The following is a 57671-nucleotide window of genomic DNA, read 5'->3' as shown; positions in this document are numbered from 1 at the left end:
CCAACCCGAACTTAGAAAAGTTCTTCCGTTGGTTCAATGCCAGCTTAAACAACAAAGCAGAAACAGAAGGTGAATACCCTGTAGAGCATGTGTATCGTCATGCGCTATCGCCAGATAATATTGCTCACTACTTAGAGCATTATTTGGTATTTGTACCGGCTAAGCCAATTAAAGATGATCATGGTGTAATTACCGAATCTGCATCGTTTACCATCTTTCCACGCTACCATCAGTTTAGAGCCAGTAAAACCCTTGCAGAAGATGTCCATACCTTTTGCGAAAGCAAGCAGAGCTTAGGCAAGAAGTATTTGATCAACCACTCAGCAGGTGCAGGCAAAACCCTCACCATTGCATGGATGGCAGACCGTTTGGATAGTCTTTACACCAGCGACAACAAAAAGGTATTTGACAACATCATCATCCTTACGGACAGAAACGCTTTAGACAAAAACGTAAAGGATGATTTGGAGCTATTTACCCATTTAGGAACTAAGCTCAACTTTACCAATAGGTCCAAGCAATTAGCTGAGTTCTTAGAGAAAGACCGTGACATCATCGTTACCACCATTCACAAGTTTAGCCACATTCAGGACAAGCTTCAAAATGATTCTGTTTTAAGAAATAGAAACGTAGCATTCTTAATAGATGAAGCCCATCGTTCGCAAGATGGTAAGTTGGCTTTGACGATGCGTAAGTTTTTCAATGATGAAGAAGCCGAAAGCTCAGAAGTGGATGAAGATAAGACCGTAGAAGAACTCAAGAAGCTCAATATCAGCAATCAGGTATTTGTAGCATTTACGGCTACTACCACACCCAAGACCGTTTCGTTTTTTGGTGAACCATTTGATATTTATAGCGAAGCAGAAGCCATTGCCGAAGGTTACATACTGGATGTGGCTCATAACATCATTTCATACGAAACCCTTTACAACCTTCAACTTACGGAAGCACTACCAGAAAAGGACTTCCCGAATGGAATTGTAAAAAAGCTATTGCAAAACATCGCTTATGAAGATGAAGCAATTATCCAGTACAAGGCAGGTGTAATTGTAAAGCTCTTTGAAGAAAAGGTATTGCCATCGATAGAAGGACAAGGAAAAGCAATGGTAGTGACCTCTTCTCGTGTAGCAGGGTTGAAATACTTCAATACGATTAAATCTATTCTCGAAGAAAAAGAATCGCCATGGAAAGTGCTTTACGCTTTTAGTGATTTTACCGATAAAGAAACTGGCGAACTCATAGAAGAAGCCAAAGTCAATGAATTGGGTACAAAACTGATTGAAGATGTTTTCGCTACAGAAGACTACAGAATCTTAGTAGTAGCCAATAAGTTCCAAACTGGATTTGACCAACCGCTACTTTCGACCATGTTTTTGGATAAGTCCGTCAATGGAGTCAATGCCATCCAGACCGTTTCAAGACTAAACAGAAAGCACAACGATAAGGAGCAAGAAGACATCTTAGTCGTTGACTTCACCAATAATACGCAAAACATCTTTGACGCTTTCAACAAACACAGAAAAGGAAGTCCATTCAAAGACAAGCAACCGAAGAAGGAAGTTTTAACAGAGATCTACGATCAAGTTTTGGCTCTTGATGTATTCACAGAAAGTGATATTGAAGCTTATGTAAATGCCTACATAGATGCGGAAGAAGAAGCTAAACAGAGAGAATCAACAGCAGATGCTATTCTAAGTAATGTAAATCAGGATTACAGAAAAATCTTCAAAGACAAACTAGAAACGCTTGAAGCTCAGAAAACCTATGTTGCTTTGCTTAGACGTTACACCAAGCTTTACTACTTTATAGCTCAGTTTTTCGAACTTGGACAGAAACTGAATGAGTTCATCGTATTCTCAGAAGTAATGAGTGATTTACTTATCCGAAAAGGAAAAACATCGGAGATGAAAGAGTTCTTAAAGAAGGTTGAACTAAGCAAAGGAGCTGTTAAATATTATGGAACCAAAACAAATCTATCTGTAGTAAGAGAGCCTAAGAAAACAGGCTACAAGACTGGCAAAGGTGGTAGTGAAATACCTCGAACTACTATTGAAAGCGCTTTGGAAGACATTAAATCAAAATTTCAAATCACAGAAGAAGAAGCAATCGTCATCAAAGAAATCTGTGAAACAGTTTCGGAAACTACCACTGTAAAGGCCAGGGTAATCGCGAACAAAGAGAATCAGGAGTACTTAAAAAACAATGCTAAACCAAAGGTAGAATCAGAAGTAAAAGACGAATATATGAATCGTGATATGTGGGATAAGCTAGACGACCCAATGTATGTGCAAAAAGGTGGAATAATTAGCTTAATTGGTAGAGCTGTAATTCAAAATGTCATCAGAGCAGTTGGCTAAGCCCGCCCTTCACAGCCATACACATTGCCAAGTCGCGCAAGGCAAACCCGCAAACCAAAACTTGCCAGCAGCGTATGTCTGCCCATCGCACGGTGGTAAACCGAAATTTTCTGCTACAAAAAGAAAATAGCAAATGACTGAATGTTAGAATAGTACAATGTCACTGACTAGCGTTTGATGCCGAATGGTTATCGTATACATTCAAAGATATTTTCAAATAGTGCGTTTCAGTCGAATAGAGCAGGGTTTTTTAGGCCACATGTTCATGTAGCTCCGAACACAGGTGATTGAGGCTCGGAACACACGTGTTTGACCGTCCGAACACAGGTCTTTGGCGCTCGAAACACACGTGGTTGAGGCTGGAAAGACAAGTGGTTTTTTTAACTTTGAATAGTACAATTATTAAAACATCTATGATACGCCCATTGATGGTCCATAATACCCATAGAAAAGACCACTCAACTCCTCACTTTTCATAGTGATGATAGCCCAAAAAATGGGACAGTGAGTTTAGTTCAGAAATGGCGATTGAATTTATTGATATGACGCGTAAAAAGTACACCTCAAAATTCCATACCAACATCGGTATAGATTATGTCTGGGCCAACTACGGGACTTCAGGTCTCTTCCTCAGACTCGACGAAAACTTCTAAACAACCCAAATGAAATTAAGCCTCCACACTTTCTCCAGTCAGCCTTCATTATATGCATAGGACTTCATTCAAAAAAGCATCAATTAATCAATGAACTATCAAACATTTCGACCACATTCAGATTTAGCATCTCTTGTAAGTTGTTATTGGACTTTAGAAGTTCCTGCGGATAACGATTCGGAAAGACAGCGGATTATACCTGATGGTTGTATAGAAATGGCATTTATTCTCGGAGACGATATTAAGCGTTATACATCGAAAGATGAATTTATACTGCAACCGCGTGCAATGGTACTAGGACAAACTATTGAACCATTTTATATCGAACCAACAGGTTACGTAAATACATTTGCAATTAGGTTTTACCCATATGGGTTTGCAAATTTCGTTACAATGCCAATTAAGGATTTGGCAAATAAAGAAACACCTATAGAATTACTGTTCGGAGCAAACACCGCCAAAGAATTGGAACAAAAAATAATTCAAGCAACGGACATCGAACAACGAATTGAAATTATAGAAAACTTTCTTTTAGAAAAGTTGAGTGACAAAATAACCATTGATAATATCGTAAAACAAACCGTTGAGGCTCTTTTATCATCAAATGGAACTGAATCTATCACCACCATCCTTAAAGAAGATTTATCCAAAAGAAGACAACTCGAAAGAAATTTTAAAAAGCAAATTGGTGTCAGCCCAAAACAATTGGGTAAAGTAATTCGACTTCAAACCGCTTTAAAAATGTTGCTAAACAAAAAAAAGGATAACCTAATCAACATTGCATACGAAAGTGAATATTTCGACCAAGCACATTTTATAAAAGATTTTAAGGAGTTTACAGGTGTCAACCCGAAGGAGTTTTTAGCTAACGAAAATATGGCTCTTTCAACACTCTTCTACAAGTAAAACCACGTGTCGCATTTTTACAATTTTAGACTTCTCAAATAATTCATATTTGTACCGAGAACTTAAAAATTCAAATATGAAAAAGAGAATACTTTGTAGTGCGGTTATACTTTCCTTTTGCATTATAGCTTGTAAAGGTCAAGGCAAATCCAGTACCGAGAACCAACATACAGATTCAAAGGAAACACAAAAAACGAGCGATATGAAAAGTTTTATTTCCATTTTTGAAATTCCAGCTACAGATATTTCAAGAGCAGTCGATTTTTATCAGGCAATTTTAGACCTTAAGATTGAAAAAATGGAATTCCCAGAAATGCAAATGGGAATATTCCCATACGAAGGGCAAATGATAACGGGAGTTATTATGAAAGCAGAAGGTTATAAACCCTCTGCGGATGGAGTGACCATATATCTAAATGGAGGAGATAATCTTCAAATAATTCTTGATAAGGTCGAAGAAAATGACGGAAAAATAATTGTTCCAAAATCACCTCACGCAGATGAAAGCGGATATTACGCAATATTTCTCGATTCGGAAGGGAATAAAATTGGTCTGCATTCCCCAAACTAAACGTGGAAAAAAGAACTCATGTAATATGAGGAGCACTTGTATAACAATGCCAGAGACAGTACTGGATTGATGAGTTACTTGATTTCTGAAAAAATCCGTACGATAACCGTTCCGTGGCATACAGGCCACGGAACGGACAGGGGATAGACTTGTTTAGAGATTACAACCATTGTAATTACCAAGAGACAGGTTACCTGTATCTAAAACGTTATCATTTACCCAGTCCACTAAAGCGATAGATAGGCTCCAGTTGGTCGATACTTGCGTATTTGCAGTTGAGATCTATTATTTTTCCGTCATTGAGCGAATAGACCCATCCATGTATTTCTAGTTCTCGTTTCATCCATGCTTTTTGGACAAACGACGTTTTGGCCAGGTTGTGCACCTGTTCGATGACATTGAGCTCGACCATTTTGTTTTCACGTTCTTCTTCAGTTGAGAGGCTGTCGAGTGTGGACTTGTTGTTTTGGTAGATGTCTTTGAGATAAGCCAGCCATCTACCCACGAGCCCGACATAGGAGTTGCTCATAGCAGCCTTGACCCCACCGCACCCATAGTGTCCACATACAATGACATGTTTGACATGCAAGTATTCGATCGCATACTGCAATACACTCAGCATATTGGTGTCAGAGTGTATGACTTGGTTGGCGATGTTGCGGTGTACGAATATCTCACCTGATTGCGTTTTGGTTATTTCATTAGCCGGAACTCGGCTGTCCGAGCACCCAATCCATAGAAAATTCGGCTCTTGTCCCTTCGCCAACTGTACAAAATAATTAGGATCGAGTGATAGTTTCTCTTGTACCCATTCTTCGTTTCCTTTGATCAGTTTGTCATATGAAGTTTTCATTGTAGTAGTGTTTTGGTGTAGTACGATTTCAGTGCGGAATTTAGGTTTTGCTAAATAGTGGTGGTTCCATATATAGGGACTTCATTGAATGTATACTCATGGTCAATGAATAGTCCGATACACTCCAATTTACCAGATTCAATCCGATCACCTAAGAGAGGACTATCCAAAAACTTTTGGCCTTGAGATTTAAGGAAAAGGCTAGACAGTAGACGGATTTTTTCGCTGATCCTGTTGAGAGGTATTAGCGCTTCGATGTTTTCAAAATACAGGTTGTTGAGAGTGTCTTCTGCGTAGGTGGCTTTGAGTTTTTTCCCAACAATGACATTTTGGAAGAATGAGCAGTGATGGGAGTTTACGATATAAATGCGGTTTATATTTTGATTAGAGATCAATTGAGACACCTCTTCATATTCATCAAATGATTCGAACTGATATAGACCTCCTAACGCACTAATAAAGACAATGTCATCACCGTATTTGGCTTGTATTTTATGTTCTAAATGACATTCGGGACATACTACAAAGAGGGGTTTCGATTTTTTGATTGAACTCATCGTGTCAGGGTCTGTAGTTTTTTGCTTTTAAGTGCAGTCAACGATTGTCTTGTTAGAGTGATATTGGTTAGCTCTTGTAGAGTCGGGTACCGCTATATGGGACTAATGTATCAAATGTATTAATGTGATATATGTCACAAATATAGTAATATATATCACATACTTGCTTGGTGCTTTATTTTTATCATTAGTACTTATTTCGTTTGTTTGTTCTTTCTAAGAAACATCTCCTATGAATAGATTATATAGAAAGTTTGATTTTATGAGTAATTTCTTGCTTCAAGAGTTATCAGAACCCGATAAAAGGAAGGTGATGAGTTGCTTTGAACCAATGACGTTCAAAAGAGGAGATAGACTGTTTTATGAAGATGGGATACCAACGGGTACTTTTTATATAACGAAAGGCACGGTCAAGAAGTACAAGAAGGTAGTGGGAGATCAAGAGCAGATATTCTATATATACAAAGAGGGGGATTTATTGGGCTATCATGCATTGCTCTCCGATGAGCGGTATCAAGATTCCTGTGAAGCCCTAGAGTCCATAACGACCGAGTTCATTAGTAAAGACAATTTCATGGAGTTGATGGAAACGATTCCATCCCTTAAAGCGGCTGTCATAAAGAATATGGCGCACGAGTTTGGGGTACTCGCCAATACCATAGCGGTATTAGCGCAGAAAGCGCAAACACCTAGGTTAGCTCTGTTCTTATTGATACTGAACAATAGGTATGATAGTATGGGCATAAAGCTTTCTAGACAGGATCTATCGAACTTGATTGGAGCGACTAGAGAAAGCGTGGGTAGGACTTTGAAGGAGTTTAAGGATGATGGCTTGATCGAAATACGCGATAAGAAAATATTTTTGGTGGACATGGATAAGATCATTTCTAAAGTGGAAATGCCGTTAAGTGTTAATAGAAGATTGATTGACAGCTAGTCACGGGTTCTTCATAACCTGCTGCATATTGGCTATAAAGAGGTCAAGGTGATTATTTGTGGTGAGAAGGCATGTAGTTTATTGTCTCTACTTATGCATGATCTATTACAATACGTTTATATTTACTTTAAACTAACTAAATAACCTTTCCTCCTGTCTAAATGCCCTCGACCGCAACTACTTATAGATTCTCTAGATATGTTTGTTTAGCGTGTGGTTTTTTGTTGAGTTTGACTGTGTTGGTGAGCATTCCGTCTTATGCTCAAATGCAACGATCCCCCAAGGACTCTACTAAGAAAGTGACTTTTGCAGCGATTCCGATGCCCAATTACAACAGGTCTTTTGGTTTTATGCTGGGGGTGATGGGCTCTATGTATTATAAGGTTGCTCCTAAAGATACTATTTCACCTTCTTCATCGACCATGCTCATGGGGATGTATTCCACTAGTAATACCTACATGGCCTTGGTCGTACAGCAGCTCTATTTGAGAGAGGATAGATGGAGGCTGAAATTGATAGGAGGGACAGGGGAGATTTTCTTTCAGTACTTTCAAGGTTTACCCAACTTGCCCCCCTCGATTGGAGAGGTGCATGACGGAGGTGTTTGGGTCGATTTTACCACCAATACCCAGTTTGCAGTTCTAGATGCGAAACGGCGAGTATTGCCTAACCTTTACACAGGAGCGCTGCTCAATGCCCAGTGGGCCAACACCGTATATGATATAGAGAACCCCATTACAGGTGAGTTGCCGTCTAAGAGTGCTAGGATGATGAGTTTGGGCTACAGCCTACTTTACGACAGTCGTGACAATGTCAATTATCCAACCAAGGGCTATTTTATACAGTTCAAGAACTCTTTTATCAGAGAAGGGTTGGGAGCGAGCAGTGACTACAACCAATACGAATTGGCTATCAATAATTTTTGGGACATCAAGAAGAATAGCAACACCATATTGGTATCCCGTATCTATGCCAACATAGCTGATGGAGATGTACCTTTCCAAGGGGAGAATTTTATCGGGAGAGATGACCTGAGAGGATATTCGCAGGGAAAGTTTCGAGGGGCTCAAGTGTATGCGATTCAAGCAGAACTTCGTCAGCATATTTACAAACGTTTTGCCATGATTGGTTTTCTAGGTGTAGGAACAGCAGTCGATCAGATGAGTGAGGTATCGGATGGGCCATTGCTCCCTAGTGTAGGAGCAGGAGTGAGGTATAGAATGATCCCTTCAGAAAAAATTAACATCGGGCTCGATGTAGGAGTCGGGCGAGATGATTGGAGTTTAGCTTTTAGAATAGGAGAAACATTTGGAAGGTAAAAAGAAGCCAATAATGTGAATCAGAAAAGTTTGGTATTGTTCTCCATTTGAGAAATCATATATGCAATGTGTCAACCTGTTATGATATGGATTTAGATTTCTTTTTTGGTTCGAAAATGAAAATACAAGGCTTTAAGAATGAGAAAGTTTTGGTAATTTTAATTTAGCAGGTGAGAGATATCAATTAGAAGACTATTGTAACATGTATTATTCGAATAACACTTAATCAATTTAACTATGAAAAAAAGGACTGTATTTTTTAATACTGCATTTTCTTTAGTGCTCATGTTGCCTATGTTGGCAATGGCACAAAAGAAGAAACCGAATATCCTTGTGATATGGGGAGACGATATAGGTCAATCAAATATTAGTGCCTATACGATGGGTGTAGTAGGTTATACCACACCTAATATAGATCGAATTGCCAAAGAAGGAATGATTTTTACAGACTACTATGCAGAACAGTCATGTACTGCGGGGCGTTCTTCATTTATTCTTGGCCAAAGCGTATTCCGAACAGGGTTGAGTAAAGTGGGAATGCCTGGAGCCAAAGAAGGGATTTCTGAGAAAGACCCTACAATTGCAGAATTACTTAAGCCTGCTGGATATGTGACTGGTCAGTTTGGTAAAAATCACCTAGGAGATAGAGACGAACACTTGCCAACTAACCATGGTTTTGATGAGTTCTATGGTAACCTGTATCATCTCAATGCTGAAGAAGAACCCGAATTGCCAGATTATCCAGATCCTAAGGAGTACCCTGATTTCAGGAAGAATTTTGGGCCTAGAGGGGTTATCCATTCAACTGCAGATGGAGATATCAAAGACACAGGACCTTTGACCAAAAAAAGAATGGAGACCATCGATGATGAGTCTTCTGAGGCAGCCATCAAATTTATCAGAGATGCAGTCAAGGCTGACAAACCCTTCTTTGTATGGTGGAATGGCACCAGAATGCACTTCAGAACACACGTAAAGGATGAACTAAGAGGGATTTCTGGACAGAACGAATACGGTGATGGTATGGTAGAGCATGACATGCACGTGGGTAAATTCTTAGACTTACTCGATGAACTTAAGATAACTGACAACACGATCGTGATGTACTCGACAGATAATGGACCCCATAAAAACACTTGGCCAGATGCTGGGCTCAACCCATTTAGAGGGGAGAAAAATACCAACTGGGAAGGCGGTTGGAGAGTGCCTGCTATGGTCAGATGGCCTGGAACAGTCAAGCCTGGATCTATATGTAATGAAATCATGTCAGGAATGGATTGGATGCCCACTTTCTTAGAAGCAGCTGGTCAAAAGGATGTTCCTAAAAAATTACTTAAGGGGTATTCAGCTAATGGAAGAAATTTCAAAGTGCACCTAGATGGCTATAGTTTTGTTCCTTATTTTAAGGAAAGTGTAGATAAAGGGCCGAGAAAGGAACTATTCTATTTCTCCGATGATGGTGATTTGACAGCATTAAGATATGAAGATTGGAAATTGATCTTTATGGAGCAACGTTCCCCAGGGACTTTGCAAGTTTGGGCAGAGCCATTTATTCCTCTAAGATTACCTATGATTTATAATTTAAGACGAGATCCTTACGAGTTTGCTACGATAACGTCTAACACTTATTATGATTGGTTATTGGATCATGCATTCTTGTTAGTACCAGCGCAAAAGGTAGTAGGAGACTTCCTGATGACTTTCAAAGACTACCCACCAAGGATGAAAGCAGCAAGCTTTAGTTTAGACAAGGTGATGGAGAAGTTGAATACTCCTGCGAATAACTAAAGACTGTAAGATTAACCTTATTTATTTCAGCCCGAAACACTATGTTTCGGGCTGAAATATTATCGATCCCATCCTATGAAAATATTCCGATCAAGCTTAATTCTTGTTCTTATCTTGGCAATTTTTGCTTCGTGCCAAGAACAAAAAAAAACTACCGCTTCGCCAGAAGAAAGGGTAGTCAGTGATCCGCTTCCTTCTTGGAATGACGGGATTAACAAAGACGCGATTTTAACATTCGTAAAAGCGGTGACTGACAGTACCAGTACAGATTTTGTATCTGTGGAGGATAGAATAGCAGTCTTTGACAATGATGGTACGCTGTGGAGCGAGCAGCCTGCTTACTTTCAGCTCTTTTTTGCGATTGATCGCATCAAAGCAATGGCATCCGACCATCCTGAATGGAAAAAACAACAACCCTATCAAGCTATTTTAGAAGGAGATATGAAAGCCCTTATGGCCTCTGGAGAAAAAGGACTCTTGGAACTCGTACTGGCGACACACACGGGCATGACTACAGACGAATTTGAGACGATTGTTTCTGATTGGGTAGCGACAGCCAAGCATCCCAGGTTCGACAAACCTTATAAAGAACTTGTGTTTCAGCCCATGTTAGAGCTTTTAGCTTATCTAAGAGCCAATGATTTTAAGACCTTTATAGTGTCTGGGGGAGGTATTGAATTTATGCGTCCTTGGGCAGAGGTAGTTTATGGTATTCCTAAAGATCAAATTGTAGGAAGTACCATCAAAACAAAATTCGAGATCAAAGAGGGTAAGGCACAAATCATACGATTACCCGAGCTTGATTTCATCGATGATAAAGCGGGTAAGCCTGTAGCAATTAATCGTTTTATCGGGAGAAAACCAATTTTCGCTGCTGGCAACTCGGATGGAGATTTACAAATGCTTCAGTGGACAGATTCTCGTGGAGGTAAAACCATGAAATTATACATACACCATACTGATTCGGTACGCGAATGGGCCTATGATAGATCATCACATATCGGTCAGTTCGACAAGGGGTTAGATGAGGCACTTGACAAGGGGTGGACTATAGCCAGTATGAAAGAGGACTGGAAAGTGATTTACCCGTTCGAGATGAAGTAATTGTTGTTATCCTCTATAGAAAATCGGAGGGAAAAATATATAAACTATGACTGCATTAGAATCAATAGAAGAACTGGAGAAGCGAATGTCAACCTCTATCATTGGTCAAGATCAATTGATTGAGCGTATCATTCTAGTACTACTTGCTGATGGTAATATGCTGTTAGAGGGATTGCCAGGACTGGCAAAGACTCGTGCAATTAAAACGCTTGCTAAGGAATTAGATTGTGGATTGAGCAGGATACAATTCACCCCTGACTTACTCCCTTCAGATGTGACAGGGACAGAGATTTATCAGCCAGATGCAGCGGAGAAATTCATCTTTCAAGAAGGACCTATATTTAGTAATTTGATTCTAGCAGATGAAATCAATCGCTCACCTGCCAAGGTGCAATCGGCGCTGCTAGAGGCCATGGAAGAACGTCAAGTCTCAGTGGCGGGAAAGACCTACCCCATGGAACCATTATTCATGGTGATGGCAACTCAAAATCCAGTGGAGCAGGAAGGAACATATCCTTTGCCTGAGGCACAGATGGATCGTTTTCTGATGCACGTGGTGATTAGCTACCCAGACGATGATGCCGAATTGGCCATTATGCGACTCAACCGATCAGAGCATGTCAAAAGCAGTGAGACTGAAAAGGTTCGTTTATCCCCGGAGGTGATTTTTGCTGCGCGAAAGGAAATCGCTGAAGTGAAGATTTCTGAAAGCATGGAGAAGTATATTGTGGATTTGATTTCCGCGACACGCTTTCCCGAAAAGTATAATGAGACGCTGAGGTCATGGATTGATTATGGTGCTAGTCCTCGCGGTACGATAGGACTGGATAGATCTGCTCGTGCACATGCTTGGATGCATGGACGAACCGCGGTGACGCCAGATGATATCCGTGCAGTGGTACATGACTGTCTACGCCACCGTCTGATCCTCAGCTATGAAGCCAATGCTGATGGTATCACCGCTGATCAAGTCCTAGATGAGATTTTGAAACAAGTCGCTGTGGTGGGGTGATGTATATTGACTACATATATGTTTGTCATTCCGACGATAGGAGGAATCAAGGCGACAACTGCATGTATGCTTTCACATATTAGACCTCTCCTTTCGATCAGATCAGTTTCTACAAATGACTAAACAAAACCCACATATCGACTACCCCCAAAACGTATTCATCTCGTTGCGAGAGTTGTTGACGATGGAGCGGTTTGCTCGGGTGATGAGCTTGCTGTCTAACAGGCAAAAGGTGAAAAGTGTGTTAGGAGGTAAGCATGCTTCTAAACTTCGTGGGCGTGGGTTAGATTTTGAGGAGGTTAGAAACTATGTTAAAGGAGATGACATTCGAAATATCGATTGGAAAGTAACGGCCAGAACCAAGGTTACACACACCAGGGTTTTTAGCGAGGAAAAAGAAAAACCAGCCCTCATCGTGGTGGATCAGTCTAAGTCTATGTTTTTTGGTTCACAAAAGCGTACCAAGTCTGTCGTAGCTGCTGAGTTGGCCGCTGTTTCAGCCTTTCGGGTACTGAAGCAAGGTGATCGTGTGGGAGGTGTCGTTATCGCCGACGATGGAGTAGATATCATCCAGCCCAAGCGTGACCGGAGAAATATCTTGCGCTTTCTGGAGAAAATCGTGATGAGGAATCAAGGGCTCAAGGATTCTGTGGTGGAGTCTAGAGAAGACATACTCAAAGATGCCATGGTAAAGATTCGAAACATTGTCACACATGATTATCTAGTGGTGGTGATTAGTGATTTTAATCACTATGATGCTGGTGTGGTTCGTTTTATTTCCCAGATTGCCCAGCACAACGATGTGATTTTAGCTAAAGTCACTGATCCTATGGAGCGTAAAATTCCAGAGACAAAGTTTGTCGCGGGAGATCGCAAAACACAGGTAACTGTAGATGGTAGGCGCAAGGCTTTGCGTGATCATTTTGAGACGGGGTTTGAGGAGGATTACCAACAGTTTCAGTCCCAAATGAAAAAGCACAGAATTCCAGTTTTTTCTATCAATACGGTAGACAGTATAGAGGAGCAATTGAAAGACGTTTTTGCAGGCAGGAAGAAATGATATTACAAAATCAAGATATCGCAGATAGTGTTCAAACAGCCAATGATGTGCGAGATGTTGCCCTGCAAGGATTGTACGAGCCACCGCCAATACCATTTGCTTTTGAGACTGTGGGTTGGAGTATTTTGGCAGTGCTCATAGTGATGATGTTACTGATTTTGATCTTTTTTCAAATCCGTAAGTATGTGCGGAATCGCTACCGTCGAGAGGCTATAAAGGAAATGGAGGCACTGCAAGAAGCTCCTTTGTTATCAAGCTTTTTGATTATCAAACGAGTAGCCATACAGGTGTTTGGTCGTGAGGAAGTGGCAACACTACATGGTCGTGAATGGTTGGAGTTTTTAGAAAAGAGTGCCAAAGGAGTAGAGTTACTTCGCTACGAAGAGGGGATTTATGACGTGCTATATGCGGATCAATCTATGACAGACGCTACACAACAAGATATTATGTCCAACGTGAAAAAATGGATACGGACACATGCCAGATAATTTCCATATCGCATTTCCGTGGGCACTGGCTGCACTTCCTTTGCCGCTGTTGGTGTACTGGATACTGCCATCGCTTCATATGCGCAGTGCCGCGTTATTGTTGCCTACTTATCACAAAGCAGTAGAATATACAGGGCAAAAGCCACGGAAGTCTGCTTTTGTTAAGCGTAGAGGTTTTTTTAGTTGGCTGATCTTGATGATGATTTGGTGTCTGTTGGTTGCAGCGATGGTCAACCCTCAGTTGGTCGGTCAGCCAGAGATGAAAATCAAAACTTCGCGTAGTTTTCTCATTGTTGCAGATATTTCTTTTAGTATGGCTAAGGATGACTGGAAGATAGAGGGGAAGAAAGCTCGTCGATGGGATGCCGTGAAGGACGTGATGCATGATTTTATAAAGAAGAGAAAAGGAGACCGTATGGGCTTGGTTTTTTTTGGGACGAATGCTTATATACAGGCACCCTTTACACCAGATTTGGAGACGGTAGATCAAATGCTAGAAGAAGCCGATGTAGGGATGGCAGGGCAGATGACGCATGTCGGTAAGGCGATCAATAAAGGACTCGAGATGTTCGAGAATGATACGATCAAAAGTAAAGTAATGCTTTTGCTGACAGATGGTATAGATGCAGGAGATGGTGTATTACCATTGGATGCTGCGGATATGGCACGCAAGGATTCGGTGATGATTTACACACTGGGGATTGGCACGCCGGGTCATGGAGGTTCGGATCTAGACGAGCGGACGCTTCAGCAAATTGCAGAGATGACAGGGGGACATTATTTCCTTGCTAAGGACGAAGAACGACTCAAAGAAATATACACAGAGCTGGATAAGTTAGAACCTATGGAGTACGAAGAGGCGCAAAACAAGCCGATCACTAGGCTTTACCCTTATCCGCTAGGCATAGCACTGGTGATAGTTTTGTTATCGACTTTGATAGCTGTATTGGTGAGTGCGATTAAAGTATTTAGAGACCGAAAGGAGACTTATGTTTGACGGATTATTTCCTATCGATTGGGAAGCATTTCACTTCCTCAGACCCATCTTTTTGTGGTTACTAGTGCCTGTAGGGGTGATACTACTTATCGGACTGATTAGCTTTGCGCAGGAGGTCCGGTGGAAAACCGTCATCGCTCCACATCTGAGGCCTTATGTGATCCAAAGAGGGAATCAAAGAACGAAAGTTTGGATGAGTTTGGCTTTGCTATTGATGCTTAGCCTGGGCGTAGTGGCATTGGCAGGGCCTGCTTGGAAGAAAATTAAACTACCTGGGCGCATATTAGAGACGCCTATGGTGATTCTACTCGATTTGTCACAGAGTATGATGGGTGATGATCTACAACCAAACCGCCTCGAAAGAGCTAAGTTTAAGATCCAGGATTTACTCACCAAGAATCCAAGAGCACGTGTGGCTTTGGTGGGGTTCGCGGGTACTGCACACACGATTGTGCCCTTGTCATGGGATTATAAAATCATCAACAGTCACGTCAAAGGACTCAAGCCGTCCGTGATGCCGTTTTTAGGCTCTGATATAGGTGCTGCTTTGGCATTGGCTGATACGATCATGTCAGTGACGGATGCGCCAGGAACAGTGGTGATTTTGTCGGATGACTTTGAAGAGGCTCAGTTTAGTCTCTTCAAGGATTTTACAGAAAGGACAAATAACAAAGTAGAAATTCTAGTGATGAATACGCTAGGAGGGAGTACGATTCCTAATCGATGGGGACGAGGAACGATGAAGGACAAGGAAGGGCATCCAGCTTTTTCATCACTCAATCAACCCGCTCTGAATATGCTCGGCTCTCTGGAAGGGGTAACGGTCAATGCCCTGACGCTAGATGACAGTGACGTGGAGGTGATCAGTAAAAAGATCGCCGCACACCTGAAGTTTACCGAGCAGCCCAAGGAGAAAAAAGATGACTGGAGAGATGCAGGCCTGTTGTTAGTATTTCCGATGGCACTGTTGTCTTTGCTTTGGTTTCGAAAAGGCTGGGTGATCTATGCGGTATTATTGCTTTGTTTCTCCTCCTGTGGAGAGGTGGAGTCTTTCGAGGATTTGTGGTTTTCGAAAGACTATCAAGGGCAGAAGCTCAGTGATGAACAGGCCTATGAATTAGCAGGTGATCGATATACTGAACCCATGCACAAAGGAGTTGCTTTCTATAAAGCGGGTGATTTTGATCAAGCAGTCAAGGCGTTTAATCAAGATACAACTGCCAATGGTGCTTACAATTTGGGCTTGGCTTATTTCCAAAATGGAGACACCATAGCGGCATTGATGGCTTTTAATAAAGCAGTGGAGTTAGATCCAGATTTAGCGTCTGCTCGAAATAATCAGCAGCTAATTAGCCACTTGGTAGGCGTAGATCACATGAGCGTAGGCACTGCTACTGAAGAGGTCAATAAACCCAATGCTAAAAACGAGCGCAACAAAAGTATGGAAGACCTGAGTGGAGGTGGTCAGGAGGCAACCAAAAAAGACATGGAGAAAAAGCGTCTAGAAGAAAATGTAGCCAGTGATGTTCACAAAGGCAAAGAACTAGATGCACCACCTAAGGATATTGAAATGCAGAAGCCGAATAAGACGAAGATCGTTATGCAAAAAGTGGATGACGACCCATCCATGTTTCTCCAGAGAAAGTTTGAGTATCAAGTAAAAAAAGATAAACTAAAACCGAAGGGAAATGAGACCAAGTGGTAAAGGCAATATCGTAGGGGTGTTGTTGCTGTGCATGATCAGCACCACAGGGCTACATGCGCAAAAACTATGGAGTCAGGTGCAGCTCAACCGCTCGTCGGTGTATGTAGGAGAGCCTGTGGAAGTGAGTATTACAGTTTACACTTCCACGTGGTTTACTGATGGGTTAGATCTCGGTAATATCCAAGTAGATGGTGCTTATACCGTTTATTTCAGACCTGTGAGTGTTTCAATGTATGATGCGGGGACGACCTATCCGGGTATTCAGCTGATCTATCATGTCTTTCCCTATGAGGAACAGGATATTGTATTTCCTTCTTTGACGCTGGAGGTAGAAACACCTAAGGAGGGTGATTATATAGGGGTGAGACGGAGACTAAAAACAAAAGAAAGAATTATTAAAGTGCGACCGGTTCCTCCAGGGTTTGATAAGGCGGACTGGATGGTGGCTACAGGGATGTATGTGTCTGATCATTGGTCAGGGAAGTTAAATGAGGTGAAGGTCGGGGAGGTGTTCGAACGTAAAATTACTCGAACTGTATATGGAACGGTGGCAGAGTTGATTCCGCCTGTAGGCTGGGATAGTACGGCTAAGGTCAGTATGTACCCTGATCGTACGGTGACGCACAATAATAGAGGAAAGACGAGTATTAGCTCGTCCCGAACAGAGCGTATGCGATACCTGTTCGAGAAGGAGGGGACGGTCACCATACCTGAGATGGTCTATACTTATTTTAATCCCTATAAGAAACGGCTGTTCAAGCGGACACTCAAAGCAGTAAAGATCGAGGTACAGCCTAACCCTGATCTGGGTGTGCTCAAAAGTGTGCGAGACAGCTTGCTGGTTCAGCAGCAGAAAGAAGTAGCCGCTGAGGAAGAAGAACAGCCTTGGATGATTTTGGGCATGACACCAGAGCAATTTGCAGTTGTAGTACTGTTTTTAGGAGTGATAGCTTACTTTTTTATCAAGCTCCTAGTGAAAATCTATAGGTCTTTGAAACACAAGCGAGCGATTTATCTTCAGTCAGAAGCATATTATTTTGATCAGGTGAAAAAAAGCATCAGGAGAGGTAGTCGTCAAAGCGTGATGCAGGCGCTTTATCGCTGGATAGATGAGTTGGAGTTAAGAGAGCCTAGCGTTGGTGCTTTTGTAAAGCAGTATGGAACGCTTTCCTTACATAAAGAATGGGAGACTTGGCAGAATGAAAAGACGCCAAAAAGTAGGTTGACATTCAAGTTGTGGCAAGAAGCGCGCGACCGCAGAAATAAGTCATATCAAGTCGAGAAACCAACTGCTATTTCTATCAATCCATAGTTTAGGAGAATACTAGAAGGAGTTGTTTTTTAGGAGAAACAAAGTAAAAAAGGCAGACCCCAATGGAGTCTGCCTTTTTTACTTTGTTGTTGTGTTATTTATTGTTTGATCAATCGACGAACCAGTCGATCATTAGAAGTTTGGATTTCGATGATGTAGACTCCTTGTGGTAATTCACTTATATCATATTTGTTTTGTGATGTAGTGAAATACTTCAAAATATGACCGCTAACATCTAGAACTGTCAACTCTCTAATGTTTTTCTCAGATATGCTAAAGCTAGTAGTTACGGGGTTAGGGTAAACCACTAACTCTATCTTCTCATCTGTCACCGCCAAAGTATTACATTCAGTAACCACGACTTCTTGTGTCTGAGTATGACTGTTACCTGATTCATCAGTAAATGTCCAAGTCACAGTTGTGGAAGCCGTGATCGGGAAAGTCACATCAGTGGTAGCGTTGATAGCACCTGAGCAATTGTCAGTAGCTGTCAATTGTCAGTAGCTGTAGGTACCGTCAAGTCAGTTTCCGTTACAGTACACTGGGCATTGACAGCAGTCAAAGTAGCCGCATCAGCTACAGGGGCTGTAGTGTCGACGATGTTGACGTTTTGCGTCTGCGTAGTTGTGTTTCCACTTCCATCAGTAAATGTCCAAGTGATGGTAGTTGTCTCCGTGATCGGGAAAGCGCCGTGAGAGTGGTCACGTCTGCTACGGGTGCGGTGGTGTCAGAGATGACTACTTCCTGCGTCTGCGTAGCTGTGTTGCCACTTCCATCAGTAAATGTCCAAGTGATGGTAGTTGTCTCCGTGATCGGGAAAGTCGCATCGGTGGTTGCGTTGATAGCACCTGAGCAATTGTCAGTAGCTGTCGGTACCGTCAAGTTCCAAGTGATGGTAGTTGTCTCCGTGATCGGGAAAGTCGCATCGGTGGTTGCGTTGATAGCACCTGAGCAATTGTCAGTAGCTGTCGGTACAGTCAAGTCAGTTTCCGCTACAGCACACTGCGCATTGACAGCAGTCAAAGTAGCTGCATCAGCTACTGGGGCTGTCACGTCTGCGAAAACGACCTCTTGCGTTTGCGTACTTGTATTGCCGTTGGCATCACTGTATACCCAAGTCACTGTTGTTGTACTTGTAATCGGGAAGGTCGTTTCAGTAGTGGCAGTGATCACACCGGTACAGTTGTCTGTAGCAGTAGGAGCAGTCAATGTTTCTACTTCACCACACTCGATATTTACAACGGCAAGTGTCATTACATCAGCAACGGGAGACTCACTATCGGTGATGGTCACTTGTTGGGTTTGCGTCGAGCTGTTGCCTTCACTGTCCGTGAATGTCCATGTGATCTCAGTACTTGCATAGACAGGGAATGTGGTGTCTGAGACACCCGTGATGGTTTCATCGTTCTCGGCATCATAGGCAGTCGGCAGTACAGTCGGCATATCTACGCTACAAGCACCTACTAAGTCGTCCAACTCTTCGGCGACCGTAGGGGGACAGTTTTGCTCATCGCCATCGAAGCTCCATACATAGCCAATGCCTAGTGTCGCTCTTGGGTTTCCGTCACAATAGTACAACCCCTCAACACCTAGACTGATATTCGACGGGATGAGTGTTTCTCCTGCCTCGGTATCCAGTGTCGACCAACCAGCTAGGGTGAGATCATAATTTTGGACGGAAAGTCCAGAATAATCAAGCATTTCTTCCATGTTTAGAACCGAGCTGATGTCCCAATGGCCCAAACTTTGATCGAAGGAAGAAGCTCGGTAAAACATGCTTTCCATGTTTTCCACCTGACTCACATCCCAGTTGCTCAGATCTCCATTGAAAGAAGACGCGTAATAAAACATGTCGCTCATGTCAGTGACGTTGGACAAGTTAGGCGCATCTGTAGCGTTGTATACCATGTTTTCGGTGTACCTAAATGCAGACTCCATGGTTTCCCATTCGATATCCCCCCATTGTTCGATACTCATCAAGAATTCTCCTCCGGGTCCATTTGAGGCACTTAAGCCAGGAAATTGGCCGTAGATAGATACCGTGTAGATGCCTGCAGTGGCATAGCTATGTATAGGGAAGGAGTTTTTGGTGTAGAGAGTATTGTCTACTGTGCCATCGCCCCAATCTACAATAAAGTTAAAAGGAGAATCTGTATTCGTATTGATTGGAATAAAAACAAAATTACTAAACCCGAAATCATCGATGGTTTGCCAGGTCGTGACGAATGGTCGTCCGACAAATACATATTGCTCCTGCGTCGCGGTACTACCGTCCGTTGCGGTATAATTCCAGACGATAGTCTGTGGTTCGGTGATTGGGAATATGGTCTCTGTTGTTGCGGTGATAGCTTCTCCATCGCAAGTCGTAGCAGTCGGTGCGTCTATTGTCTCTATAGACTCTTTACTGATTACACTAGCCAAGTTGTTGGTGTTGGGTACTATTCCGTTTTCGGCTTCACCGTCCCCGTCAATAGTCCAAGAGTATGTATCTATGAGGATATTTCTGTCCGTATCGTCACAATAGCGCAGCCCTTCTGCTCCTAAATAGATGTCAGTAGGCACACTTGTCTCTCCGTTGTCCGTATCCAGTGTAGACCAACCTGCCAAGGTCTGCTTATAGTTTTGTGCAGACAATCCTGTACCACTCAACATTTCTTCCATGTCCTCGATACTGCTGATGTCCCAATTCCCAAGGTTTTGATTGAAGGATGAGGCGCCATAGAACATATCGTCCATGTATTCGATTTGACTCACATCCCAGTTGCTCAAATCAGCATTGAAAGAAGTTAAGCCATAAAACATACCCGAAAGGTCCGTGACATATGAAAGATCAGGTGTGTCAGTGGCATTGTAGACCATCTTTGTGGCTCCTTCAAACATGTAGGTCAGATCATCCCATTGGATATCTCCCCATTGATCTATGCTCACCAATTTGTCAGGAGAGTAGCTGTCGTAGGCATAAAAATATGGAAACTGCCCATACACAGAAACCGTATAGGTCCCAGCAGTCGCGTAGCTGTGCACCGCATCGACATCTTCAGAGTATATTGTTTCGTCTACAGTGCCATCTCCCCAGTCTACCACGAAGTTAAAACCCTCGTCGTATCCAGGGATATATACTACATTGTTCTGCCCTTCCAAATTATCAATTGTTTCCCATGTGGTGACAAAAGGCCTTCCTGCAAAAACATATTGCTCTTGGGTCGTGGTGTTGCCTCCAGTAGCGGTGTAAGTCCAAGTGATGGTCTGTGGAGAAGTGATTGGTAAGACTGCATCTGTGGTCGCAGTGATGATCTCTCCATCACAAGCAGTCGCCGTAGGCGCTACTAAGCTCTCAAGGCTGCTTTTGCCTATGACTGTAGATAAAAATTTGGCATCTGGCACGATACCTCCGTCGGCCTCTTGATCACCTGAAATATTCCAAGAGTAGTTGTTGTTTAGCGTAGAGCGGCTTGTGGCATCACAGTAGATCAGTCCATAGGGTGATGGATACTGATTCGTTGGAATCTTCGTTTCTCCTCCCTCAGTATCCAATGTTGCCCAGCCAGCCAGTGTCTGGTCATAGTGAGGAGTAGAAAACCCAGAGTAGCTGAGCATGCTTGACATTTGCGTCACTGAACTGATATCCCAGTTGGCTAGGCTCTGATCAAATGAAGACGCTCTGTAAAACATGTACGACATGTTGGTCACGTGGCTGACGTCCCATGCACTAAGATCACTGTTGAAAGATTTGGCGTAGTAGAACATGTGACGCATCTCAGTCACATGACTCACATCCCATGCACTGAGATCTCCTGTAAAGCCCGTAGCATTGTTGAACATACCGTACATGTCTGTTACCTGTGTGAGGTTAGGTACGTCTGTCGCATTACAAACCATGTTTGATAGGTTGGCAAATGCACTATTCATTGATTTCCACTCGATATCTCCCCATTGTTCGATAGTCATGAACTTGGATCTGTCAAATGCGGAACTTGATGAGATAGCTGGAAAATCACCATATACCGCAATGGTATAAGTTCCCTCAGAGGCATATTCGTGAATTGCCTGGTTAGCTTTCGTGTAGATGGTATTGTCTGTACTGCCATCGCCCCAGTCTACCTTATAGCTATAATTATAAATCAATCCGCTGTTGATTGGAATTCTAATGAAATTTTGGGCATCTATGAAATTGGCTGTTTCCCATGTGGTAACGAAGGGTCTACCTACCCAAATTTCTTGTTCTTGGGTTCTACTAGCTCCGCTTGTCGACGTATATGTCCATGTGATGGTCTGTGCTTCACTGATTGGAAATGTTGCATCTGTCGTAGCAGTGATTGCCTCTCCATCACATGTCTCTGCGGTGGGAGGGGCTAAACTTGTGATAGGCTCTTGACTGATGATGTATTCTAAACTTGCATTGTGCAGTATAATCCCTTGTTCTACAGGCGCGTCCCCGTTGAGGGTCCAACCATAAGTGTCTGCTAGCAAGGTCCTAGAAGAATTGTCACAGTAGCGGAGTCCTTGAGCACCAAATGTAACGCCTGTGGGTATACTGGTTTCATCTGTGTCTAGTGTGGACCACCCTGCTAGTGTCTGCTCGTAGTTGTCAACAGAGAGATTTGTGCCATAGAGCATTTGGCTCATGTTGGTCACATGACTAATGTCCCAAGCACCCAGATCCGCATCTAGTGATGAAGCTCCCTGAAACATCCCAGACATGTCCGTCACAGCAGACAAGTTCGGTGCGTCAGTGGCATTGATCTGCAAATTGGTAGTATTTGCGAATGCGTAGCTCATCGTCCGCCAAGGGATATCTCCCCATTGTTCGATACTGAGCAAGTTAGAACTGCTACCATTGGGCATGAGTATGGCGTCAAAAAAACCACTGATTTGTACTTCGTAAATCCCTGGTTCGGCATAGGTATGATTGGCGTCATTTGCTACGTGTGTATCGACAGAGCCATCACCCCAGTCCACGGTGTAATCCAAATTGTATGTGTTGGAATTCCACGGAATTTTGATGGATTGATTAGAACTTGTCGTCTCCCAAGTCGTGATGAAAGGGCGATCCTGCGCCTGAGCCAATCCTGCAATAAGCATGAGCAGCACGGCGATTAGCACTGTCTTGGTGTTGAGAGATAGGATAAAGCGCCACCTTGTGACGGCAGATGACTCGGCAAGAACTGCACTGAGTCGGTGGAATAGGGAAGTAAAAAATTGTATAATCATCGATTCACGGTTTTATTATCAACCGTGAATTTCTTCAATCCAAAAACCTTACTTTGATGACTTGTACATGAGTTGCTCAAATCCCTTCATGAGTAGTTCAAATTGCTACACGAAATCGATGACTGAGCTTCTTATTGTTCGTGCAAGATGCTCGTTTTCACCAGTTCTAAGGAGAAACTGACAGTGGTACCTTCATGGATCGTCACGTTGAGTTGACTGCCATGTATTTCTACAAATTTTCGACAGAGTATCAGTCCGAGTCCTGTGCCTTTTTCTCCGTCGGTACCAGTTGCGCTGGCGTTTAGACTTTCTTCCATGATTCGGCTTTTTGCCTCTTCGCTCATCCCGATTCCTGTATCACGGACATGGACAATCAACTGATCCGACTGTGACTCAATAGCAATTGTCACTTGGCCATGACGTGGGGTGAATTTGATAGCATTGCTCAGTAAATTACGCAGTACGGTGCCTATCATATTGATGTCTGCACGTACCCAGACACCTTCCTCTTCATAGATAGAGTCGACGATCAATTCTACCTCTTTGGCTCGTGCACTGGGGGCAAATATCGTCACCGCATCATCTATCAGGAGTTGGAGGTTGATCTCCTGCGGTTGGTAAGGCAAAGTGCCAAGCTGGTTCAAGGTCCATTTGAGGAGGTTATCCAATAGGTGATTGACTTTGTCTGCAGATTTGTCTACTTGTTCTATCAGTTGGTTTACCTTTTGAGTGTCGCCCTTTTTCATTTGGTAGTGGAGCATGCGTCCAATCCCCTGAAAGGACGTCAGAGGTCCTCGGATATCGTGAGCGATCAGTGCAAAGAACTTGTCCTTCATCTTGTTGCTTTCCATCAGCGCGTCTTGAGAGGCATTCAGTTTTTTGTTGATATCAGTGATAATTAGGTTTCGCTTGTCCAGTGCTCGTTTGGATCTTCGGGTCTGGATGAACCCAAAGATGAATCCTCCACAAGCGAGTAAGGCTACTCCTGCCAAGATAGTCAAGCGCATTTTTTCCATCCGACCCTGTTCCAGGTCCAAAGTAGCCAATTGGTTTTGCTGTTGGAGGGTTAAGATTTCATTCTCTTTCTTTTCTGCTTCGTACTGTTCTTGTAGTGCCAGTTTATTTCGTTGGACTTCCTCACCTGACAGGCTATCTCCTAATGTTTTGAACTGCTTGTAAGCAGCGAGTGCTAGATCATATTGTCCAAAGGATTTATACGCTTCTGACTCAATCTCATAGACCATCACCATGGTATGCCATGCGTCGTATTTTTCGACGATTTGTTTGGCTCGATCCAAGTGATACATCGCCAGATCTCTGTTCTGAAGTTGGGCATACGCAGAAGCAAGGTTGGCATGAGACTCGATAGATATCACCTCATCATTGCGCTCTTCTTCCATCGCCAATCCTTTCTTCTGATAGTCAATGGCTTTTTGTAAGAGGTTCTGCTCTAGATAGACAGAGGCCATGTTGCCATAGCTATAGGCTTCTAGGTCGTTCCATCCATTTGGTTTTGACAACTTGATGGTCTTCTCGTAATAATACAACGCACTGTCATAATTTGGCCCCCCGGAGTAGGCGTTGCCCAGACCCAAATACGACAAAGCTTCGCCGCGTAGGTCTCCAGTATCCTGGTGATAAGCCAAGCTCTTTCGGTGGTAATCGATGGATTTTTCATTGTCTCCCATCTCGTGCAAGGTAGAGGCAAGGTTGGCCAAAGTACTGGCGTAAAGTCCGCCGTGTAACTTTGGGTCTATTAAGCGTAAGGCTTGATAAAACAGAGCGATGGATTCATCAAATCGACCAAACTGACTCAGTGCAAATGCCTTTAGTTCTAACCCCTCCGCTGTGAGCATCTTGTGATCGATTCCCTCACTCAATCGAATTCCTTCATCTATTAGGGTAATTGCTTCAGAAGCACTTTTTCCCGTAATAATGGGAGCAGCTACATCATAATAGAAATCTATCAAGATAGAGTCCGAATCAATTGACGCAGACAACGAGTCAAAATATGAAGCCCAGTCTAACGTACTAGATTTGGCATACATCTGATTGATCAAGGAGTCCAACAATATTTCATTATCTGCCTGCTGCGCTTCTATCATTTGTCGCAGGATAGGTGATTGGGCATAGGATGTCCCGACGAGAGTCAGGCATAGTGCTAAAAGGTAATTTCTAATTTGCATGAACTGGTTCAATCTTAAAATCATTCTCAATATTATCGCCCCTCTTTGAACAGGTAATTAGTGTAGCATTTGTAATCTTTTAAACAAAACGGTCTTGTAGCTGCGACCAAAAGGGATCTCCCTGCCTTCAATACCGATCATTAGATCAGCTTCTTCTATACTATTAATTCGGTCTATGCTGACGATGTAGGCTCGATGTACCCTCAAAAACAGCTTAGGGTCGAGCTGTTGTTCCAGTGCCTTTAGCGACATGCGCAAATGATATTGGTGTGTAGTAGTGATGATTTGACAATAGCGTTCATCTGTTAATTCTATCCAGAGTATATCTTTGACCTGTACTTTCTCAAGTTTACTTCCTCTTTTGAGGAAAAAACTGTTTTGAACGAGTACGTCAGTATTCCACTCCGAGTGCTGAGCGTGAGAGGTTGTGTCCTGTCGACTAAATTTGTGGATGGCGAGTTCTATCGCAGCTTGTAGGTTGCCTCGCTCGACGGGTTTGATAAGATAGGCATAGGGATTTGTCTCCATGGCTTTGCCCAAAGTTTCTTTGTCATCAAATGAGGTTACAAAGAGAAAAGGAGTAGGGCGAATGCGTTGTATTTTTTGAGCAATACTGATGCCGCTGTCTGTGTTTTTGAGTGAAATATCTAAAACAATCACATCGGGTTTCATGATTTGAATGCTGCGAAGTAAATCCTTCTCATTGTCGTGAACCCCGACACAGTTGTACTCCATTTCATCGAGTAGCATTTCCATTTTAGTCGCATGAGTCGTGTCATCCTCAGCAACGAGTATCTTTAATTTGGCCATAATTACTTCTGTAATAGTAGGTTGTGGTTGGCTGTTTAGTATAAGGATACGATGGAACGTGAATTTAGCATAAATTCGCTATTACAGATTAAATACTTCATGTATGATTAAAATAATTCTAGAGAAAGAATGACTTGATCGAAATATACAATAGGGATTGTCATACAGACGATAAAAGATTAACAGTATGAGTTTTATACTCAGGAATAACCTCTAATGCGTAGTATTATTTAGCTCTCTTGTATATTTTTGAAATACGTGTGTACGTTAACACAACTTGTCGAATGACAAGAAACTGAAAGCAAACGAAGATAAGCATGATTAGGAAAGTAGGATTAGCACTATGCTTAGCATTAAGTGTAGGGACAGTGAGTGCACAATGGGTGGACTTGTTCAACGGCAAAGATCTAAAAGGATGGACTCAATTAGGAGGAAAGGCGACGTATGAAGTCATTGATAACGAAATAGTTGGTACAGCCGTGCCAGACACACCCAATAGTTTTTTGACTACCAAAAAGAAATACGGTGACTTCATTCTAGAACTGGAAGTTTTTATTAATTCTGGTCTCAACTCAGGAATACAAATAAGATCAAATACCGACAAGGGCTACAGAGATGGAGTAGTTCATGGATATCAAGTGGAAATCGACCCATCGAGTCGTGGTTGGTCTGGCGGTATATACGATGAGCAGAGACGGGGATGGATCTATCCATTGAGTCGAAACGAAAAAGCAGCTTCAGCGCTCAACAAAGCAGGTTGGAACAAAATTCATATAGAAGCAATCGGCTCTGAGATCAATACATGGGTTAATGGTGTGCAATGTGCCAGACTCGTTGACGATATGACCGCTGAGGGATTTATTGGGTTGCAGGTGCATAGCATCTGGGAAGATCATCTCAAAGGTGCTCAGATCAAATGGAGGAATATCAAGATACTGACGAGTGGGTTTGAAAATGAGGAGTGGGACAGAGCCCCTGCCGTTCCTGAGTTGAGTTACTTGAAAAATCAACTGACTGACTGGGAGCAGCGCAACGGATTTAGATTGCTGTGGGACGGAACGACGAATGCTGGATGGAGAGGTGCAAAATTGGATGAGTTTCCAGTCTCTGGTTGGAATATGGCCGATGGAGTATTGACAGTACAAAAGACAGATGGAGGAGAATCTACGGGTCCAGGTGATATAGTGACCGTCAATAAATTTGCCAATTTCGAGTTGGAATTGGAGTTTAAAATCACAGAAGGAGCCAATAGCGGCATCAAATACTACGTTGATCCCAGTCTCAACAAAGGAGCAGGCAGTGCCATTGGTTGTGAGTTTCAAATCCTAGATGATGAAAAGCACCCTGATGCCAAAAAGGGTGTCAACGGCAACCGTACCGTTGGATCGTTATACGATTTGATCACCGCAGACAACCTATCCGTGAAAGACCGTGGTAAGCAGTTCAAAGGTATAGATCAATGGAATAAAGCCAGAATAGTAGCTAAAGATGGCAAAGTAGAGCACTGGCTCAACAACGAAAAAGTAGTAACGTATGACCGTCATTCGCAGCTATTTAAAGCACTGGTGGCCTATAGCAAATATGCGAAGTGGGAGAATTTTGGTCAGTGGCCTGAGGGCTGTATTTTGCTCCAAGATCATGGAGATGAGGTCAGCTACCGTAGCATTAAAATCAGAGAACTGAACTAAGTATGAGGGACAAGATTGATAGAAGAAAATTTGTAAAGGCTGGAGCTGTGACTGCTGGTGGTATGTTGTTGGGTGCCAACTATGCCACGGGGATGTTTGGGCGAAAGCCTGATGAGGTCGGTGTGGGAGTGATTGGTACGGGAGACCGTGGTACTGGGATCATCCATCTCATCGGTGAGCTAGAGGGAGTGAAAGTCACAGCATGTAGCGATTTGATTCCCTTTAGGTTGGAGGCTGCATGCCAGAAGGCGCAGGTCAAGAAAAGCTACGAAGATTACCGAGAACTACTAGAGGACAAATCTGTAGATGCGGTCGTGATCACCACGCCATTTAGTACGCACGGGGAGATTGCTATCGCAGCATTAGCAGCAGGCAAGCATGTCTACTGTGAGAAAACCATGGTCAAAGGCGTATCGGAGACGCAGGCTGTGATTGATGCGGCCAAAAGAACGGGCTTGGTCTTTCAGACCGGCCATCAGTACCACAGTAGTCCGCTTTATAACCGTGCACGAGAAATCATCCAGTCAGGCTATATTGGAGAGGTGACTGCCTATGAATGTCAGTGGAACAGAAACGGAGACTGGCGTAGACCTGTGCCAGATCTCAAATGGGAGCGACTGATCAACTGGCGCATGTATCGAGAATTTTCTGGAGGTTTGCCAGCGGAGCTCATGTCACATCAGATTGATTTCGTCAACTGGGTTAGCGAGAGCCATCCAGACAAAATCACGGGATTTGGTGGGATTGATCACTGGAAGGATGGTCGTGAGACCTTTGACAATGCGCACGTACTGTTTAGGTATCCATCGGGATTAAATGCGTCCTTCACGTGCACGACGACCAACGGATACGAAGACTATCGGATCAAAGTACTTGGCTCTGAGGCAACTTTGATTCTTGATTATACAGCTGGTAAGATATACCATGAAAAAAGAGGAGGGAAAGCAACAGGAGTCGTGGATGGCGTATCAGGTGCTACGATTCAGGCATGGCAAGAGGGAAAAGGTGCTCCGATAGATGCGCCAGGCAATGACCCGACGATAGATGCGCTACGCCAGTTTCATAAATCCATCGTTGATGGAGATGCCGTGATCTCAGATATTCAAACAGGAGCTACTACGGCTAAATGTGTGCAAATCGTATTGGACGCATTGCACGAGGGTGGTGTCAGGCAGTGGTCTGACTATCCCGAACTCAACTTTAAATAGAAACACGACCTAAAGTGCAGGATTATGTCAACAAGAAGAAATTTTATAAAGAAGTCAGCCATTGCTGGAGCAGGAGCTTCATTTGTACTGTCAGGCACTGGAGCTTGGGCTTTCTCTCCTAACGAAACGATCAATGTAGCCATTTTGGGCACAGGAGGGCGGTCTTATGCCTTGATGCAAGCCATCAGTTTTTGTGATAATATCAACTTAGCCATGTTATGTGATGTGGATCAGGTTCGTTTGGATCAATCCAAAAGTCATGCAAAGGAGAAATATGGATTCAAAGTGAAAACAGAGACAGATTTTAGAAAGGTTCTAGAGAAAAAGCAGATAGATGCCGTGCTCATCGCGACACCAGAACATTGGCATGCGCCTATGGCCATCATGGCGATGCAGGCGGGCAAGCATGTGTATGTGGAAAAGCCCTGTAGCCACAACCTTCATGAAAATGAACTGCTCAATGCAGCGTACAAAAAGTATAACAAAGTCTGTCAGATGGGGAATCAGCAGCGTTCGGCACTGACTTCCATACAGGGGATAAAGGATATCCGCGACGGAAAAATAGGGGATGTATATGATGCCAAGGCTTGGTATGCTAATACGCGAGGATCGATAGGGATCGGCAAACCGACTCCTGTGCCAGAGACGTTGGACTGGGATCTATGGCAAGGGCCAGCGCCGAGAGAAACCTATAGAGACAATGTGCATCCCTACAACTGGCACTGGTTTAGAAGCTGGGGTACTGGCGAAATCCATAACAATGGGACACATGAGATAGATATCTGTAGATGGGCACTAGGTGTGGATATGCCCAATAGGGTCGTGTCGACGGGTGGTCGGTTGCATTTCAAAAGCGACGACTGGCAGTACTATGATACCCAGTTGGTGAGTTACGAATTTGACGGAGGCAAAACGCTCAACTGGGAAGGACGAAGCTGCAATGGCATGAGTTTGTACAATCGAGGTAGAGGAGCGATTATTCATGGTACCGAAGGATCGATACTGCTCGATCGTGAGGGATATCAATTGTTCGATTTAAAGGGGAAGGAAATAAGTTACCAAGCAGAAAAAAGCGTAGGTACCTCAAGCTCGACGCAGGATACTACGGGGTTTGACTGGCTAACAGTTAGACACATGCAGAACTTTGTGAATGCAATTCGTAGTGGGGAGCAATTACGCTCTCCGATTGATGATGGAAGTATTTCGACACATCTATGTCACTTGGGTAATATGGCGCAGCAGCTCGAAACGAGTCTTGACGTAGACCCAGAGACAGGTAGAGTGATAGATAACGCTGATGCGGATGCGCTCTGGAAGCGCACGTATGAGCCAGAGTGGGAGCCTAAGGTGTAAGTATTGTAAATAATACTGCACAGTGGTCGCAAAACCGAGATGTGCTAAAGTGCGTCTCGGTTTTAGCTTTAAAAGTGATTTCCTTGGTTTGTTGGGTAGTCTGTTATGATACTTTCATCTTATAGAGGTTTAACTAGTAACCTGAGTTCGATTAATAAAGGATATAAATCATCTTCTTAATTCAAGGTTTTTGAAAATTATACTGTCTGAGCGATAGCGAGTTTATAATTTCTAGCCTTTTTGCTTCCTTTTTTGGCAATGAAAAAGAAGCGTTTACCTGCCGGAAGCATGGCCTGTCTGGCTTGAAGACAAAGTACAATTGATGCATTTCAGAAACGGTTTTAATGAAAGTTAAAATCTAACTCAGGTTAGTAATTGGGCACAAGAGGGTATAGATGTAAGGTGATGCTGTATGACTCCACAGCATCTTACAACAAAAAGATATATATCTAAATATAAAGTGGTATATATCTAAACTCAAAAAGATTTATATCTAAATACAAAATGATATATATCTAAACTTGATAAGATATATATCTAAATATAGAATGGTATATATCTAAACTTAATAAGATATATATCTAAAATGGTTTAGATATATATCAAAAGGCTACAACCTAACGAGGTTTGATACACTTTGTGCTTATGTCTCATGCTCATCTACCTTTTAACCTGAGTTTGATTAAAAATGAATCATGCTCTATATACTTTATTCAAGGGGATTGAAAATTATACTGTTTACACGGTAGCGCGTTTATAGGTTTCTAGCCTTTTTCATTGACAATGAAAAAAGAGGGAGCTATTTATCTACCGGAGACATGGTCTATCTGGCTTGAAGACAAAGTATGATTGATGCATTTCCGACAAGGGTTTAATGAAAGTTGAAATCTAACTCAGGTTAGTACATCAATTCAAATGCACTGCGGTAGGCGTCTATTTCGTGGATGTAGTCTAGGAATTTTTCGTAGAAGCTGTGCTGACCTATGGTGGCACTGTCTCCGATTACCACTAGCTTTTTCCTAGCGCGCGTCAGGGCGACATTCATGCGTCGGGTGTCTTTGAGGAACCCGATTTCTCCTTTGTCATTGGACCGAACGAGGCTGATGTAGATTACATCACGCTCTTGCCCTTGGAATGAATCGACGGTGTTGACTTGTACTTTTTTTGCTGTATCAGGTGCTAAACCGCTCGCGAGTAATTTTTCAGAGAGTAGTGCTGTCTGTGCCTTGTAGGGGGAGATAATGCCGACACTTTCTAAATCCTCTTGTCGCTCCATACTGTCTAGACTGCCAAGGTATTCGATGAGGTGTTTCATCACGATATCGGCTTCTTCTTCGTTGAACGAGCTGCGTGTTTCTTTGTCTACAGCTTCGTAAAATGCACAGCCTGCTGTATCGATGAACTCCACTACACTGTCCTCACCAAAGACTTTCCAATCCTTGACCATGGCATCTGCTGTCAGGTTGTTTTTGTAAAACGTTCGGCTGGAGAAGTTCATGATCTGCTCGTGCATGCGGTACTGGATAGAGAGCATTACGTCTGCTTCGTTGCGGTCTATGGCCTTTTCGAAGAGTGTCACTTCTAGTCCTTTTTTGGCTGCCTCGTAGGACTTAATCGTAGGTGGTAGTTGGCAGTGGTCTCCAGCGAAGATCACGCGCTGAGCCTTTAGGATGGGGATCCAAGTGGCAGCTTCCATGGCTTGAGCAGCCTCATCGATGAACACTGTACCGAAACTCATGCCTTTGATATAGCTGTTCGTCGACCCTACCAGGGTGCAGGCAATGACCTGCGTCTTTGCGACGATATCGTTGATGATGTAGTACTCTAGGTTGTTGGCAGCATCCTTGAGTTTTAGTGCTTCTGCTTTGATGGCGCGTCGCTGCGCTTTTTCGGCGTGACCAAAGTTTCGCTTGTACTTACTGGCGAGTTTGAAATACTCCTCGGCTTGCTTGCGCATGTCTTTGAGGCTCTTGAAGTCATCGTGGTTGGCTATTTTGGCATCCAGCGTTTTGTTGAGGATGTCTTCGTGTACACGAGCGGGATGACCGATACGGAGGACTTCTATGTTTTGCTGCCCGAGGCGGTCGGTCAGTAAATCTACCGCTGCATTGCTCGGAGCACAGACCATGACTTGTTTTTCCGATTTCAGTGTTTCGGCGATCGTGTGTACGAGTGTTGTGGTTTTTCCCGTGCCAGGAGGGCCGTGGATGATGGCTACATCTTGGGCATTATGTACAAGTCGCAATGCCTCATTTTGGCTATCATTTAGGCCGATGTCTCGGATGACTTCTTGGTTGTCGAATCGTGCTGCAGTAGTGCCTAGGATCACGTTTTTTAGTTCCTCGATACGGTCTCCTTTGGATTTGATGACTTTGAAGAGTGCCTTTTCCATTTCTCGATAGGCATTTTCATCAAATAGCAATTGAATACCGAGCTGTCCGTGATGCACCCACTGAGGTACATCGTCTACATTGAGAGTGATGTGCATGTCAGTCTTGGTGACCGAGTTGACCACTCCAGATACCGCTTCTTCGTGTTGACTATCGCCCGTACTGTTGGAGAACATACTAATGAGCTTGCCAGACTGAAAAAGGTGCGCATCGGTGTGCTCGGGCTGCCGAGATACTTTGACGATGAGTCGTTCGCCTGCATCAAAGCGTGTCTTGTTGAGGTCTACGGGATACCAGCATACACCTGCTTTGCGTCGCTCTTTGAGGGATGTGCTAGACATCTTGAGACGATACTGACGTAGATCTTCTTCCTTCTCTTGGTGTAGGAGTTGTACTTGTAGTTTGAGTTCTTCCTGAATGTTTTTGGACATAAACGTGGGCTATAGATGCTGAAGGATTTGGCGGATATCGGTGAGTTGGATCAGTTGTTTGTGCTCGATTTTTCGGTCTACTTTTTCGTGTTCCCATGTGATGTGATAGGGGATGTGAAAGGCATGACCACCTAGGTTGAGTACAGGTAGTATGTCCGACTTGAGCGAATTGCCTATCATCGCAAATTCGGCGGGATTGATGTCGAGATGCTGGATGACGCGCTGATAGTCATTCTCTTTCTTTTCGGACATGATTTCTATGTGATGAAAATACTTTTCTAATCCTGATTTTTGGAGTTTGCGTCGCTGGTCTAGTAGATCACCTTTCGTTGCGAGTATTAGCCTGTATTTTTCTGATAGGGAAGAGAGTACATGCTCGACATCATCTAGCAGTATGACGGGTTTTTCGAGGAGTTCTTTGCCGATGCGCAGAATCTGCTCGATATCTGTGACGTTGATGGTACGGCCGGAGATTTCGATGGCACTCTCTATCATCGACAGCATGAAGGCCTTGATGCCATAGCCATAACGTGTCATGTTGAGTAGTTCGATGCGGTAGAGTTCTTTGACAGAACTATGCTGCGGCATGTAGTCTTCGAGCAGCCGACAAAATTCAGTTTCGGCCTCTCGAAACAGGCCTTCGTTGTGCCAGAGCGTGTCGTCCGCATCAAAGGCGATTGTTTGGATATTCATACTTTCAGATTGGAGTCCATTGTAGACCCAAAGTAAGAACTTTTTTAGCGTTTGAGCATAGGGAATGGACGGTTTAGATGACCGATGGCATAGCGCATTATTTTTTTGAATACTGTTTTTTGAAAGTTGAGAAAAGGGAACTCTTCTCGCAGGTGTATATAGCGTGAACGGGGCAGTCCGTGTCGTATCGTACCAAAGCTCAGATCCATCAGGTCTGCTTTGCGAAAAGCCTCTATGAGTGACTGGTTAGCACCTTGGTAGGAGCTGATTTTGTGATGGGTGACGATGAGATCATGCACCAGAGGGGTCAGGATGTCGCTATGGTTTTCGGATAGGTAGGCTTTGGCTAGGTCAGTACTGGGTTGTAGGTAGTCCATGGTATGATTGGACCAAATACCTAGGTCATGAAATGCCGCTGCTATAGCCAGTGCGGCTTGTTCCTCGGGAGTAGGTTCTTCGGTGTTGAGCAGTAGCGTGAGATGGTAGACCCGATAGACATGGTTGCGATAGGCATTGTAGTCAGCGCCTAGGGCAGGGGTGTAAAACTGTAGAATACCCTCGATGCGAGGGATGGATTTGTTAGCCATCTGGGGAGTGTTTCGTCTGGTTACGAAGCTACTAGATTTTGTGCGGTTTTATGTGTGTGTTGCATGCTTATGGAAATTGAGTGAGAAAACGGTAGGGGGATGTTTTCCTGTTAAAGCCTGTTTTCTCTCCGTATGGTGTGTTTTTTAGATGCGATGTAAGACAATTACCATTTTGTGGTCGATTAGTACAAGTGCTTTGAGATTGGATCAATGAATATTGTATTGTAAGCATCATGATTAATTTGGATATGAGACAAGGATTACTAACGACGATATGGATAGCCGCTGTAGCGGTTTGCTCTTTTCAGTGTAGCGCACCTGGTGAAGGAAATACACGGAGCGTTACTGGTTTTAATGAGGGGTGGAAGTTTACGAGAGATACGACAGAGACCAAAATTTGGGAGGAGGTACAGCTGCCCCATACCGTGCAAATAGAGCCGCTGGTCGTCAACGACATGTGGCAAGGTACCAGTTGGTACGAAAAGGATGTTGACCTTTCGCTTCAGGATGGCCAGAGGGCGTTTGTGAGATTCGAAGGAGTCATGCACGAAGCAGACGTCTGGTTCAATGATAGATTCGTGACCCAGCATCAGGGAGGTTACTTGCCTTTTTCTATCGATATCACAGATTATCTTGATGAGGGTTCTTCTAATACATTGCGTGTACGTGTCAACAACGAAAACAATCCGGTTATTCCACCAGGGAAAGCCATTGAGGTGTTGGATTTTAGTTACTACGGAGGGATCTACCGAGATGTAACCCTTTCGGTTACCGATGATATTTATATCACGGATGCAGTGCATGCCAATCAGGTGAATAGTGGAGGCGTTTTGGTGCATTTTACAGAGGTCTCTTCGGAGGTAGCCAAAGGGATACTCAAAGTTCATATCAAGAACGATAGTCACAAGGAGCGTGAGGTATATATTAACTACAAGTTGGATGGTAAGGATTATACTTCAGAGACTGTACGATTGGCAGGGGAGTCCGATACGACTTTGATGCAGACTTTGGAGGTCAAAAGTCCGAGGTTGTGGTCGCCTCAAAGCCCTGAGTTGTATGAAATAGCGATTGAGGTGATGGCAGATCATAAGCCGGTGGATCAACTGATCGAAACGACCGGGATTAGAAAGATAGAACTAACCGATGACGGTTTTTTTATCAATGGTAAAAATACATTCATCCGAGGAACAAATAGGCATCAAGAGTATCCATATGTAGGTTATGCCATCTCTGATGCGGCGCAGTATCGTGATGCAGTTAAGATTAAAAATGCTGGTTTTGATATGGTGAGGCTGTCTCACTATCCACAGGATGAGGCGTTTTTGAAAGCCTGTGACGAACTAGGAATCATCGTCATGAACTGCCTAACGGGTTGGCAATTTGTAGGAAATGAGGCATTTGTAGCGAACTCCTATCAGGAGATTCGGGATATGATCCGTAGAGATAGAAATCATCCGAGTGTCTTCTTTTGGGAGGTGTCGCTCAACGAGTCAGGGATGAGCGACGAGTTCATGGTGATGGCCAATGATATATTGGATGCTGAACTGCCCTATCAGGATATATATAGTGCAGGGTGGATAGATCACCCATCCTATGATTTGTTCATTCCTGCCCGTCAGCACGGTAAGAGTCCTGATTATTGGAATAACTATCAGGGTGGTACGCGAAAAGTGTTCATCGCAGAGTACGGAGACTGGGAGTATTATGCCCAGAATGCGGGATTCAACCAAAAGGCATTTGAGGATCTCGCGGAGGAGGCTCGTACGAGTCGTCAGCTCCGAAGTGCCGGGGAACAAAGATTGCAGCAGCAGGCACTTAACTATCAAGAGGCGACTAACTCTAATCGGAAAGGACGAGATGTGGGCACTATTGGAGATGCCAATTGGCTGATGTTCGATTACAACAGAGGCTATGCTGATGACTTGGAGGCTTCAGGGATTAGTGATGTTTTTCGCATACCAAAATTCGCACATAGTTTCTATAGAAGCCAGCGCCCAGCTGCGGAACAGTATGGTTTTGCTGGCATAGCCGATGGATCAATGGTGGATATCGCGACGTTTTGGACAGAAAGTTCTTCACCAGTTGTGAAAGTCTATAGCAACGCTGATGAGGTAGCACTTTACCTCAATGAGGAGTTGGTCGAGAAGAAATTAGCCGAACGAGATGTATACGCTACGGACTTGGACTTTCCTCCATTCGTGTTTGACTTGGGAGAGTTTGAAGCAGGAACATTGAGAGCAGAAGCTTTTGTAAATGGCGAAGTAGTAGCGAGCGATACAGTGACTACAGCGCTAGAACCTACAAAACTAGGACTGAGCGTAGATTTATCTGGGGTGGCACTGACGACAGAGCGGTCGGATGTCGTATTCATCTATGCCACGGTCGTAGATCAAAACGGAACTTTAGTGAGTGATGATAGCCGTGAAGTAACGTTCGCACTACAAAGTGAGGAGGCTGAACTGATAGGGGAGAATCCTGTTAGGGCTGAGGCTGGAATAGCCACGATTTTGTTACGTACTACGCGGTTTACGAAGGAGATTAAAATAACAGCTACTGCAGAAGGGATGCCTGAGGGTGAGCTAATCTTGAGTCCCGAGATGCAGTAAAAGAAAATAGTTTCAATACCTAGTTGTACTATTCTAAGTCTAGGCTTGGCGTTCATTCGCCAAGCCTTTCTTATGCTTATTTAAGATATGCTGGAGGCTTGTTGAGGAACGGATACCTAGTGGATTCGTGAGTTTAGGTAAGAGCCTACGTTTTGCTTGCTGATGATTTCTAAAGGAAACAGCTCTTCTCTTGGGAGTTCTTTGTGAAAGAGTAAGTGGTTGGTTAGATGACTGATTCCGACTTGTGTCATGCGTTTTGGGTTTTGGTTGATAAGGAAGTTGATAACACCTTTTTCTAGGTAGTGGAGGTTGGCTGCTAGTAGGTCATAGCCCACGAGCTTGATGTGGGTACAGTTGTGCTTTTCCATGAGTGTAGCGATGATGTTGGTACCTTGAGAAGTGGAGACAAATGCAGCGCCTAGATCTGATTGGTGTAAGATTTTTGAGACGATTTGATTCAATTCACCACTGTTCACATGGTTGAGATCATAGCTTTCTATATCATATGCAGTGCCGAGGAAGTCGCGCAATCCAGTTTCTTTGGCCTTGAGGTGGACGGAGTTGTCTATACTCTCATGGATGTGAAACACTGCGACTCCTTTCTTTTCGGTATTGTCTAGGCTGAGTAATTCTCCTCCGACCTTTCCACTTTGATAGAGATCCTGACCGATGAAGGACAAAGGTTGGGCTTCTGGTATGTTGGTATTGAAGAGTACATAAGGAATCTGATCCCTATCTAGTTCCGCAAATAGGTTCAGAGATTCGTTGTGAAAAATAGGAGCAACGATGACACCATCTGGTTTACTCGACAAGACCTCTTTAGCAGATGTGGCAAAGGATGTGCTTTCATAGAGATCAAAAAAGTTCGGAGCGATCTCTAATCCATATTGTGACCACTCTTCTAAGCTAGGCTTGACACCCGATTCGGCCAATGCCCAGTATTCATCTTGTTTTGGATCGGGGATGAGTAGAGCGATTTTGAGTGCTTTTTTAGACCCGAGTGTTCTAGCGAGTAGGTTGGGTTTATAACCAGTCGACTGGAGTACATTCTCTACTTTTTTTCGAACTTCTTCAGCGACTTTTCCACGTTTGTGTATCACTCTATCGACGGTTCCTACCGATACACCAGCCATCTCAGCTATGTCTTTTATTCGTATGTTTTTGTTGTCGCTCATGTAGGTAGATTGTTTCAATGTCAAAAATAATCAAAGCACGTTGAATTAAAATTTTTAACCCTTATGAAAGCGGTTTGCTGTCAAAAGTCAGATTTGGTCTGTACTTGCGTGTAAATATTGTGTGCGAACACAAACTAATTGTGTGCGCACACAATTAGTTATGGAATTGTTTTGTTTTTGTTAACTCTATTTCTATCTTGAACCCATCAAGTTGCAAAATGCCAGAATGTTAGTCTATAGCTAGCACAGATTTTAGGTGGGAGAAGTGTCGGTTTTGAGTAGCGTGTGGTTCTAAAGAATGACGCTATGGCAGATATGTAGAAAGGGGTGTTGTGCAAGTGTGTATTTAACGAGAGACAATTACTAATTACTTAATTATACAAACCATTTTATATGATGAAACATTACAAAACACAAGTGAGGGCTTTACTTGGTGTGAAGATCGACACGAGACAGGAGAAGGATCCTGGATTGATCTCCTCATCGGTATCGTCTACGAGTCAGTCATGGCTCAAAGGAGGTCTGACACTCTTAGTGGTATTGGTATTAGCACTTAATTATGCGGAGGCACAAGTGGTCATATCAGGGACAGTAGCAGATCAGGCAGACGGATCTCCACTTCCTGGAGTGACTGTATTGATGGACGGGAAAACGGGTGGTACCGTGACTGATTTTGATGGGAATTTCAAGTTGAACGCAGAAGAAGGAGATGTTTTGATATTCTCCTTTATTGGTTATTTGAGTCAGCGTGTCACTGTAGGTAGTCAGACGATCATTGATGTGGAACTGGCAGAAGATTCTAAACAGCTCGACGAAGTAGTCGTGACCGCACTAGGGATAGAGAGAGAAACTAAGTCTTTGGGGTATTCGGTGAGTCAAGTAGATGGAGACAATCTATCGAGAGCCAAGGAGGTCAATGTCGTCAATTCCCTGTCGGGTAAAGTCGCTGGGGTAGATGTGAATCTATCGAGTGCTGGACCGACGGGATCATCCAGTGTCACGATTCGAGGAAAAGCATCGCTGGGAGGATCAAACGAGCCGTTATATGTAATAGATGGTGTACCTATGGACAACCGAGCACAAGGTGACGGAGCAGGTCAGTGGGGAGGATATGATTTGGGAGATGGAGTATCCAGTTTGAACTCCGACGATATCGAGTCTGTATCCGTACTCAAAGGACCATCGGCGGCTGCACTTTATGGATCGAGAGCATCCAATGGCGTCATCCTAATCACGACCAAAAAAGGTATAAAAAGAAACGGCATTGGAGTAGAGTTTACTAGCAATGCGACCTTCGAAAAAGTCAGTGCTAGATTTGACGACTATCAGACAGTCTATGGACAGGGAAGAGACGGGCAGATTCCAGATGTGGACGATGCACAAAATACAACTCAGTCGGCTTGGGGAGCCAAAATGGATCCCAACTTGACGATTCCAATTTACAATGGTCAGTTGAAGCCTTATGGCGTAGTAGAGGACAATATATTAGACTTCTTCAGAACAGGTTCTACCTTCACCAATACCGTCGCACTGACGGGAGGTAGCGAAATCGCCAATATGCGTGTGTCGGTATCAGACATGAGAAACAAAGATATCATCCCAGGGTCAGAGATGGCTCGAAATACTTTTTTGGTCAACGGGTCGCTCAAATTGGCAGACCGCTTGACGATTACAAGTAAGGTAAACTACATACGTGAGTCGGCGACTAATCGTCCAGCACTATCTGATAACCCAAACAATGTGGGACTATCTCTCATCGGTCTCGCACCTAGTTTTGATCAAAAATGGCTGTCAGAAGATTACAAAGATGATGAGGACAGATATGTCGACTGGAATGGCGGCAATATCTACCGGATCAATCCCTACTGGTCGACACGAGAGATATCAAATGAGTCTTCGAGAGATCGCATCATCGGGTATTTGCAGGTGGATTACAGATTGACGGATTGGTTGAATTTGAATTTGCGTGGAGGTACTGATTTTTATCAGTCTAGATTCACCAATTTCTCACCTGTTAGCACGCCTACATTGGAAACAGGTAGTTTGACTGAGCAGAGTAGGTTCAATCGCGAGGACAACTACCAAGCGATGCTCGAAGTGCACAAGGATTTTAATGGAGGTTTTTCATTGTCGTCATACGTAGGCGGCAACATCATGACGTACAATGCGGAGACGTTTAACCAGGCGGGTACTGGAATCATACTCGAAGATGTGCAGACTATTCAAAATTTCCTGCAGGTCAACAATGGCTACTCGAATGTGCGCAAGCAGATCAATTCACTCTTTGGAGCAGTACAGTTAGGCTATAAGGATACCTACTTTTTGGATGCGACTTTGCGAAACGATTGGTCTTCTTCTCTAGACCCTGATTATAATTCATATATGTACCCATCTCTCTCAGGTAGCTTTGTGTTTTCTAATTTATTAGAGAGTAGCAAGTTTTTATCTTTTGGTAAGTTGAGGGCTTCTTATGCTGAAGTAGGTGGTGATACAGAACCGTATCGTTTGAGTCAAAACTATGGAGTAAAGGACTTTTCGTTGCTGGGCAAACCACTCGGAGAACTGTCAGGAGTCGAATTGGCCAAGGTGGATTTGAAACCGACGCGAACCTATTCGTACGAAGTAGGGGCAGACATTCGTTTTTTTCAAGATAGGTTGAGATTGGACGCAGCGTACTACTATCAGTTGACGAGAGATCAGATTTTGACACTCAACATCCCCGCGACGAGTGGGTACGATATAGCTGTCATCAATGCGGGAGAGATTCTCAACCAAGGAGTCGAAATCCAAATGGCAGCCACACCGATCCAAGTAGGCGATTTCCAGTGGAATGTGACGGTGAATTTTGCGAAGAACATTAATTCCATCCCTGAACTACATCCAGAGTCAGACACGTATTTGTTATCCAATGCAAGGTGGGCCAATGCGGCGATCGTGGCGACCGAAGGAGGCAAGTATGGAGACATCGTTGGCAAGAAATGGTTAAGAGATCCTGACGGAAATATCGTACACAATGCCGCAGGACTACCGGTACTCGATGATGAGGCAGGACAGCAGGTTTTGGGCAACGGTCAGTACGAATTCACTACGGGTATTATCAATGATTTCTCCTACAAAGGCTTCACGCTTCGTGCCTTGATTGATTACAAATCAGGAGCAGATGTGTACTCGATGAGTAGTGGTTTGGCGTATGCCAATGGTACTTCTAAGGAGACACTCGAAGGCAGAGATGCATGGTATGCGTCGGAAGAGGCTAGATTAGCAGCAGGTGTGACAGATATTGCGGCATGGACGCCTACGGGTGGATACGTCGGGAAAGGGGTCAAAAACACAGGTACAGCGGATAATCCAGTGTATGAGACCAACGACATCCCTACCAACCCACAAAACTACTGGGGGAGTTTATACACCCAATCACCGGAGTTGTTCATCTATGACGCATCTTATGTCAAGTTGAGAGAATTGGTGATTGGCTATAGTTTTCCTAAGAAGTGGTTGGGCAATATTTTGACGGCAGGATCGATCTCTTTCGTAGGTCGAAACCTCTGGCTGATCTACAGCAATGTGCCCAATGTAGACCCTGAATCAGGCTATAACAACAGCAATGGCCAAGGGTTTGAGTATGGATCGATTCCTTCTAGACGAAGCTATGGTGTCAACCTAAGCTTGAAGTTTTAATCACTAAATAGAAATCAGATGAAGACTTTCATAAAGAAAAATATATATATCATCGCGCTGATTATGACGGTAGGTTTTGCTGCCTGTGATGATTTTGAGGAGATGAATCAGAATCCTACCACGTCGACGGACATGGATCCCAATCTGATGCTGCCAACGATACAGATGCAGCTATCTGGGGAGCGCTACGAGACATGGAGAAACAGTTTCATCTATGCCTCAGATTGGATGCAACTATGGACAGGCGAGTACGCGACGGTGGAGATTGGCGGAAAAGGTCAAAAGAACGATACCTACATGAGTGCTCTTTGGGATAGAGAGTATTCTCGCGAGGTGCGAAACATCACGGACATGGTGGAGCGAACCAAAGACAGTCCAGAACAAGTCAATATCAACGCGGTCTCACGGATCATGAGGGTGCTGATCTTTCATCGATTGACGGATTTGTATGGAGATTTACCGTATTTCACAGCGGGTAAAGGATATTTCGAAGGAGTACTCAAGCCGGCCTATGATACGCAAGAGGATATTTACAATGATTTCTTCGAAGAACTCGCGCTGGCTACAGATGCTTTGGACCCTAGTGCAGATCAGGTGACCCAAGACTTTTACTTTGAGGGCAACATTGCACAATGGAAAAAATTTGGGAATTCGCTGCGATTAAAATTAGCCATGAGACTGGTCAAAGTGAATGCCGCCAAAGCACAGAGCGAGGCTGAGGCTGCCATCGCTGGAGGAGTCATGGAAAGCAATGCCGACATGGCGATCATGTATCACAACGACGCACCGTTCAACGGCGGAGGTATGGGGGGCAATGGTACTTCGTACACCTTCATGTCTGCATCGCCTGATGTGAGTAGTTTCAGAATCTGTACGACACTCGCTGAGCAGCTGGAGTCTACAGGCGATCCTCGCATCACTCTCATGGCTGGTAGCTATCTGGACAACAAAGACCGTACGGATGTGAGCCAAGAGGTATACGACGAGATTGGTAGCTATACAGACTTATCAGTATTGCCGAGCAATTTCATCTGGCAAGCAGCTGGCGGCACGATAGAGGTCGACGTAGACGGTACACCGACTGAGGTGACTGGGCCGCTACAGATATTACAGCCTGCTAAGGCATTGACAGCTATCGATGCGCCTTTCATCATGATGAGTTATGCTGAGGTCAAACTGTTGATGGCGGAGGCAGCCTTTAGAGGGTGGTCTGCTGGTGGTGATGCTGCGACGCATTATGCGGAAGCACTCGCAGCAGGGGTGATGCAGTACGATGCGTATGGTATCGAACTGCCGGATCAAGGCACGATCGATGCATTCGTAGCGGCCAATCCTTTGGGCGCAGGTACAGAGCTCGAGGATATCAATACGCAGCTATGGGTCAACTTTGCTTTCAACCCGATGGAGGCGTATAGCAACTGGAGGAGATCAGGCTTCCCTGCACTCGCGTATCCAAACGTCGACCCAGGGATCAACCAGACCAACGGGACGATTCCTCGCAGGATGCAGTATCCGATCAACGAGTACTTGCTCAATGAAGCCAATTTGCTAGAAGCGGTAGATCGCCTCGAGGGTGGAGACGATTGGACCTCACGTGTATGGTGGGATGTCCAGTAGTCCGGTGCTTATGTCAACTAAAAAATTGAACCAAATGAAAAATTATAGATTTATAAAGGAAGCATTTCTACTGATGGTCATCGTCTCGATGTTCGTCAGTTGTGCGGAGGAAGTAGAGAACCCGAGCTTTGATTCGGACGAATTGCCGAGGATATTTGGCTGGGAGCAGCTCTACGGTACCAATATCGAAGACTCACTAAAGATCGCCGTGCAGGTATCTCCGAGCGATGGGGTGACCTACAGCTGGACACTCGATGGAGTAGAGGTTTCTACTGATCCTACTTTTGAGTATCTCTTTGATGATCCCAAAACCTACGAAGTGCATCTAGCGATCGAGCGAAATGGTGTGCCCAATACCCGGACAGCTACTGTCGAAGTGAACCAGCCTTTTGTCCCGAAGGACTATGCCAAAATGATGGTTGGTTTCCTCACGAGTGCTGGGTCGATTTCGGATGTTGATTTCAGTAGCTTGACGCACTTGGTGATCTCATCTGCAGTGGTGGATGAAGTGGCATTTCCTGAGACCATCGTGGATACGACATTCGCAGATGCGATGAATATCCCACAGATCGTGCAGTCTGCGCACAATGCTGGTGTGTATGTCATGCTGGACGTGACGGATGATATGGCAGCCATCACTGGTGGAGGTCTGTATGGAGATGTGACCTTCTTTGACGCGGTAGCAGACGCAGACAAGCGTGCTAAAGTCTTGGAAACGATCATGAAGTTTGCGGTGGACAATCAGCTGGATGGAGTTAATTTCTATCTCAACGATACTTGGGGAGGGCCAGGTAGTTTGGATGCTGCTGCGATTGGTGCATTCTATGCAGCGGTACCGGATTATTTGCCCGAAGGGCCAGGGCCTGACGGAGAGTTCTTTTATTCCGTGTCTGTACCGGGCGGTTGGACGACTAGTTTGTTGAGTCCATTGGCGGCAGTAGAGCGCATCGATTGGGTGAATATACAACCCTATCGATATGAAGATTTGTCTCCGACATCACACTCGCCAGGTTGGGCTTATACCAGTCTAGCGGATACTTGGATAGGTTTGGGGGTTCCCGCAGAGAAGATTGTAGGCGGGTTTCCAGCTTTCGGACTGAAGTACGACATGCCTACAGACGGCACGGTCGTCGGCTGGGGCAACTTGTGGATGTTTGCCACTTACCATACTTACAAAGAGATTTTATCGATGGATGCGGAAGCGTATAGTAAAAACATGCTCAGCGTAGACGATGGTTTATTCTACGATGGACACCCAGCGGTGACCGAAAAGGCCAACGCAGTACTCTCTCAAGGGTATGGAGGGATGATGATGTGGAGCATCGAGAGCGACACCAAAGACCCTGAAACCTCCTTGTTGAAAGCAGCATATTCAGCATTAGGTAATAATTAGCGTTAAGTTTAAAGTAACTAGTCCCCGATGGAGAAACGGGGGCTAGTTTTTCTTATTGAATGAAAAAAGCAATCCTATTTTTTAGCTTGACAGTGTTCTGTATCACTGCGAGCATAGCCCAGTCCTCACCTTCGCGTGTGGTTGGGTATATACCTACTTGGGTCAATTTTAGTGCCCTACTTCATGAGACAGATTTTTCGTCGTATTCGCACATCATGTTGGCATTCGCCAATCCGGATATAGATGGGAATGTCAGTATCGGAGCATCGGGGGCAGATGTGAAGCGTCTCATCCTCAAGGCACACCAATCAGGGTGCCTAGTCCTCATGTCTATTGGTGGAGGATCTACTACCATCAATGATGCTTGGCACGAAAACATGAAATCTAGCAATCGCCCACGGGTCATCGGCAACTTGATTGCCTTTATGCAAGCGCATGATTTTGATGGAATCGATGTGGATTTGGAGGGTGATTTGGTACTCAGCAGTGCCTACCCTGCATTCGTTCGGGAGTTAGACGAACGTTTGCCTGAGACCAAACTGTACACTGCCGCCATGGCAACTTGGAGCGCAACCAATTTGCAGTCCGAGACCCTAGATCGTTACGATTTCATCGGGGTGATGTCCTATGATCAGACTGGTCCATGGACGCCCAATGCACCGGGGCAGCACTCGAGCTATGAGAATGCCGTATATGACATTGATTATTGGAAGAATACAAAAAAACTATCTGCGGACAAAGTAGTACTTGGTCTGCCGTTTTATGGCTACAACTTTGAAAGTGCCACGCAAATCAGATCGATGGTCTACCGAGATATTGTTGCGCAGTACGAGGGAGCGGAGGCTCTCGATCAAGTGGACAACATCTACTACAACGGTCAGCCAACCATCCGAGCCAAATCAGAACTAGCACTGGAACAAGCAGGCGGAGTGATGATTTGGGAAATCACCCAGGATGTATCCTATAGCGACGAACGTTCACTTCTTCGGACGATACACGAGGTGATTGAGCCGGTTCATCAGGAGATATTGTCGACGGGTTTAGGCGTAGAGGTAGATAGTATTTACCCCAACCCAACGCATGATTTCTTGGTTTTACCAGAGCTGGGCGCAGATGATACCGTCACAATCGTTACTTTACAAGGAACACAGGTGTGGAGCGGAATGGCAGATACCAAGCGTCAAATTGATGTACGTTCACTCTCGTCAGGGATATACTTGGTAAGGATAGAGAATAACCAAAGAGTCAAAAGTCTCCGCTTTATCAAAGAGTAGCCTATCTGTCTTGATGAATTTTGAAAACAATTAAAATATTAACTGATCATAGCATGAGAAAGACATGGAATGTAATACTGAGCGTTGTGTTGGGAGGCCTGCTGGCCTGTAGCCCGAAACCTCAGGGAGAATACAAGGGAACTGTTCAGATTATCCCTGAGCCTGTATCCCTACAACAGTCAACGGGTCAACTGGTTCTCACAGAGGACCTGAAGTTGTTTGCTCAGGCAGATAACGAAGAGGCGAATCGCGTGGCGCAGCATTTAGCGGAGGATTTGAGGCAAGTTACAGGCTGGGCTGTCCCAGTAGCTCCGATCACGAGTGACCAATCGGTGGGGGATAACCAGATTGTATTTACGTCTGAGGGAGTAGCCAATGATCAACCCGAGGAGGCTTATACACTCAGTGTCACCACAGATGCTGTGGTTGTACGTGCTGTATCTGGCGCAGGCTTGTTTTACGGGATGCAAACGCTGAAGCAGTTGTTGCCTGTAGAAATCTATGGCAAAGCGAAGGCTACTGAGGTGGAGTGGAGTCTGCCGCTGGTGCAGGTTGAGGATTATCCACGATTTAGTTGGAGAGGATTGCACCTGGATGTGGGACGCAACATGAGCTCCGTGGAGTTCATCAAGGAATACATCGACAACATGGCCATGCACAAACTCAATACCTTTCATTGGCACTTGACAGATGATCAAGGATGGCGGATCGAAATCAAAAAATATCCGAAACTGACAGAGATTGGAGGGTTTCGCAAGGAGAGCTTGACCATCACAAGTCGTCATCAGCCCAAAGTCTATGACGGCAAACGATACGGAGGGTTCTATACACAAGAGCAAATCAAAGAGATCGTGGCGTATGCTGCAGACAGGTATATCACGGTGATCCCTGAGATAGAGTTACCAGGGCATGCTACTGCGGCGATCGCTGCGTATCCAGAGTTGGGTACATCAGGTGAGCGCCCAGAGGTGGAAGTGAACTGGGGCATATTCCCTGATATCTTCAATGTAGAGGATGCCACTTTTTCCTTCCTCGAAGATGTATTGGCAGAAGTCATCGAACTGTTTCCGAGCCAATATATTCATATAGGTGGAGACGAAGCGATGAAGGTTCAGTGGGAGGAGTCGCCACGGATACAAGCCAAGATGAAGGAATTGGGACTGAAAGACGAACATGAATTGCAGAGTTATTTCATTACGCGCATAGAGAAGTTTGTCAATTCCAAAGGGCGTCAGATCATCGGTTGGGACGAAATCCTCGAAGGAGGACTTGCACCCAATGCGGCGGTGATGTCTTGGCGTGGAGAGTCTGGTGGTATCGCTGCAGCGAGGAGTCAACACAGCGTAGTGATGGCACCTTATCAGTTTCTGTACCTCGATTATTATCAAGGAGATCCACGATTCGAACCGACTGTGGTGGGACGTGAGTTGACCATGGCTGATGTATATGCCTACGATCCGCTACCTGACTCACTCACGGAGGAGGAGCAAAGCTACATCCTCGGTGCACAGGCCAATGTCTGGACGGAGTACATGCCTACCGAAGATCAAATCGAGTACATGGTCTACCCTAGGATCAGTGCACTCTCCGAACTGGTGTGGTCACCAGGCAGTACCAAGGATTGGGAGCGTTTCAAAGAGAAATTGCCAAGACAGACAGTGCGCTATGCTGCGCTCGATATCAACTATGCCAAGAGTCTATTTCATGTGACCTATACCGTGTCCGAGGATTCTACCGATGGTTACCAAGTCGAGTTGGACAACCAGATGGACTGGCCAGGGATGTATTACACCACGGACGGTAGTGAACCTACACTAGAGTCTTCACGCTATGAGTCACCGCTCATGGTGGCAGAAGGTACGAGGCTCAAGGCGATATTATATGCTACGGATGAAACCCTATATGGCAAGGTTACAGAGATCGTGGTAGGAGCAGAACAATAAGGTCAACGAATTATTTGTACAGAGAATGAACAACAGTCAATACATAGTAGGAGTGGATGTAGGCGGATCTACCATCAACCTAGGGGTGATTCGCAACGGGGAGATCGTGAAGAAAATCAGCGTACCGACTCCAGCTCAAGAAAGTAAGGATGTGGTGGTCGATGCGATTATAGCAGGGATCGAACAGGTGAGTATGGGTTTTGACATACTCGGTATCGGGATAGGTGTCCCGGGACTAGTTGATGAGAAACGTGGCATTGTTTATCAAGTGACCAACATACCGTCATGGGATGAGGTGCATCTCGTGGATAGCATCAGCGAGCATTTCGGGTTAGAGGTCTGCCTCACCAATGACGCCAACTGCTATGTACTAGGAGAGAAGTTTCATGGCAAAGGAAAGCCCTATGACAGTGTCGTGGGGATTACGCTCGGTACGGGACTGGGAGTGGGACTGGTCATCAACGGTAGTTTGCACGCTGGCCTCATGTCATGCGCGGGAGAGTTGGCGGTGCTTCCGTACCTGGCGCACAACTATGAGCACTACTGTAGCGGACAGTTTTTCCAGAAAGAGCATGGGGAGGAGGGGAAAGTACTCTTTGCTCAGGCGGCGGCTGGTGACGAGCGTGCCTTGCGTATCATGGCAGAACTGGGGACGCATATAGGGCAGTTGGTCAAGTTGACCTTGCACATACTGTCCCCGGAGGCTATATTTTTTGGCGGTTCGATCAAGGACTGTTTCCCTTATTTTGAAGCTTCGATGCGAGAGGTGCTCAAGACCTTCCCTTATCAACGGGTATTGGATTTGTTGGTGATTGACTACTCAGGAGAGGCGGACATGGCTCTGCTAGGGGCCAGTGCCATCTTCGAAATGCGTAATCAGGAAATAGTAGAGTCAGGATTGTTAGAATCAAGACCCTAGACCAAATGTCTCTAAAGGATCTCAAACTTTGGACAAGTTAATCTTAGAATATTTTCAAAGCCACTATAGCATTTTAACTATAGTGGCTTTGTGTTTCTGACCAATATTAGGTTCAGTCGGTATTTCTGGAGATACAAATCAACAACGGGTTTCGATCAATGAATCGTTGGATAACGAAGTGATCTACTATTTTCCCCTCCATAGGAGATTCTCCTAAATTTCATTTTTCTTCTTCAAATTGTATCAAGGGTGTAACCTTTTTGACAAAAGGAAAGTAAAACCGAATGAACATTCAATCTATATTTGCGGTATGGTAGAGAAGAAGCAAGCGATATTCGATAGTGCCCTAGAATTGATCAACGAATGTGGGTTTCATGGGACGTCTATGAGTCAACTGGCTAAGCATGCAGGTGTGGCGGCAGGGACGATATATCATTATTTTGAGAGCAAAGAAGCAATGATTTGTGCTTTGCATACGGATATCGTGGACAAGCTGTTGGAGAGCTTAACGACAAGTGACGACAAAAACCTTTCTTTCAAAGAGCGTTTTGAGAAAAGGTGGAAATGTATCTACCAGTTCCATATAGATCGTCCTCATGTCCTACGGTTTTACGAGCAGTTTGTCAATTCGCCATTCAATTTCAACTACCCAAAAAGGAAAGAGATTCAATTGTATTTTTCGGCATTTTTTCAAGAAGGAATCAGCCAAGGAATAATCATCGATAAAAACCCAGAATTGATTTCAGGGTTGTTTTTCGGGAGTGTGATTTCCGCCTTGAAAATGAAGTTTTACCGAAAGGTGGATATCGATGGGTCAGATTTGAATGACATCATTGACATGCAATGGAAGGGCATGATCATTTAAATGACTAAACTATTTTACTAGGAATGAATTGTGTCTGGGAGATAATCAGGCATAGGAAAACTATTGTCAAAACATAATTAACAACAAAGAGAGTAGAAATCATATGAAACAAAAACTCAGTTTCTTAATCATACTATGCCTGGTCACGACGCTTCACGTGTCGGCGCAGCAGAGTTATTCACTCGAGGAGTGTATTACTTTTGCGCTGGAGCACCGACCAGACATGGAGCAAACGATGATCGATGAGCAGATCGGTCACCATGAGATCAACGCCAGTTTGTCGGCTTGGTTGCCACAGATCACGGGGAGCTACAGCTTGGTCAACAACACCCAGTTGCAGAGTACGGTGTTTGCTGGCAATGTCGTGCAGATCGGTCAGAAGTACAATTCCAACTTGTCTCTGCGCGCTGACCAGACGCTCTATAGCAACGAGGTGCTCTTGGCGAGCAAAGCTGCGAAGCATAGCCGTCGACAGCTCGAACAAAACATCGTATCGAGCAAGATCAGTACGGTTGTGGATGTGAGCAAGGCGTTTTACGACATCTTGTTGACACGCGAGCAGCTCAATATCCTGCAGGGCAACATCGTGCGTCAGCAGAAGCAGTACAACGATTCGCGTGCACAGTATGACAATGGTATGGTGGACAAGACCGATTACCAGCGGGCTAGCATCACTTTGGCCAATTCGAGAAGTGCCAAGAAGAGAACCGAGGAGTCGCTCAAGGCCAAGTTTGCATACCTCAGACAGCTGATGGGCTTGCCGATGGAGGAGCAGTTCAATCTGGAGTACGACACAAAGCAGATCTTGGAGAGTGATATTCTGTTGGATACCACGCAGAATCTAGCGATCGAGAGTCGCATCGAGTACCGACAGTTGCAGACGGACATGGAGTTGCTCAAGCTCAACACGTCATACTATAAGATGGGCTTGATCCCGACGATTTCGGCGTATGCCAATTATAGCCCGCAGTACTTTCACGATGATTTCACGAGTCTGTACAACAACAACTACACCACGTCGAGCATAGGGTTGACGGCTAGCATTCCGATTTTCACGGGCAACAAGCGAAACCAGCAAATCAAGATCGCCAAGCTCCAAGAAGAGCGACTCGACGTGACACTGGAAGATGCCAAGCGTGTGATCAGCACCGAGTATCAGACGGCACTCGCAGGATACAAGAGCGACTACTACGACATGGAAACACTCCGTAGCAATGCCGATCTCGCAGCGGATGTCTACAAAACCATCAAACTACAATACGACGAAGGCATCAAAACCTACTTGGAGGTAATCGTAGCGGAGACCGAATTGCAGACAGCCCAACTCAACTATCTCAATGCGGTATTTCAGTTGCTATCTAGCAAACTGGACTTCCAAAAATCCATCGGAACCATCGAAATCAATTGACAACAATGATCTTTCAAAAAACCATGAACATACATCGAAATTTATATCTCAACGCCATCCTGATAGTCCTAGCCGCAGTAGCCGTGACTGCATGTACGGGTGGGAATGGTGCGCCTCGAATGGCAGGAGCAGCGACCGTGACGGGCATGGACGTATTGTCCAAAGAAGTGGAAAGTTTGGATAGCTATCCAGCTACTGTCGTACCGGTCAACGAAGTGGAACTTCGTCCTCAACTGTCTGGATACATCACCGAAATCTTCGTCAAAGATGGCGAAACAGTCAAAAAGGGGCAGAAACTCTATGAAATAGACCGAACCAAATATATCGCGTCCTATCATCAAGCCAAAGCAAATGTGTCTACGGCAGAAGCCAATTTGGCAAAAATAGAGCAGGACGTGAAGCGCTACGAAGCACTGCGCGAGCAGGACGCCATCGCTGCGCAAAAAGTAGATTACGCCAAAGCAGACCTCCAAACAGCCAAAGCGCAAGTCGATGCGGCCAAAGCGCAATTGTCTTCTTCGACCAATGACTTGCAGTACTCTACGATCAAAGCACCATTCGCTGGGACCATCGGGATACATCAAGTTCGCGTCGGTGCGCAAGTATCGCCCGGTCAGCCATTGCTCAATACGCTCTCGTCTGACGATCCTGTGGCGGTAGATTTTGTGATCAACGAAAAGGAAATTCCACGATTCAACAGGCTGAAACGTGAGGAGCAGCCTGATTCGTTGTTTACCATGGCGTTGAGTGACGGCAGCAAGTACCCCTATTCGGGAAAGGTGATAGCCATCGATCGTGCAGTAGGCCGTCAGACGGGTACACTGACGATCCGTTTGAGTTTTCCTAATCCAGAGAAGGACCTGATCCCAGGGATGACTGTGGATGTCAAGGTGCTCAATCAAGACCATGGAAAGCAAATTGCGATCCCTTACAAAGCAGTTGTCGAGCAGATGGGCGAGTACTTTGTCTATGTCGTCCAAGACGGTAAAGCACATCAAGTCCGTATCCAACTCGGTAGCATTGTCGGTGGAGACATCGTCGTACGCGAGGGGCTCAAGGGTGGCGAAAAACTCATCGTCAACGGCATCCAGAAACTACGCGAAGGATCAGCAGTAGAGGTCGTGAGCAACAATTAATCAATTCGGTTCAAAACATAACATAGAAGAATGATATCTGATGTATTTATAAAACGCCCGGTCACCTCGATCGTCATCTCGCTCTTGCTGCTGTTGACGGGGACCTTGGCGATCATGAACCTGCCTGTGACCCAGTATCCGGAGATTACGCCCCCAGTGGTGTCGATTTCGGGTAATTATACAGGGGCAGATGCCCAGACCGTAGAGCAGACGGTCGCGACTCCTGTGGAGACACAGGTCAACGGTACCCCGGGTATGGCCTACGTGTCATCCAACAGTACGAGTACGGGACAGATGCAAATGAACGTCACCTTTGAGGTGGGGACCGATGTGGATATTGCCACATTGGATGTGCAAAACAGAGTGAGCATCGCCGAACCGACACTCCCAGAGGCGGTCAAGCGTCTCGGTATCGTCGTACGCAAGCGTAATCCGAGCATCATGATGGTGGTAGGGATCTACTCTCCAAACGGGACACACGACGTAGGCTACCTCGACAACTATACCAACATCTTCGTGCGAGACGCTTTGTTGCGTGTGCCAGGTGTGGGGGATATTACTTCTCTAGGGCAGGATTTCTCGATGAGACTTTGGCTCAAGCCAGACAAGATGGCTCAGTATGGGATCCGTACACAAGAAGTCAGTGCAGCGATACAGGAGCAAAACCTTCAAGTCGCGGCGGGGAAAGTAGGCGCTATGCCGCAGGTAGATGATCAGGCTTTCGAGTATCCGATCACTGTCAACGGCCGACTGTCGTCAAAAGAAGAATTTGAAGACATCATCGTCCGTACCAACCCCGAAGATGGCTCTTTGGTCTATCTCAAAGATATCGCCCGCATCGAGTTTGGTCGATTTGACTATGGCCGTGCGTCTGTGGTCAATGGAGATCCTACGGCGCTCCTTTTGATCTATCAAGCGCCGGGTAGCAATGCCCTCACGACGGCCGATGGGGTCAACGAAGCATTGGAAGAGTTGAAGAAAGCATTTCCTAATGATGTGGATTATGTGGTCTCTTTTGAGTCGGTCTCTGTGGTAGAGGTGTCGATCGAGGAAGTGTTGCATACGCTGTTTGAAGCCTTGCTGCTCGTGACGATCGTGGTGTTCCTGTTCTTGCAGAGCTGGAGAGCGACTTTGGTACCGATTTTGGCAATTCCGGTTTCGATTGTGGGTACGTTCATCTTTTTTATTCCCTTGGGCTTCACCATCAACACACTGACGCTGTTTGGTTTCGTCCTTGCGATTGGTATCGTAGTGGATGACGCGATTGTGGTGGTAGAGGCAGTACAGCACTACATCGATCACTTCAAGCTTTCGCCCAAAGAAGCCACACGCCGAGCGATGAAAGACATCACTGCGCCAGTTATTGCGATTGCTTTGATCTTGGCGGCTGTATTTATTCCGGTGGGATTCATCCCAGGTATCGTAGGACGATTGTACCAGCAGTTTGCGATTACGATTGCGATTTCGGTATTGATTTCGGCTTTTGTCGCTCTGACACTGACACCAGCGCTTTGTTCGCTGATGCTGCGTCCGATGAATTTGTCCAAGAAATCTACGGGTATCAATGGGCTGTTCTTCAAGTTCAATACTTGGTTTGAGCGGACTACTGAGTCTTATGGCAATGGTGTCCGGAAGGCCATCAAAGCCACGCCGATGGTATTGATCGCGCTAGTATGTATCTATGTAGGCACGGTGGGGATGTTCAACATCAAACCGACTGGATTTATCCCTACGGAAGATGAAGGGCGTATTTTCATCGCGATGGAACTGCCCGAAGGGTCGTCTACGGCACGTACACTGGAAGTGATGGACAAAGTAGGTGCGACACTCGGCGAGCACCCCGCGATCAAAAACTACACGGGTATCGCTGGACTGAATGCGATCAACTTCTCGTTCAAATCCAACTCAGCGACCTACTTCATCCAGATGCATCCTTGGGAGGAAAGAAAAGATCCATCCATGCAGTTGCAGGGAGTGATCGGTCAGCTCAATGCCGCATTTGCGAGTGTACACGAAGCGACCATTCGCGTGGTGTCTCCACCTGCGATTCCAGGTTTGGGTAACACAGGGGGATTCAGTTTCATGCTGGAGCAGCGTGCTGGCGGAGAGGTCAAGGAGCTCGAAGGAGTCTTGGGGCAATTTCTCATGGCAGCCAATCAGCGACCAGAGATTGCGATGGCCTATAGCTTCTTTACCGCACGAGCACCGGGCTACCAAGTGGATGTAGACCGAGAGAAAGCCAAGAAATTGGGCGTGTCCGTATCGGATGTTTTTGCAACCATGTCGTCGTTTATGGGGAGCCAGTACATCAATGACTTCACGCGTTACGGTCGAAACTTCCGCGTCGTGGCTCAGGCCGATACGAGCTATCGCATGGATATCAAAAATCTAGAAAAGTATTATGTCCAAAACCGCAACGGCGAATCAGTACCGCTGAGTGCATTGGTCAACTATCACGTCAAGGAAAGTGCACCGGTGATCTCTCACTACAACCTCTTCCGATCGGCAGAAGTCAATGGGGCTGCAGCACCGGGCTACAGTAGTGGTCAAGCGATGGAGGCACTCAAAGAGGTGGCGGATGAAGTGCTGCCAGCAGGCTATGGTTATGATTTCTCAGGGCTGAGCCGTGAGGAGCTGTCGTCAGGCAATGCCACGGTAGCGATTTTTGGACTGTCGATCGTGATTGTATTGTTGCTGCTCGCTGCACTGTACGAGAGTTGGTCTGTACCGTTTTCGATCTTGCTGACAGTGCCTTTGGGTGCTTTTGGGGCGATCGTGGCGTTGATGTTCTTGCCACACCTGAGCAACAACGTCTATGCGCAGATTGGTTTGATCACGCTGATAGGTCTGGCTGCTAAGAATGCCATCTTGATCGTGGAGTTTGCCAAAGAACGGGTAGACCGTGGGATGGAAATCGTCGCAGCTACACTGGAGGCGGTCAAATTGAGATTGAGGCCGATTGTGATGACGTCTTTGGCATTTATATTGGGAGTCGTGCCGTTGGCGTTGGCTTCTGGTGCGGGAGCTGTTGCGCGTCAGACGATCGGGTGGACCGTGATCGGCGGGATGCTCGCTGCGACCTTCCTAGCGATCTTCATCGTGCCAGTACTCTATATCGTGATTACGAAATTGGCCTACGGCAAAAAGGGGTTGGAAGAACTCCAAGCCAAAGCAGGGCTTGAAGAGGATAATTAAAATACCGTATTGGTTATTATTATTGATTGTTAGTGAAGGGCTTCTCGAAAGGGAAGCCCTTTTTTTGTGTCAGTCCAACACGTGGGCGCTATGATGTGGAAGGTCGAGTTTTCCTATCTAATTGATATTAAAGCCAAATTTGTCCCTACTTAATCGCTAATGACAAATTTGGCTTTAACCAATCACTCAAGGATAAAATCAAGTTGGTCTTCAATGAAATTAAGAATGAAAGTGGAGAAATACATGGTACGAGAGTAGAACTACAGGTGCCTTTTGGTACTTACGTTTAAATCAATTTAAAGCATTTTATACCCCATACCGTGGACAGTCAGGATGATTTTTGGATCGTTGGGGTTGTTTTCTATTTTTTGACGAAGACGTAGAATGAAGTTGTCTATAGTCCGTGTGGTAGGGAACTCGTCATAGCCCCAGATGTTTTTGAGTAGATCGTCTCGACTGACGATCTGTTGACGGTGATTCCAGAGGAAGTGTAACACTTCGAATTCTCGGTGGGAGAGTTTGATTGTTTCCGATCCCAACTTGGCTTCATAGGTTTTGAAATCTACCTGCATTAGCCCGATCTGCTCAAAATGCTGAGGAGGAGCGGTTTGTTGTCCTTGCTGTGTGCGTCTGAGAATGGCTTTGATTCGAGCGACTAGTTCACGGACACTAAAGGGTTTGGAGATGTAATCATCTGCACCGAATTCTAATCCGAGTACACGATCTATTTCTTCTCCTTTGGCTGTGAGCAGGATGATGGGGATGGGATTTTGTTCACTGCGCAGTTGTTTGCACACATCGAATCCAGACATCTCAGGCATCATTACGTCTAAAACCATGAGGTCGTAGTGTTGGTCTTTTAGCGCAGCTAGTGCGGCGCTACCATCACTGGCTGTATCGACCTGATACCCTTCGAAGATCAAGTTGTCATGTAACCCTTCCCGCATAGCGGGCTCATCATCTACTACTAATATTCTAGTCATGTGCTGGTCTGGTTTAGTGGAAAACATAAGGTGAAAGTACTGCCTTGATTCAATATCGAATCTACAGTGACTCGCCCTCCATGAGAGGTCATGATATGCTGTACGAGACTCAACCCAAGTCCTGTCCCTTTTGTTTTTTGAGTTAGGGCGTGCTCTACACGATAGAATTTATCGAAAATCTTGCGCTGTGCACTTTTGGGTATCCCAATGCCGTGATCCTTGATTTCGCAGCAAGCATGGTCGCCTTTGCGGTAGGTTGAGATTTTGAGCTGATCGCTGTCTCCGTGGTATTTGATTGCGTTTTCGATCAGGTTAGACAATGCCTCGTCAAATGCCTGAAGATCCAGATTGACGAGGAGTGGACTACTGGATAGTGATAGTTCGCAGCGAATTCCTTTTTCTCGTAGGGTGTGTGAGTAATGTTCTATGAGTTGCGGGATGGGTTCGTTGAGGTCCTGAGCTTCGAGTCGGTAGGTCTTTTTGTTTGCCTCTATTTTGGAGAAATCAAGGATGTTGTTGACTAGGTAGGTGAGTCTCCCGGCTTCATGATGGATGACCTCATAGTAGTGTTTTTTTTTCTCCTCAGAGGGTAGCCTGCCTAGCATGAGGGTTTCGGCGTACATTTTGATGAGGGAGAGGGGAGTACGAATCTCATGAGATACGTTGGATACGAAATCCGATTTGAGCTGTGCAACCCGTACGGTGTTTCGGATGTTTCGGAGCATGATGAGTGTACCTAGTAGCATCGTCGATATGGATGCCAGTAGGATGTAGAGATTGTTTCGGCTTCTGGATCGGATCAGTTCAGCGTAGCTTTCTCCTTTGGTCTGTATGGCTAGTGAGGTATTGGGGAGTATCCAGAGTTCGTTGCGTATGTAGTCTTTGTCTAGGTCGAAGGTTTCCGTGCTGAATGCGATGCGTGGAGTGTCTAAGGTGTCGGCGGATTGTAGTACCGCTATTCGGAGGTTGTCTTGAGCAGATTCTTGCATTTTGGATCCCAATGTCTGTTCTATCCAGTAGTTGGTCTCTAGGATGAAAAGGGCATTGTATAGGGTTGAGTCACGGTCGTAGAGCATGACAGTGATGCCAGATTGGGCTGGTTGTAGACCGCTGATGGCTTGCCAGTCTGTAGCGGGTTGGATTTTTTGAAATCCCGCATCGAGGTATTTGGTCAATTGGAAGAGGACGGAATCCTTGGAGTCGTACCAGTTGTTGATGTTGCGACGGGTATCATCGGTAGATATCACATAGTCGTTGACACAGATGCTGTCGGATCGGTTAGACATCTGACGAATGACGAGCA

The 57671-nt window shown here is 44.9% G+C and carries 39 protein-coding genes (2 of these 39 only partly in view); 27 read left to right on the top strand and 12 right to left on the bottom strand.

The features are described from left to right. From BGP76_RS10915 to BGP76_RS10905, 3 genes are all read left to right on the top strand, one after another. Positions 1 to 2357 carry the 3' portion of a DEAD/DEAH box helicase family protein gene (locus BGP76_RS10915; RefSeq protein WP_119844683.1) on the top strand. Its footprint begins 592 nt before the window's first position, so the window shows 2357 of its 2949 coding nt (coding positions 593-2949); its start codon lies off the left edge, out of view; the stop codon is at positions 2355 to 2357. Between the two features lie 743 nt (positions 2358 to 3100). Then, positions 3101 to 3916, top strand: coding sequence for a DUF6597 domain-containing transcriptional factor (locus tag BGP76_RS10910; protein ID WP_073121867.1), 816 nt, complete (start codon positions 3101 to 3103; stop codon positions 3914 to 3916). Positions 3917 to 3992: 76 nt separating this feature from the next. Next, positions 3993 to 4487: a VOC family protein gene (locus BGP76_RS10905; protein ID WP_119844682.1), complete on the top strand. Its 495-nt coding sequence runs from the start codon at positions 3993 to 3995 to the stop codon at positions 4485 to 4487. 211 nt (positions 4488 to 4698) lie between these two features. Here BGP76_RS10905 and BGP76_RS10900 read toward each other — a convergent pair whose 3' ends face one another. Both BGP76_RS10900 and BGP76_RS10895 read right to left on the bottom strand, forming a co-directional pair. Further along, entirely contained in the window at positions 4699 to 5340 is a 642-nt protein-coding gene (locus BGP76_RS10900) for a carbonic anhydrase (RefSeq protein WP_119844681.1), read from the bottom strand. A gap of 50 nt (positions 5341 to 5390) precedes the next feature. Then, positions 5391 to 5897, bottom strand: coding sequence for a hypothetical protein (locus BGP76_RS10895; protein ID WP_119844680.1), 507 nt, complete (start codon positions 5895 to 5897; stop codon positions 5391 to 5393). Positions 5898 to 6129: 232 nt separating this feature from the next. Here BGP76_RS10895 and BGP76_RS10890 point away from each other — a divergent pair, with 232 nt between their 5' ends. From BGP76_RS10890 to BGP76_RS10845, 10 genes are all read left to right on the top strand, one after another. Next, the gene (locus BGP76_RS10890) at positions 6130 to 6834 is read left to right on the top strand and encodes a Crp/Fnr family transcriptional regulator (RefSeq protein WP_119844679.1); all 705 of its coding nucleotides are present in this window, start codon (positions 6130 to 6132) and stop codon (positions 6832 to 6834) included. A 266-nt stretch (positions 6835 to 7100) separates the two neighbouring features. Continuing rightward, positions 7101 to 8153: a BamA/TamA family outer membrane protein gene (locus BGP76_RS10885; protein WP_073121853.1), complete on the top strand. Its 1053-nt coding sequence runs from the start codon at positions 7101 to 7103 to the stop codon at positions 8151 to 8153. Between the two features lie 237 nt (positions 8154 to 8390). After that, on the top strand, positions 8391 to 9941 hold the full coding sequence (locus tag BGP76_RS10880; RefSeq protein ID WP_084190473.1) for an arylsulfatase: 1551 nt from the start codon (positions 8391 to 8393) through the stop codon (positions 9939 to 9941). A 75-nt stretch (positions 9942 to 10016) separates the two neighbouring features. Continuing rightward, positions 10017 to 11045, top strand: coding sequence for an HAD family phosphatase (locus tag BGP76_RS10875; RefSeq protein ID WP_073121849.1), 1029 nt, complete (start codon positions 10017 to 10019; stop codon positions 11043 to 11045). Between the two features lie 46 nt (positions 11046 to 11091). After that, positions 11092 to 12057 (top strand): MoxR family ATPase, encoded by a 966-nt coding sequence (locus tag BGP76_RS10870; protein ID WP_119844678.1) that lies wholly within the window; start codon positions 11092 to 11094, stop codon positions 12055 to 12057. Between the two features lie 115 nt (positions 12058 to 12172). After that, positions 12173 to 13117 (top strand): DUF58 domain-containing protein, encoded by a 945-nt coding sequence (locus tag BGP76_RS10865; RefSeq protein WP_119844677.1) that lies wholly within the window; start codon positions 12173 to 12175, stop codon positions 13115 to 13117. After that, positions 13114 to 13605 carry a DUF4381 domain-containing protein gene (locus tag BGP76_RS10860; protein ID WP_119844676.1) on the top strand — a complete coding sequence of 164 codons (492 nt, stop codon included), beginning with the start codon at positions 13114 to 13116 and terminating at the stop codon, positions 13603 to 13605. Before BGP76_RS10865 ends, BGP76_RS10860 begins: the two co-directional genes overlap by 4 nt. Next, positions 13595 to 14602, top strand: coding sequence for a VWA domain-containing protein (locus BGP76_RS10855; RefSeq protein ID WP_119844675.1), 1008 nt, complete (start codon positions 13595 to 13597; stop codon positions 14600 to 14602). The genes BGP76_RS10860 and BGP76_RS10855 overlap by 11 nt, the downstream gene beginning before the upstream one ends. Beyond that, positions 14595 to 16307 carry a VWA domain-containing protein gene (locus BGP76_RS10850; RefSeq protein WP_119844674.1) on the top strand — a complete coding sequence of 571 codons (1713 nt, stop codon included), beginning with the start codon at positions 14595 to 14597 and terminating at the stop codon, positions 16305 to 16307. The genes BGP76_RS10855 and BGP76_RS10850 overlap by 8 nt, the downstream gene beginning before the upstream one ends. After that, complete coding sequence (locus BGP76_RS10845) at positions 16291 to 17619, top strand: BatD family protein (protein WP_119844673.1); 1329 nt, start codon at positions 16291 to 16293, stop codon at positions 17617 to 17619. The genes BGP76_RS10850 and BGP76_RS10845 overlap by 17 nt, the downstream gene beginning before the upstream one ends. Positions 17620 to 17717: 98 nt before the next feature. Here the strand turns inward: BGP76_RS10845 and BGP76_RS10840 are convergent, their stop codons facing one another. From BGP76_RS10840 to BGP76_RS10825, 4 genes are all read right to left on the bottom strand, one after another. Then, the gene (locus BGP76_RS10840; protein WP_119844672.1) at positions 17718 to 18113 is read right to left on the bottom strand and encodes a T9SS type A sorting domain-containing protein; all 396 of its coding nucleotides are present in this window, start codon (positions 18111 to 18113) and stop codon (positions 17718 to 17720) included. Between the two features lie 82 nt (positions 18114 to 18195). After that, on the bottom strand, positions 18196 to 22830 hold the full coding sequence (locus tag BGP76_RS10835) for a BspA family leucine-rich repeat surface protein (protein WP_119844671.1): 4635 nt from the start codon (positions 22828 to 22830) through the stop codon (positions 18196 to 18198). A gap of 131 nt (positions 22831 to 22961) precedes the next feature. Beyond that, on the bottom strand, positions 22962 to 25016 hold the full coding sequence (locus tag BGP76_RS10830) for an ATP-binding protein (protein WP_158584241.1): 2055 nt from the start codon (positions 25014 to 25016) through the stop codon (positions 22962 to 22964). Positions 25017 to 25073: 57 nt separating this feature from the next. Then, positions 25074 to 25826, bottom strand: coding sequence for a LytTR family DNA-binding domain-containing protein (locus BGP76_RS10825; protein ID WP_119844669.1), 753 nt, complete (start codon positions 25824 to 25826; stop codon positions 25074 to 25076). 317 nt (positions 25827 to 26143) lie between these two features. On the opposite strand from BGP76_RS10825, the gene BGP76_RS10820 reads away from it, so the two are divergent. The 3 genes from BGP76_RS10820 to BGP76_RS10810 are packed head-to-tail and all read left to right on the top strand — an operon-like array spanning position 26144 to position 30075. After that, complete coding sequence (locus tag BGP76_RS10820) at positions 26144 to 27514, top strand: DUF1080 domain-containing protein (RefSeq protein ID WP_119844668.1); 1371 nt, start codon at positions 26144 to 26146, stop codon at positions 27512 to 27514. A 2-nt stretch (positions 27515 to 27516) separates the two neighbouring features. Further along, the gene (locus BGP76_RS10815; protein WP_221409880.1) at positions 27517 to 28722 is read left to right on the top strand and encodes a Gfo/Idh/MocA family protein; all 1206 of its coding nucleotides are present in this window, start codon (positions 27517 to 27519) and stop codon (positions 28720 to 28722) included. 24 nt (positions 28723 to 28746) lie between these two features. After that, entirely contained in the window at positions 28747 to 30075 is a 1329-nt protein-coding gene (locus BGP76_RS10810) for a Gfo/Idh/MocA family protein (protein ID WP_119844667.1), read from the top strand. Positions 30076 to 30973: 898 nt separating this feature from the next. Here BGP76_RS10810 and BGP76_RS10805 read toward each other — a convergent pair. The 3 genes from BGP76_RS10805 to BGP76_RS10795 are packed head-to-tail and all read right to left on the bottom strand — an operon-like array spanning position 30974 to position 34176. Further along, entirely contained in the window at positions 30974 to 32896 is a 1923-nt protein-coding gene (locus BGP76_RS10805; protein WP_073124721.1) for an AAA domain-containing protein, read from the bottom strand. Positions 32897 to 32905: 9 nt separating this feature from the next. Continuing rightward, positions 32906 to 33589: an HAD family hydrolase gene (locus BGP76_RS10800; protein ID WP_073124720.1), complete on the bottom strand. Its 684-nt coding sequence runs from the start codon at positions 33587 to 33589 to the stop codon at positions 32906 to 32908. 44 nt (positions 33590 to 33633) lie between these two features. Continuing rightward, the gene (locus BGP76_RS10795) at positions 33634 to 34176 is read right to left on the bottom strand and encodes a hypothetical protein (protein WP_073124719.1); all 543 of its coding nucleotides are present in this window, start codon (positions 34174 to 34176) and stop codon (positions 33634 to 33636) included. Between the two features lie 248 nt (positions 34177 to 34424). On the opposite strand from BGP76_RS10795, the gene BGP76_RS10790 reads away from it, so the two are divergent. Further along, on the top strand, positions 34425 to 36782 hold the full coding sequence (locus BGP76_RS10790; RefSeq protein ID WP_158584239.1) for a glycoside hydrolase family 2 TIM barrel-domain containing protein: 2358 nt from the start codon (positions 34425 to 34427) through the stop codon (positions 36780 to 36782). 116 nt (positions 36783 to 36898) lie between these two features. Here BGP76_RS10790 and BGP76_RS10785 read toward each other — a convergent pair whose 3' ends face one another. Further along, positions 36899 to 37957 (bottom strand): LacI family DNA-binding transcriptional regulator, encoded by a 1059-nt coding sequence (locus BGP76_RS10785; protein ID WP_073124717.1) that lies wholly within the window; start codon positions 37955 to 37957, stop codon positions 36899 to 36901. A gap of 393 nt (positions 37958 to 38350) precedes the next feature. Here BGP76_RS10785 and BGP76_RS10780 point away from each other — a divergent pair, with 393 nt between their 5' ends. The 10 genes from BGP76_RS10780 (at position 38351) to BGP76_RS10735 (ending at position 55385) form a co-directional block, all read left to right on the top strand. Continuing rightward, positions 38351 to 41635: a SusC/RagA family TonB-linked outer membrane protein gene (locus BGP76_RS10780; protein ID WP_119844665.1), complete on the top strand. Its 3285-nt coding sequence runs from the start codon at positions 38351 to 38353 to the stop codon at positions 41633 to 41635. 18 nt (positions 41636 to 41653) lie between these two features. Then, on the top strand, positions 41654 to 43252 hold the full coding sequence (locus BGP76_RS10775) for a SusD/RagB family nutrient-binding outer membrane lipoprotein (protein ID WP_073124715.1): 1599 nt from the start codon (positions 41654 to 41656) through the stop codon (positions 43250 to 43252). A 34-nt stretch (positions 43253 to 43286) separates the two neighbouring features. Further along, the gene (locus tag BGP76_RS10770; protein WP_158584237.1) at positions 43287 to 44645 is read left to right on the top strand and encodes a glycosyl hydrolase family 18 protein; all 1359 of its coding nucleotides are present in this window, start codon (positions 43287 to 43289) and stop codon (positions 44643 to 44645) included. A gap of 59 nt (positions 44646 to 44704) precedes the next feature. Continuing rightward, complete coding sequence (locus BGP76_RS10765) at positions 44705 to 45919, top strand: glycosyl hydrolase family 18 protein (protein WP_119844663.1); 1215 nt, start codon at positions 44705 to 44707, stop codon at positions 45917 to 45919. Positions 45920 to 45972: 53 nt separating this feature from the next. After that, positions 45973 to 47862, top strand: coding sequence for a beta-N-acetylhexosaminidase (locus BGP76_RS10760; protein WP_119844662.1), 1890 nt, complete (start codon positions 45973 to 45975; stop codon positions 47860 to 47862). A 25-nt stretch (positions 47863 to 47887) separates the two neighbouring features. Next, complete coding sequence (locus BGP76_RS10755; RefSeq protein ID WP_099597241.1) at positions 47888 to 48781, top strand: ROK family protein; 894 nt, start codon at positions 47888 to 47890, stop codon at positions 48779 to 48781. Positions 48782 to 49091: 310 nt separating this feature from the next. After that, on the top strand, positions 49092 to 49646 hold the full coding sequence (locus BGP76_RS10750; protein WP_119844661.1) for a TetR/AcrR family transcriptional regulator: 555 nt from the start codon (positions 49092 to 49094) through the stop codon (positions 49644 to 49646). Between the two features lie 103 nt (positions 49647 to 49749). Continuing rightward, positions 49750 to 51054, top strand: coding sequence for a TolC family protein (locus BGP76_RS10745; RefSeq protein WP_073124706.1), 1305 nt, complete (start codon positions 49750 to 49752; stop codon positions 51052 to 51054). Positions 51055 to 51077: 23 nt separating this feature from the next. After that, a complete protein-coding gene (locus tag BGP76_RS10740) occupies positions 51078 to 52190 on the top strand; it encodes an efflux RND transporter periplasmic adaptor subunit (RefSeq protein WP_119844981.1) in 1113 nt (370 codons plus the stop codon). Positions 52191 to 52220: 30 nt separating this feature from the next. After that, positions 52221 to 55385 carry an efflux RND transporter permease subunit gene (locus BGP76_RS10735; RefSeq protein WP_119844660.1) on the top strand — a complete coding sequence of 1055 codons (3165 nt, stop codon included), beginning with the start codon at positions 52221 to 52223 and terminating at the stop codon, positions 55383 to 55385. 296 nt (positions 55386 to 55681) lie between these two features. Here the strand turns inward: BGP76_RS10735 and BGP76_RS10730 are convergent, their stop codons facing one another. Next, positions 55682 to 56368 carry a response regulator transcription factor gene (locus BGP76_RS10730; RefSeq protein ID WP_119844980.1) on the bottom strand — a complete coding sequence of 229 codons (687 nt, stop codon included), beginning with the start codon at positions 56366 to 56368 and terminating at the stop codon, positions 55682 to 55684. Continuing rightward, positions 56365 to 57671, bottom strand: the 3' portion of a protein-coding gene (locus BGP76_RS10725) for a cell wall metabolism sensor histidine kinase WalK (protein WP_119844659.1). 268 nt of this gene lie beyond the right edge of the window; only the last 1307 of its 1575 coding nucleotides appear in the window; its start codon lies beyond the right edge, outside the window — the gene reads right to left on this strand; the stop codon is at positions 56365 to 56367. The genes BGP76_RS10730 and BGP76_RS10725 overlap by 4 nt, the downstream gene beginning before the upstream one ends.

Origin of the sequence: Reichenbachiella sp. MSK19-1 (assembly GCF_003590315.1) — a bacterium.
GTDB classification, from domain to species: Bacteria; Bacteroidota; Bacteroidia; order Cytophagales; family Cyclobacteriaceae; genus Reichenbachiella; species Reichenbachiella agariperforans.
The sequence above is the reverse complement of the archived record's forward strand: the minus strand, read 5'-3'. Positions and strand labels throughout refer to the sequence as shown.

Excerpts from the sequence above, each read along its gene's own strand:
- BGP76_RS10735 (WP_119844660.1), top strand. The coding sequence starts at position 52,221 with ATGATATCTGATGTATTTATAAAACGCCCGGTCACCTCGATCGTCATC.
- BGP76_RS10815 (WP_221409880.1), top strand. The coding sequence starts at position 27,517 with ATGAGGGACAAGATTGATAGAAGAAAATTTGTAAAGGCTGGAGCTGTG.
- BGP76_RS10795 (WP_073124719.1), bottom strand. The coding sequence starts at position 34,176 with ATGGCTAACAAATCCATCCCTCGCATCGAGGGTATTCTACAGTTTTAC.
- BGP76_RS10845 (WP_119844673.1), top strand. The coding sequence starts at position 16,291 with ATGAGACCAAGTGGTAAAGGCAATATCGTAGGGGTGTTGTTGCTGTGC.
- BGP76_RS10885 (WP_073121853.1), top strand. The coding sequence starts at position 7,101 with ATGCAACGATCCCCCAAGGACTCTACTAAGAAAGTGACTTTTGCAGCG.
- BGP76_RS10865 (WP_119844677.1), top strand. The coding sequence starts at position 12,173 with ATGACTAAACAAAACCCACATATCGACTACCCCCAAAACGTATTCATC.
- BGP76_RS10895 (WP_119844680.1), bottom strand. The coding sequence starts at position 5,897 with ATGAGTTCAATCAAAAAATCGAAACCCCTCTTTGTAGTATGTCCCGAA.
- BGP76_RS10785 (WP_073124717.1), bottom strand. The coding sequence starts at position 37,957 with ATGAGCGACAACAAAAACATACGAATAAAAGACATAGCTGAGATGGCT.
- BGP76_RS10760 (WP_119844662.1), top strand. The coding sequence starts at position 45,973 with ATGAGAAAGACATGGAATGTAATACTGAGCGTTGTGTTGGGAGGCCTG.
- BGP76_RS10890 (WP_119844679.1), top strand. The coding sequence starts at position 6,130 with ATGAATAGATTATATAGAAAGTTTGATTTTATGAGTAATTTCTTGCTT.
- BGP76_RS10855 (WP_119844675.1), top strand. The coding sequence starts at position 13,595 with ATGCCAGATAATTTCCATATCGCATTTCCGTGGGCACTGGCTGCACTT.
- BGP76_RS10765 (WP_119844663.1), top strand. The coding sequence starts at position 44,705 with ATGAAAAAAGCAATCCTATTTTTTAGCTTGACAGTGTTCTGTATCACT.
- BGP76_RS10770 (WP_158584237.1), top strand. The coding sequence starts at position 43,287 with ATGAAAAATTATAGATTTATAAAGGAAGCATTTCTACTGATGGTCATC.
- BGP76_RS10835 (WP_119844671.1), bottom strand. The coding sequence starts at position 22,830 with ATGATTATACAATTTTTTACTTCCCTATTCCACCGACTCAGTGCAGTT.
- BGP76_RS10905 (WP_119844682.1), top strand. The coding sequence starts at position 3,993 with ATGAAAAAGAGAATACTTTGTAGTGCGGTTATACTTTCCTTTTGCATT.
- BGP76_RS10790 (WP_158584239.1), top strand. The coding sequence starts at position 34,425 with ATGAGACAAGGATTACTAACGACGATATGGATAGCCGCTGTAGCGGTT.
- BGP76_RS10775 (WP_073124715.1), top strand. The coding sequence starts at position 41,654 with ATGAAGACTTTCATAAAGAAAAATATATATATCATCGCGCTGATTATG.
- BGP76_RS10875 (WP_073121849.1), top strand. The coding sequence starts at position 10,017 with ATGAAAATATTCCGATCAAGCTTAATTCTTGTTCTTATCTTGGCAATT.
- BGP76_RS10830 (WP_158584241.1), bottom strand. The coding sequence starts at position 25,016 with ATGCAAATTAGAAATTACCTTTTAGCACTATGCCTGACTCTCGTCGGG.
- BGP76_RS10910 (WP_073121867.1), top strand. The coding sequence starts at position 3,101 with ATGAACTATCAAACATTTCGACCACATTCAGATTTAGCATCTCTTGTA.
- BGP76_RS10870 (WP_119844678.1), top strand. The coding sequence starts at position 11,092 with ATGACTGCATTAGAATCAATAGAAGAACTGGAGAAGCGAATGTCAACC.
- BGP76_RS10740 (WP_119844981.1), top strand. The coding sequence starts at position 51,078 with ATGAACATACATCGAAATTTATATCTCAACGCCATCCTGATAGTCCTA.
- BGP76_RS10900 (WP_119844681.1), bottom strand. The coding sequence starts at position 5,340 with ATGAAAACTTCATATGACAAACTGATCAAAGGAAACGAAGAATGGGTA.
- BGP76_RS10800 (WP_073124720.1), bottom strand. The coding sequence starts at position 33,589 with ATGAATATCCAAACAATCGCCTTTGATGCGGACGACACGCTCTGGCAC.
- BGP76_RS10755 (WP_099597241.1), top strand. The coding sequence starts at position 47,888 with ATGAACAACAGTCAATACATAGTAGGAGTGGATGTAGGCGGATCTACC.
- BGP76_RS10820 (WP_119844668.1), top strand. The coding sequence starts at position 26,144 with ATGATTAGGAAAGTAGGATTAGCACTATGCTTAGCATTAAGTGTAGGG.
- BGP76_RS10860 (WP_119844676.1), top strand. The coding sequence starts at position 13,114 with ATGATATTACAAAATCAAGATATCGCAGATAGTGTTCAAACAGCCAAT.
- BGP76_RS10805 (WP_073124721.1), bottom strand. The coding sequence starts at position 32,896 with ATGTCCAAAAACATTCAGGAAGAACTCAAACTACAAGTACAACTCCTA.
- BGP76_RS10750 (WP_119844661.1), top strand. The coding sequence starts at position 49,092 with ATGGTAGAGAAGAAGCAAGCGATATTCGATAGTGCCCTAGAATTGATC.
- BGP76_RS10730 (WP_119844980.1), bottom strand. The coding sequence starts at position 56,368 with ATGACTAGAATATTAGTAGTAGATGATGAGCCCGCTATGCGGGAAGGG.
- BGP76_RS10780 (WP_119844665.1), top strand. The coding sequence starts at position 38,351 with ATGATGAAACATTACAAAACACAAGTGAGGGCTTTACTTGGTGTGAAG.
- BGP76_RS10850 (WP_119844674.1), top strand. The coding sequence starts at position 14,595 with ATGTTTGACGGATTATTTCCTATCGATTGGGAAGCATTTCACTTCCTC.
- BGP76_RS10810 (WP_119844667.1), top strand. The coding sequence starts at position 28,747 with ATGTCAACAAGAAGAAATTTTATAAAGAAGTCAGCCATTGCTGGAGCA.
- BGP76_RS10825 (WP_119844669.1), bottom strand. The coding sequence starts at position 25,826 with ATGGCCAAATTAAAGATACTCGTTGCTGAGGATGACACGACTCATGCG.
- BGP76_RS10880 (WP_084190473.1), top strand. The coding sequence starts at position 8,391 with ATGAAAAAAAGGACTGTATTTTTTAATACTGCATTTTCTTTAGTGCTC.
- BGP76_RS10745 (WP_073124706.1), top strand. The coding sequence starts at position 49,750 with ATGAAACAAAAACTCAGTTTCTTAATCATACTATGCCTGGTCACGACG.